General features: G+C 68.1%; 57 protein-coding genes (2 of these 57 cut by a window edge). 25 read left to right on the top strand and 32 right to left on the bottom strand.

What is annotated here, in order from left to right; all coding sequences use genetic code 11:
* The 4 genes in view from ACLJRL_RS08650 to ACLJRL_RS08635 are tightly spaced (at most 14 nt apart) and all read right to left on the bottom strand, a layout consistent with a single transcriptional unit that may run on beyond the window.
* A protein-coding gene (locus tag ACLJRL_RS08650) for a nitrate- and nitrite sensing domain-containing protein (protein WP_410655551.1) crosses the window boundary here: on the bottom strand, nt 1–1,756 show its 5' portion. 965 nt of this gene lie to the left of the window's left edge; only the first 1,756 of its 2,721 coding nucleotides appear in the window; the start codon lies at nt 1,754–1,756; its stop codon lies off the left edge, out of view.
* Between the two features lie 14 nt (nt 1,757–1,770).
* Nucleotides 1,771–2,547 (bottom strand): ABC transporter ATP-binding protein, encoded by a 777-nt coding sequence (locus ACLJRL_RS08645; RefSeq protein WP_410655550.1) that lies wholly within the window; start codon nt 2,545–2,547, stop codon nt 1,771–1,773.
* Nucleotides 2,544–3,491 carry an ABC transporter permease gene (locus tag ACLJRL_RS08640; RefSeq protein ID WP_410655549.1) on the bottom strand — a complete coding sequence of 316 codons (948 nt, stop codon included), beginning with the start codon at nt 3,489–3,491 and terminating at the stop codon, nt 2,544–2,546. Before ACLJRL_RS08640 ends, ACLJRL_RS08645 begins: the two co-directional genes overlap by 4 nt.
* Complete coding sequence (locus ACLJRL_RS08635; RefSeq protein WP_410655548.1) at nt 3,488–4,495, bottom strand: ABC transporter substrate-binding protein; 1,008 nt, start codon at nt 4,493–4,495, stop codon at nt 3,488–3,490. Before ACLJRL_RS08635 ends, ACLJRL_RS08640 begins: the two co-directional genes overlap by 4 nt.
* A 378-nt stretch (nt 4,496–4,873) precedes the next feature.
* On the opposite strand from ACLJRL_RS08635, the gene ACLJRL_RS08630 reads away from it, so the two are divergent.
* The 5 genes from ACLJRL_RS08630 (at nt 4,874) to ACLJRL_RS08610 (ending at nt 9,990) form a co-directional block, all read left to right on the top strand.
* Complete coding sequence (locus ACLJRL_RS08630) at nt 4,874–5,245, top strand: hypothetical protein (protein WP_410655547.1); 372 nt, start codon at nt 4,874–4,876, stop codon at nt 5,243–5,245.
* 565 nt (nt 5,246–5,810) lie between these two features.
* On the top strand, nt 5,811–6,497 hold the full coding sequence (gene pdxH / locus ACLJRL_RS08625; RefSeq protein ID WP_410655546.1) for a pyridoxamine 5'-phosphate oxidase: 687 nt from the start codon (nt 5,811–5,813) through the stop codon (nt 6,495–6,497).
* A gap of 120 nt (nt 6,498–6,617) precedes the next feature.
* Nucleotides 6,618–7,901, top strand: a complete 1,284-nt coding sequence (locus ACLJRL_RS08620; RefSeq protein ID WP_410655545.1) for an MFS transporter — start codon at nt 6,618–6,620, stop codon at nt 7,899–7,901.
* A 24-nt stretch (nt 7,902–7,925) separates the two neighbouring features.
* Nucleotides 7,926–8,513 carry a DUF3558 domain-containing protein gene (locus ACLJRL_RS08615; RefSeq protein ID WP_410655544.1) on the top strand — a complete coding sequence of 196 codons (588 nt, stop codon included), beginning with the start codon at nt 7,926–7,928 and terminating at the stop codon, nt 8,511–8,513.
* Between the two features lie 91 nt (nt 8,514–8,604).
* Nucleotides 8,605–9,990, top strand: a complete 1,386-nt coding sequence (locus ACLJRL_RS08610; protein WP_410655543.1) for an APC family permease — start codon at nt 8,605–8,607, stop codon at nt 9,988–9,990.
* On the opposite strand, the gene ACLJRL_RS08605 is transcribed toward ACLJRL_RS08610, so the two are convergent.
* The 3 genes from ACLJRL_RS08605 to ACLJRL_RS08595 are packed head-to-tail and all read right to left on the bottom strand — an operon-like array spanning nt 9,991 to nt 12,205.
* Nucleotides 9,991–10,815 (bottom strand): MBL fold metallo-hydrolase, encoded by an 825-nt coding sequence (locus ACLJRL_RS08605; RefSeq protein WP_410655542.1) that lies wholly within the window; start codon nt 10,813–10,815, stop codon nt 9,991–9,993. It lies immediately after the preceding gene.
* The gene (locus tag ACLJRL_RS08600) at nt 10,812–11,642 is read right to left on the bottom strand and encodes an MBL fold metallo-hydrolase (RefSeq protein WP_410655541.1); all 831 of its coding nucleotides are present in this window, start codon (nt 11,640–11,642) and stop codon (nt 10,812–10,814) included. Before ACLJRL_RS08600 ends, ACLJRL_RS08605 begins: the two co-directional genes overlap by 4 nt.
* Nucleotides 11,642–12,205 carry a TetR/AcrR family transcriptional regulator gene (locus ACLJRL_RS08595; RefSeq protein ID WP_410655540.1) on the bottom strand — a complete coding sequence of 188 codons (564 nt, stop codon included), beginning with the start codon at nt 12,203–12,205 and terminating at the stop codon, nt 11,642–11,644. Before ACLJRL_RS08595 ends, ACLJRL_RS08600 begins: the two co-directional genes overlap by 1 nt.
* Nucleotides 12,206–12,325: 120 nt before the next feature.
* Between ACLJRL_RS08595 and ACLJRL_RS08590 the strand changes: the two genes are divergently transcribed.
* Both ACLJRL_RS08590 and ACLJRL_RS08585 read left to right on the top strand, forming a co-directional pair.
* Entirely contained in the window at nt 12,326–13,042 is a 717-nt protein-coding gene (locus ACLJRL_RS08590; protein WP_410655539.1) for a helix-turn-helix domain-containing protein, read from the top strand.
* Nucleotides 13,039–13,227 (top strand): hypothetical protein, encoded by a 189-nt coding sequence (locus ACLJRL_RS08585; RefSeq protein ID WP_410655538.1) that lies wholly within the window; start codon nt 13,039–13,041, stop codon nt 13,225–13,227. The genes ACLJRL_RS08590 and ACLJRL_RS08585 overlap by 4 nt, the downstream gene beginning before the upstream one ends.
* Here ACLJRL_RS08585 and ACLJRL_RS08580 read toward each other — a convergent pair.
* The gene (locus ACLJRL_RS08580; RefSeq protein WP_410655537.1) at nt 13,209–13,523 is read right to left on the bottom strand and encodes a hypothetical protein; all 315 of its coding nucleotides are present in this window, start codon (nt 13,521–13,523) and stop codon (nt 13,209–13,211) included. The two genes, ACLJRL_RS08585 and ACLJRL_RS08580, sit on opposite strands and share 19 nt — an antisense overlap.
* Nucleotides 13,524–13,589: 66 nt before the next feature.
* Nucleotides 13,590–15,107, bottom strand: a complete 1,518-nt coding sequence (locus ACLJRL_RS08575) for a fatty acyl-CoA synthetase (RefSeq protein WP_410655536.1) — start codon at nt 15,105–15,107, stop codon at nt 13,590–13,592.
* Nucleotides 15,108–15,180: 73 nt separating this feature from the next.
* Here ACLJRL_RS08575 and ACLJRL_RS08570 point away from each other — a divergent pair, with 73 nt between their 5' ends.
* The 4 genes from ACLJRL_RS08570 (at nt 15,181) to ACLJRL_RS08555 (ending at nt 18,479) form a co-directional block, all read left to right on the top strand.
* Nucleotides 15,181–16,086 (top strand): aldose 1-epimerase family protein, encoded by a 906-nt coding sequence (locus tag ACLJRL_RS08570; protein WP_410655535.1) that lies wholly within the window; start codon nt 15,181–15,183, stop codon nt 16,084–16,086.
* Nucleotides 16,086–16,568, top strand: coding sequence for a GNAT family N-acetyltransferase (locus ACLJRL_RS08565; protein WP_410655534.1), 483 nt, complete (start codon nt 16,086–16,088; stop codon nt 16,566–16,568). Before ACLJRL_RS08570 ends, ACLJRL_RS08565 begins: the two co-directional genes overlap by 1 nt.
* Nucleotides 16,569–16,579: 11 nt before the next feature.
* Nucleotides 16,580–17,809 (top strand): amidohydrolase, encoded by a 1,230-nt coding sequence (locus ACLJRL_RS08560; protein ID WP_410655533.1) that lies wholly within the window; start codon nt 16,580–16,582, stop codon nt 17,807–17,809.
* A gap of 67 nt (nt 17,810–17,876) precedes the next feature.
* Complete coding sequence (locus ACLJRL_RS08555) at nt 17,877–18,479, top strand: hypothetical protein (protein WP_410655532.1); 603 nt, start codon at nt 17,877–17,879, stop codon at nt 18,477–18,479.
* Nucleotides 18,480–18,552: 73 nt separating this feature from the next.
* On the opposite strand, the gene ACLJRL_RS08550 is transcribed toward ACLJRL_RS08555, so the two are convergent.
* Nucleotides 18,553–19,170, bottom strand: coding sequence for a Uma2 family endonuclease (locus ACLJRL_RS08550; protein ID WP_410655531.1), 618 nt, complete (start codon nt 19,168–19,170; stop codon nt 18,553–18,555).
* Between the two features lie 73 nt (nt 19,171–19,243).
* A complete protein-coding gene (locus ACLJRL_RS08545) occupies nt 19,244–20,392 on the bottom strand; it encodes an acyl-CoA dehydrogenase family protein (protein ID WP_410655530.1) in 1,149 nt (382 codons plus the stop codon).
* Between the two features lie 103 nt (nt 20,393–20,495).
* Here ACLJRL_RS08545 and ACLJRL_RS08540 point away from each other — a divergent pair, with 103 nt between their 5' ends.
* The 4 genes from ACLJRL_RS08540 to ACLJRL_RS08525 all read left to right on the top strand — a co-directional run bounded on the left by ACLJRL_RS08540 (nt 20,496) and on the right by ACLJRL_RS08525 (nt 25,055).
* A complete protein-coding gene (locus ACLJRL_RS08540; RefSeq protein WP_410655529.1) occupies nt 20,496–21,092 on the top strand; it encodes a TetR/AcrR family transcriptional regulator in 597 nt (198 codons plus the stop codon).
* A 48-nt stretch (nt 21,093–21,140) separates the two neighbouring features.
* Complete coding sequence (locus ACLJRL_RS08535) at nt 21,141–22,082, top strand: carbohydrate kinase family protein (RefSeq protein ID WP_410655528.1); 942 nt, start codon at nt 21,141–21,143, stop codon at nt 22,080–22,082.
* A 192-nt stretch (nt 22,083–22,274) separates the two neighbouring features.
* Nucleotides 22,275–23,591 (top strand): citrate synthase, encoded by a 1,317-nt coding sequence (locus ACLJRL_RS08530; RefSeq protein WP_410655527.1) that lies wholly within the window; start codon nt 22,275–22,277, stop codon nt 23,589–23,591.
* 114 nt (nt 23,592–23,705) lie between these two features.
* The gene (locus tag ACLJRL_RS08525; protein ID WP_410655526.1) at nt 23,706–25,055 is read left to right on the top strand and encodes a cryptochrome/photolyase family protein; all 1,350 of its coding nucleotides are present in this window, start codon (nt 23,706–23,708) and stop codon (nt 25,053–25,055) included.
* Nucleotides 25,056–25,125: 70 nt separating this feature from the next.
* On the opposite strand, the gene ACLJRL_RS08520 is transcribed toward ACLJRL_RS08525, so the two are convergent.
* From ACLJRL_RS08520 to ACLJRL_RS08485, 8 genes are all read right to left on the bottom strand, one after another.
* Nucleotides 25,126–26,316: an ABC transporter permease gene (locus ACLJRL_RS08520; protein ID WP_410655525.1), complete on the bottom strand. Its 1,191-nt coding sequence runs from the start codon at nt 26,314–26,316 to the stop codon at nt 25,126–25,128.
* Nucleotides 26,313–27,239: an ABC transporter ATP-binding protein gene (locus ACLJRL_RS08515; RefSeq protein WP_410655524.1), complete on the bottom strand. Its 927-nt coding sequence runs from the start codon at nt 27,237–27,239 to the stop codon at nt 26,313–26,315. The genes ACLJRL_RS08520 and ACLJRL_RS08515 overlap by 4 nt, the downstream gene beginning before the upstream one ends.
* On the bottom strand, nt 27,236–27,466 hold the full coding sequence (locus ACLJRL_RS08510) for a hypothetical protein (RefSeq protein ID WP_410655523.1): 231 nt from the start codon (nt 27,464–27,466) through the stop codon (nt 27,236–27,238). Before ACLJRL_RS08510 ends, ACLJRL_RS08515 begins: the two co-directional genes overlap by 4 nt.
* Nucleotides 27,463–27,939, bottom strand: a complete 477-nt coding sequence (locus tag ACLJRL_RS08505; protein WP_410655522.1) for a hypothetical protein — start codon at nt 27,937–27,939, stop codon at nt 27,463–27,465. Before ACLJRL_RS08505 ends, ACLJRL_RS08510 begins: the two co-directional genes overlap by 4 nt.
* Entirely contained in the window at nt 27,936–28,493 is a 558-nt protein-coding gene (locus ACLJRL_RS08500; protein WP_410655521.1) for a hypothetical protein, read from the bottom strand. The genes ACLJRL_RS08505 and ACLJRL_RS08500 overlap by 4 nt, the downstream gene beginning before the upstream one ends.
* The gene (locus ACLJRL_RS08495; RefSeq protein WP_410655520.1) at nt 28,490–28,759 is read right to left on the bottom strand and encodes a helix-turn-helix transcriptional regulator; all 270 of its coding nucleotides are present in this window, start codon (nt 28,757–28,759) and stop codon (nt 28,490–28,492) included. Before ACLJRL_RS08495 ends, ACLJRL_RS08500 begins: the two co-directional genes overlap by 4 nt.
* A gap of 84 nt (nt 28,760–28,843) precedes the next feature.
* Nucleotides 28,844–30,385, bottom strand: coding sequence for an FAD-dependent oxidoreductase (locus ACLJRL_RS08490; protein WP_410655519.1), 1,542 nt, complete (start codon nt 30,383–30,385; stop codon nt 28,844–28,846).
* Nucleotides 30,382–30,945 carry a TetR/AcrR family transcriptional regulator gene (locus tag ACLJRL_RS08485; RefSeq protein WP_410656152.1) on the bottom strand — a complete coding sequence of 188 codons (564 nt, stop codon included), beginning with the start codon at nt 30,943–30,945 and terminating at the stop codon, nt 30,382–30,384. The genes ACLJRL_RS08490 and ACLJRL_RS08485 overlap by 4 nt, the downstream gene beginning before the upstream one ends.
* Before the next feature lie 97 nt (nt 30,946–31,042).
* Here ACLJRL_RS08485 and ACLJRL_RS08480 point away from each other — a divergent pair, with 97 nt between their 5' ends.
* Complete coding sequence (locus tag ACLJRL_RS08480; protein WP_410655518.1) at nt 31,043–32,662, top strand: FAD-binding oxidoreductase; 1,620 nt, start codon at nt 31,043–31,045, stop codon at nt 32,660–32,662.
* On the opposite strand, the gene ACLJRL_RS08475 is transcribed toward ACLJRL_RS08480, so the two are convergent.
* The 5 genes from ACLJRL_RS08475 to ACLJRL_RS08455 all read right to left on the bottom strand — a co-directional run bounded on the left by ACLJRL_RS08475 (nt 32,640) and on the right by ACLJRL_RS08455 (nt 38,055).
* Complete coding sequence (locus ACLJRL_RS08475; RefSeq protein ID WP_410655517.1) at nt 32,640–33,287, bottom strand: gamma-glutamylcyclotransferase family protein; 648 nt, start codon at nt 33,285–33,287, stop codon at nt 32,640–32,642. The genes ACLJRL_RS08480 and ACLJRL_RS08475 overlap by 23 nt on opposite strands.
* Nucleotides 33,281–34,375 (bottom strand): S-(hydroxymethyl)mycothiol dehydrogenase, encoded by a 1,095-nt coding sequence (locus ACLJRL_RS08470; RefSeq protein WP_410655516.1) that lies wholly within the window; start codon nt 34,373–34,375, stop codon nt 33,281–33,283. The genes ACLJRL_RS08475 and ACLJRL_RS08470 overlap by 7 nt, the downstream gene beginning before the upstream one ends.
* 81 nt (nt 34,376–34,456) lie before the next feature.
* Nucleotides 34,457–35,722 carry a C39 family peptidase gene (locus tag ACLJRL_RS08465; RefSeq protein WP_410655515.1) on the bottom strand — a complete coding sequence of 422 codons (1,266 nt, stop codon included), beginning with the start codon at nt 35,720–35,722 and terminating at the stop codon, nt 34,457–34,459.
* A gap of 75 nt (nt 35,723–35,797) precedes the next feature.
* Nucleotides 35,798–36,199 (bottom strand): PaaI family thioesterase, encoded by a 402-nt coding sequence (locus tag ACLJRL_RS08460; RefSeq protein ID WP_410655514.1) that lies wholly within the window; start codon nt 36,197–36,199, stop codon nt 35,798–35,800.
* Between the two features lie 125 nt (nt 36,200–36,324).
* Nucleotides 36,325–38,055 (bottom strand): TIGR03767 family metallophosphoesterase, encoded by a 1,731-nt coding sequence (locus tag ACLJRL_RS08455; protein WP_410655513.1) that lies wholly within the window; start codon nt 38,053–38,055, stop codon nt 36,325–36,327.
* A gap of 176 nt (nt 38,056–38,231) precedes the next feature.
* On the opposite strand from ACLJRL_RS08455, the gene ACLJRL_RS08450 reads away from it, so the two are divergent.
* Nucleotides 38,232–38,663, top strand: coding sequence for a hypothetical protein (locus ACLJRL_RS08450; protein WP_410655512.1), 432 nt, complete (start codon nt 38,232–38,234; stop codon nt 38,661–38,663).
* A gap of 26 nt (nt 38,664–38,689) precedes the next feature.
* On the opposite strand, the gene ACLJRL_RS08445 is transcribed toward ACLJRL_RS08450, so the two are convergent.
* Together ACLJRL_RS08445 and ACLJRL_RS08440 are read right to left on the bottom strand one after the other, a co-directional pair.
* On the bottom strand, nt 38,690–39,952 hold the full coding sequence (locus ACLJRL_RS08445) for an ABC transporter substrate-binding protein (protein ID WP_410655511.1): 1,263 nt from the start codon (nt 39,950–39,952) through the stop codon (nt 38,690–38,692).
* 101 nt (nt 39,953–40,053) lie between these two features.
* Nucleotides 40,054–41,691: a long-chain fatty acid--CoA ligase gene (locus tag ACLJRL_RS08440; RefSeq protein WP_410655510.1), complete on the bottom strand. Its 1,638-nt coding sequence runs from the start codon at nt 41,689–41,691 to the stop codon at nt 40,054–40,056.
* A 451-nt stretch (nt 41,692–42,142) separates the two neighbouring features.
* On the opposite strand from ACLJRL_RS08440, the gene mihF reads away from it, so the two are divergent.
* Both mihF and ACLJRL_RS08430 read left to right on the top strand, forming a co-directional pair.
* Entirely contained in the window at nt 42,143–42,454 is a 312-nt protein-coding gene (gene mihF / locus ACLJRL_RS08435) for an integration host factor, actinobacterial type (RefSeq protein WP_005155963.1), read from the top strand.
* A gap of 107 nt (nt 42,455–42,561) precedes the next feature.
* Nucleotides 42,562–43,710, top strand: coding sequence for an isochorismate synthase (locus ACLJRL_RS08430; RefSeq protein WP_410655509.1), 1,149 nt, complete (start codon nt 42,562–42,564; stop codon nt 43,708–43,710).
* A gap of 75 nt (nt 43,711–43,785) precedes the next feature.
* Here ACLJRL_RS08430 and ACLJRL_RS08425 read toward each other — a convergent pair whose 3' ends face one another.
* Complete coding sequence (locus ACLJRL_RS08425) at nt 43,786–44,475, bottom strand: 4'-phosphopantetheinyl transferase family protein (RefSeq protein WP_410655508.1); 690 nt, start codon at nt 44,473–44,475, stop codon at nt 43,786–43,788.
* Nucleotides 44,472–45,824, bottom strand: coding sequence for a cation:dicarboxylate symporter family transporter (locus ACLJRL_RS08420; protein WP_410655507.1), 1,353 nt, complete (start codon nt 45,822–45,824; stop codon nt 44,472–44,474). Before ACLJRL_RS08420 ends, ACLJRL_RS08425 begins: the two co-directional genes overlap by 4 nt.
* A 125-nt stretch (nt 45,825–45,949) precedes the next feature.
* On the opposite strand from ACLJRL_RS08420, the gene ACLJRL_RS08415 reads away from it, so the two are divergent.
* The gene (locus ACLJRL_RS08415; RefSeq protein WP_410655506.1) at nt 45,950–47,119 is read left to right on the top strand and encodes an acyl-CoA dehydrogenase family protein; all 1,170 of its coding nucleotides are present in this window, start codon (nt 45,950–45,952) and stop codon (nt 47,117–47,119) included.
* A gap of 90 nt (nt 47,120–47,209) precedes the next feature.
* Here ACLJRL_RS08415 and ACLJRL_RS08410 read toward each other — a convergent pair whose 3' ends face one another.
* From ACLJRL_RS08410 to ACLJRL_RS08395, 4 genes are read right to left on the bottom strand one after another with little or no spacing between them, the layout of a single operon-like run.
* Nucleotides 47,210–47,530 (bottom strand): hypothetical protein, encoded by a 321-nt coding sequence (locus ACLJRL_RS08410; protein WP_410655505.1) that lies wholly within the window; start codon nt 47,528–47,530, stop codon nt 47,210–47,212.
* Nucleotides 47,531–47,588: 58 nt separating this feature from the next.
* Entirely contained in the window at nt 47,589–48,224 is a 636-nt protein-coding gene (locus tag ACLJRL_RS08405) for a TetR/AcrR family transcriptional regulator (RefSeq protein ID WP_410655504.1), read from the bottom strand.
* Nucleotides 48,225–48,259: 35 nt separating this feature from the next.
* The gene (locus tag ACLJRL_RS08400; protein ID WP_410655503.1) at nt 48,260–49,807 is read right to left on the bottom strand and encodes an ATP-dependent acyl-CoA ligase; all 1,548 of its coding nucleotides are present in this window, start codon (nt 49,805–49,807) and stop codon (nt 48,260–48,262) included.
* Nucleotides 49,804–50,547 carry an enoyl-CoA hydratase/isomerase family protein gene (locus ACLJRL_RS08395; protein WP_410655502.1) on the bottom strand — a complete coding sequence of 248 codons (744 nt, stop codon included), beginning with the start codon at nt 50,545–50,547 and terminating at the stop codon, nt 49,804–49,806. The genes ACLJRL_RS08400 and ACLJRL_RS08395 overlap by 4 nt, the downstream gene beginning before the upstream one ends.
* A gap of 47 nt (nt 50,548–50,594) precedes the next feature.
* On the opposite strand from ACLJRL_RS08395, the gene ACLJRL_RS08390 reads away from it, so the two are divergent.
* The 5 genes from ACLJRL_RS08390 to ACLJRL_RS08370 form a co-directional block, all read left to right on the top strand.
* Complete coding sequence (locus ACLJRL_RS08390) at nt 50,595–52,184, top strand: amidohydrolase (protein WP_410655501.1); 1,590 nt, start codon at nt 50,595–50,597, stop codon at nt 52,182–52,184.
* Nucleotides 52,185–52,188: 4 nt separating this feature from the next.
* Nucleotides 52,189–52,638 carry a GNAT family N-acetyltransferase gene (locus ACLJRL_RS08385; protein ID WP_410655500.1) on the top strand — a complete coding sequence of 150 codons (450 nt, stop codon included), beginning with the start codon at nt 52,189–52,191 and terminating at the stop codon, nt 52,636–52,638.
* A gap of 35 nt (nt 52,639–52,673) precedes the next feature.
* On the top strand, nt 52,674–53,360 hold the full coding sequence (locus ACLJRL_RS08380; protein WP_410655499.1) for a metal-dependent transcriptional regulator: 687 nt from the start codon (nt 52,674–52,676) through the stop codon (nt 53,358–53,360).
* Nucleotides 53,361–53,552: 192 nt separating this feature from the next.
* Nucleotides 53,553–53,939, top strand: coding sequence for a transcriptional regulator (locus ACLJRL_RS08375; protein WP_410656151.1), 387 nt, complete (start codon nt 53,553–53,555; stop codon nt 53,937–53,939).
* Between the two features lie 9 nt (nt 53,940–53,948).
* Nucleotides 53,949–54,944, top strand: the 5' portion of a protein-coding gene (locus tag ACLJRL_RS08370) for a zinc-binding dehydrogenase (RefSeq protein ID WP_410655498.1). The gene runs 60 nt beyond the window's last position; 996 of the gene's 1,056 nt are visible here — the first part of the coding sequence; the start codon lies at nt 53,949–53,951; its stop codon lies off the right edge, out of view.

Raw genomic sequence — 54,944 nt, 5'->3', positions numbered from 1 at the left:
GTTCGAGCCGCTCGCGTTCGACCAGCCGCCGGTTCTCCTCGGCGAGCCGTGCGCCGGTCATGCCGATGCCCTGGTCCACGATCACGATCAGGCAGGAGCCGTCGTGCAGTACCTTCGTGCCGACGTCCACAAAGGACTCCGGCGGGGAGAACGACGTCGCGTTCTCCAGCAGCTCGGCGAAGATCAGCACGAGGTCCGAACCGAACGGTGACGACAGCAGGACGTCGCCGACCGAGCCGAGGCGGACCCGTTGGTAGTCCTCGATCTCCGCGAGCGCCGAACGCAGCGCGGTGGACAGTTCGATCGGGCCGGAGATCCGGGCCTCGTCCCGGTTTCCCGACACGACGAGGAGATTGTCCGCGTTCCGGCGCAGCCGGGTGGAGAGGTGGTCGAGCCGGTAGAGGCTGGCCAGGAGGGTGACGTCCTGCTCGTTGCGTTCCAGTTCGTCGACCAGCGCCAGCTGCCTGCCCACCAGGTTCTGCGTGCGCTTCGCGACGTTGGCGAACATCAGGCCGACGTTGTGCCGCGTGACGGCCTGCCGTTCCACCAGTTCGGCCGCGGTGGCCTGGACCCGGTTGAACGCCTCGGCGAGCTTCCCGAGTTCGTCCTGTGAGGACACGTCGATGGTGGCGAGCCTCGGCGCGAGTTCCTCGGCCTGCTCGGTGTCGGTGACCCGGACCAGTTCGGTGCTCGCGAGGTCGGCGACCGACGTCGCCGCGGTGGTCAGCTTCCGCAGCGGATCCGCGATCGACCGGCTGACCGCGATGGCGAGACCACCGACCAGCAGGAACAGCACACCGGCGCCGATACCGATGGTCCACGCCAGGTTCTGCGCGGCGTCGGCCCGTTCGGTCGCGGCGTTGGTGATACCCGTGGTGACCTGGTCCTGGGCGAGCCGTCGCTGGTTCGACTGGGCTTCGACGGCGCCGAGGATGTCCGGCAGCAGCGACTGCACGGCCAACGGGGTGCGTGCCTCCGGGAGGCGGGCTTCGAGCGCGTCGACCCGGCGGCCCGTCTCGCCCTGGTCGACCTGGACCACCTGCGTGGCCTGGTCGACGTCGGCCTGCTGCACGAACCGTTCGAGGAACAGCGAGGCCTGCTGTTTCGAGTCGGCCAGTACCGCCTCCCCCGACTCCGGGCTCACCAGCACGATGATCAACGCCATCCCGCGCAACGAGTTCTCCTCGTTCGCGCGCAGCAGCGCGTCGAGCGCGGTGAGCTGCCGCGTGCCCTCCGCGTCACTGGTTTGCTGCGGTACCAGGCGAAGCGCGTTGATGACCGCGTCGATCACCGCGTGGTAGGTCCGCGCCACGCTGTCCAGTGACGCGCCGCGCCGGAGCGCGTTCGCCCGGATCTCTTCGAGCGAACCGATCCGGACGAGCGCGGCCGAAAGTTCTTCGGGCGCGTCGGAAGTCAGTTCCGAGCGGACCTTGTTCACCGTCTCGGAGACGACGCCCTGCTGTTTGAGCATCGCGGCGCTGCCGGCCGACGACGACGCGATGTAGTGCGCCGTCAGCAGCCGTTCCCGCTGCAGCTCCCACGCCAGTGTTCCCAGCGCGCGGGCCTGCGACGCGACGTCGGCCGTGGTGCGGGCGGAGCGCGCGTCGTCGATTTCCCCGGCGACGTAGGGCACCGACACCAGGACCACCGCCGTCAGCGGCAGCATCAGGAGCAGGTTGAGCTTGCCCCGGATGCCGAGCCTGCCGAGAAACCCGGAGCCGGAAGCGCGCTTCGGCCGTGTCTTCCCGTGCCTCATGGTCACCTTTCCCGTCAACTCAGGCCGACGTGTCCGCGGTGCTGTTCCCGGACGAGGTCTTCGATCGACGCGCGAAGCGCCAGGAATTCCGGCGTGCGCTTGACCGAGAGGTCGCGCTCGCCGGGCAGTTCGACGGTGATGTCGGCGGCGACCCGGCCCGGGTCGGACGCCAGCACCACGACCCGGCGCCCGAGGAACACCGCCTCTTCGACGTCGTGGGTCACCATCAGCACCGTGGTGCCGGTGTCGGTCCAGACCTGGCGGATCAGGACCTGCATGTCCTCTTTGGTCTGGACGTCCAGCGCGCCGAAGGGTTCGTCGAGCAGGAGCACTTCGGGCTCGCACGCCAGCGCCCGCGCGATCGCGACCCGCTGCTTCTGCCCACCGGAAAGCTGTTTGGGCAACGACTTCCGCAGCCCGGCGAGCCCGGTCTCCTCGAGATACCAGTCCACCCGGCGTGCGCGTTCTTCCTTGTCCAGGCTCAGCAGTTCGAGTCCGAACGCGACGTTGCGCTCCACCGAGCGCCACGGGTACAGCGCGCCGTGCTGGAACACCAGCCCGCGATCCGGGCCCGGCCCGGTCACCGCGTCGCCGTCGAGGGTGATCATGCCCTCGGACGGCGGGGTCAGCCCGGCGATCAGTGAGAGCAGGGTCGATTTGCCCGACCCGCTCGCGCCGACGACGCAGACGAAATCGCCGAGCGCGATCTCCAGGTCGATCCCGTCGAGCGCCCGGGTGGTCGTGCCGCGGACGGTGTAGTCCTTGGCGATGGCTTTCAGCTGAAGGGTCATACCGCCCACTTCCCGACCCGGGTCCGCAGTTGCCGCAACGCGATGTCGATGACCAGGCCCAGCAGTCCGATCACGATCAGGAGCGCGAAGATCCGGTCGGTCTGGGTGAACCGCTGGGCCCGCATGATGCGCAGGCCCAGCCCGGCGGTGGCGTTGATGAGTTCGGCGACCACCACGAAGTTCCACGCCGCCGCGGCGTTGACGCGGATCGCGTCGATGATGCCGGGCAGCGAATGCGGGATGATCACCTTGCGCAGCACCTCACCGCGCCGCGAACCGAGCGTGTAGGACACGTCGATCAGCGAACGCGGGACTCCGCGCACGACGTCGGCCGTCATCAGCGTGTTGAAGAAGACCGTCCCGAGGAACAGGACCGCGATCTTCGACGGCTCGCCGAGGCCGAGCCAGATCATCAGCAGCGGGATGAACGCGCTCGCCGGCAGGTAGCGGAGCATCGCGATGACCGGTTCGAACAGCGCCAGCCCGGCGTTGAACGTCCCCATCACGATGCCGAGCGGAACCGAGACGAGCACCGCGAGCCCGAAGCCGATGAGCACCCGCTGGGCGGTGGCCCAGAGGTCGCTGAACAGTTCGCCGGACTCGGCCATCTTCAAGCCGGCTTCGAACACCGCGACCGGCGTCGGCAGGAAGGTGGGGTTGACGACGCCCAGCGCGTTCAGCGTCACCCAGATCAGGAGCGGGATCGCGAACGACAGCACCGCCAGCGTCCACCGCCAGCGCGCGGGAATCGGGGTGCGGAGGGAGAAGAGCGGGGAGGCGCCTGCCTTGAGGCCCGCCCGCCGGGGCAGCGGCGACCAGTCCGGTCGCGCGCCGCTCCGGCGTCGCTTCTCCTGCGCGTCGGCGAGCCGCTGCTCGTCGTCGAGGAGCCGTGCTTCGGCCTCGTCCGCGGGCGCTGTCCGCCGCGCGGAGTCCGTGGTGCTCACGGCACCGACTTGACGAACTGGTCGTCGAACAGGCCGTCGATGGGGGGCCGGCTCTGGGCGAGCCCGTTGGCCACCAGGAAGTCGGCGATCTTGCCGGCCTGGAAGTTCAGGTGGGCGGAGGTGACGCCCGGCGTGAACGCGTCGAGGTTCTGCTGCTTGGTGAAGATCGTGGTGCCCGCGTCGTAGCTCTTGTAGTCCTCGACGGTCACGGCGCCGCGCTTGGACATGATCTGGACGGCTTCGTCCTTGTTGGCCTTGATCCAGGCCACCGTCTCGAACCAGGTGTTCACCAGCCCCTGGACCTCCTTCTTGCGCTCCTTCGACAGCTTGTCGGAGACGGCCAGGTGGTCCGGGATGGCGCCGGGGAACTCGGCGGACGTCGCGATCGCGCGGCTGCCGGGACGGCCCAGCGCCGTGGTGGTGAAGGGGGCGAACGCGGCGACGGCGTCGACCTGCTCGCCGACGAACGCGGCCGCGGCGGCGTCGGTCAGCAGCGGGACGATCTCGACGTCCTTCTCGGTCAGCTTCGCTTCCTGCAGCGCGAGCAGCAGGAGGTAGTGGTCGACGGTGCCCTGCTCGACGGCGACCTTCTTGCCCTTGAGGTCGGCGACGCCAGTGATGCCCTCGCGGGCGATGATCTTGTCGTTGCCGGTCGAGTTGTCGTTGACCAGGACCACCGACAGCTTCGCGCCACCGCTGACGGAGGCGAGCGTGTCGTTGAGGGTCTGGCTGTTCGCGTCGATCGCCCCGGAAGAGAGTGCGTTGATGCTCTCGGTGTAGCTGTCGAACCACTTCAGGTCGACGTTCACGCCGTTCTTCTCGAAGAGACCCTTCTCCTGGGCCACCGCCCACGGGAACCAGCCCGGCCACGCGCTGTAACCGAGGGTGATCTTGTTGCCGGAAGCGGCCGTGCTGGTGTCGGAACAAGCCGAAAGGGCTGTTACACCGGCCAAGGAAATGGCACACAACAACGCCGTCATGAGACGGCGGGAACGGGAAATCACAACGCACTCCTGGGGAAGGGGAGTAACACGGGAGTAGTTCCGGTGGCTCGGGCGCAGGAGTGATCGACCGGCGTCGAATGCTCCTGGCGGAAGCACTGCCGGCAATAGAGAGGGGAACGCCCGCACACCCGGCCGCTCCACTCTTGAACCTCTGAACACTCTGTAGAGAGGTGATCACCCCGTTGCCCTCGGCGGCGATCCTATCGAGCGGCGCAAGGTCTACATAGTGTGATGATCAGCTCTTGCACGGATTACTGTCAGATTCCGCTAAATCCACCCGGAAGGCCGTGTCCCGCCGGGAGGCAACCCGGGACGCGGCGGCACGCGTCTTCCCTCTGGCCGGTGAATCGCGACCGGCATTCAGGGAGGGAACAGAAGATGAAATTTCGTTCGGCCGTGTTGTTCGCCGCGGGGGCGGCGTTGATGGCCACCATGCTCGGGGCGGGGCAGGCGAACGCGACCCGTCCGTCGAGCCTGACGCTCAGCCCGAACACCGTCGTCGCAGGTGGGACGGTCACCGCGGATATCTATTGCCTGCGCCCGTCGGGTGCGGGGGAGCTCGCGGCGACGCTGACCGCGGACGGGCTCGCGGCCCCGATTCCCTTGCGGGTAGTGGGAGATGGCGGTACCGGAGGCATCGGTGTCGCGTTGCGAGGGAGCGGTCCTGTGGGGACGGTGCCGGGCCGGTACGCGGCGACGTACGACTGCTGGGGCTGGATCGTTCGCGCGGAGTTCACCGTCTCGAACTGACTCCGCAATCTTGAAGGCGCGAAGGCCACTGTCGGGATTTCGACCCTCCCGAGGGTGGCCTTCGTGGCGTCTCACGGTCAGGTCGTCTGGCACACCGCGCGGATATGTGTCGCCCGCAGTTCTCCGGAGCTAATTTCTATCGAATGACAGAATTAGGTCGCGCCGGCGGGGCGCCCTCGGTGACGACGGACGACGGGGCGGTTTCCGAATGTCACGCGAAAATATTCGAAAACGGACTCGTATTCGATGTGACATAAGACGATTCCGTGATTTCGCGACGCGGGAAGTGCGCCTATTCCGGCGATTCTCCCGAGGGGCTCGTATCTTCGGGTGAGTACGATTCCGCGGTCCGCCCGGACGCGCCGGGCGGGCAGGTCGCGCTTGATCGATCAGGGACCGGCGGGTGACCGGCAGGTGACGGCTCGCTGTCCAGTGGTTACACGCTGGTGACCAGCAGGCGTGGCGGGAGTCACCGTTCAGTGGGTTTCGCCGCCGCCTCCGAAGCAATACCGTCGGCGGCAAAGCCGAAGTCACAATGCCCCGACCGGGTACGGAGGTTTGGCGAATGATGCCGGAGATCAAGGACAGCGACGTCGATGGTGGCGACGCTGTCGTGCGCCTGCCCGGAATGAGGGTCGCTTACGAAGGGGCGGCCTTCGACGAGTCCGCGCTGGCGGAGACCTGGACCGCCCAGTTGCAGGACTGGCTGAACCAGGCCGTCTCCGCCGGGATCGCCGAACCGAACGCCATGGTGCTGGCCACGGCCGACCCGGAGGGCAGGCCGTCCTCCCGCACGGTTCTGTGCAAAGGGCTGGACGAGCGCGGCGTCGTGTTCTACACGAACTACACGTCCACGAAGAGCCACGACCTGACGGCCACGCGCTACGCGTCGATCACCTTCCCGTGGTACGCGCTGCAGCGTCAGGTCCACGTGCGCGGCGAGGTCGAGAAGGTCAACGTCGCCGAGACCGCCGAGTACTGGGCGTCCCGCCCCCGCGGCTCGCAGCTCGGGGCCTGGGCATCGCCGCAGTCCCGCGTCGTCGACGGCCGTCGCGCCCTCGAGACCGCGCTTCACGGCATCGAGCGCCGCTTCGCCGACGTCGAGAACATCCCGTTCCCGCCGCACTGGGGCGGATGGCGCATCCGGCCCGACTTCGTCGAGTTCTGGCAAGGCCGCGAAGACCGCATGCACGACCGGCTCCGCTACACCCGCACCGACGACGGCTGGCAGATCGTCCGCGTCGCGCCGTAATTTTGTTGCGCGTGAAGGCCCCCTTCCCTCGACTCAGCCGAGGGAAGGGGGCCTTCACGCGCTTCCGGGTGACGAAAATCGCGCGCGGTTGGTTAGTTAGCGCGGCTAAGCTATCCGGTTGTGAGTGACGACGTGGGGGTTGAGCAGCGCAAAGGCGTCCGGAAGCTGTTCGGCTCGATCGTCGTCGACACCCGGCCGCTCAAGATCCCCGCCTTCCGCCGCCTCTGGATGTCCACCGCGGTCACCGCCGTCGGCTCCCAGCTCACCGCGGTCGCGGTCCCCAAACAGGTCTTCGACCTCACCGGCTCCTCCGCGTACGTCGGCCTGACCGGTCTGGTCGCTCTCGTCCCGCTGCTCGTTTTCGGTCTTTGGGGCGGCGCCATCGCGGACGCCGTCGACCGCCGCAAGCTCCTCATCGTCACCAACGTCGGGGTCACCGTCACCTCGGCGGTGCTGTGGCTCCAGGCGTTCCTGAACGTCGGCTCGGTCTGGCTCGTCCTCGTCCTGCTCGCGGTCAACCAGGCGTTCTTCGCGGTCAACATGCCGACCCGCGGCGCCGTCGTCGCCCGGCTGGTGCCGGACAACCTGATCGCGCCCGCGACCGCGCTGAGCAGCACGATGGCCACCTTCGGCGCGGTCTTCGGTCCGCTGCTCGCCGGTTCGCTGATCCCGATCCTCGGCCTCTCGACGCTCTACCTGATCGACGTCATCGCGCTGACCCTGACGCTCATCGCGGTCTGGAAGCTGCCCCCGATCCCGCCGCTCGGCGAGATCGCGCGGCGCGCCGGCCTCCGCGACATCATCGACGGCTTCCGCTATCTGGCGACGCAGAAGATCCTGCTGGCCTCGTTCCTCGTCGACATCATCGCGATGGTCGCCGGTATGCCGCGCGCGCTGATCCCGGAGATGGCCGAGCGCACCTTCGGCGATCCGCCCGGCGGCGGCCCGGCGCTCGGCTGGCTCTACGCCGCGCTCCCGGCGGGCGCCATGCTCATCGGTCTCTTCTCCGGCTGGCTGACCCGGATCAGCAAGCAGGGTGTCGGCGTGATCATCTCGGTCTGTGTCTGGGGCGCCGCCATCGTCGGCTTCGGTCTCGCGCAGTCGCTGTGGCTCGCCGTCTTCTTCATGGCGCTCGCCGGGGCCGCCGACATGGTGAGCGCGATCTACCGGATGTCGATCCTGCAGACCGCCACCACCGACGAGATGCGCGGACGGCTGCAGGGCGTGTTCACCGTCGTCGTCGCGGGCGGCCCGCGGATCGCCGACCTCACCCACGGCTGGGCCGCCGCCGGGGTGGGCACCGCCGCCGCGGCCTCGGGCGGCGGAGTGCTGGTCATCGTGCTGGTCATCGGGGCGGCGCTGCTGCTCCCGACCTTCTGGCGGTACCGGGCCCCGGCGGACTGAGCCGCCGGGGCTATCGTCGGGCGCATGCGTATTTCACGGGCGTTCGTCTTGTTCGCCGTAGTCATCGCGACCGTCACGGCCTGTTCGTCGGGGGATCAGAAGACGGACAACGCGGCCAAGCCGTCGAGCCAGGCTCCCGCTCCTTCGGCCGCCCCGCCGAGTTCCTCGGCCGCCCCCACCGGTGGCGCCGGCGCGAAGGAACCGTGCGCGCTGCTGCCCGCCGAGTCCGTCTCGAAGGCGATCTCCGCGCAGGGTGTCACGTCGGCGCCGGGCCCGGTGCAGGACAACGCCGCCAACGGTGGCAAGGCCAAGACCTGCGTCTTCTCCCTCAACGGCAAGCAGATCGGCGCTCTCGCGATCACCCGGTTCGAGGGCAACAAGATCAAGCCCGCCGAGATGATCGCGGCGCTGAAGAAGGCGAAGGCCGGTGCGACGGACGTCGCCGGTGTCGGCGAAGGCGCCATCTTCTACGTCGACGAGAACAAGACCGCGACGCTCGCGGCCGCCGAACTCTCGAACGACGTGCCGGTGCTGGTCAACTACACCGGCCCGACCGCGATGAAGCAGGAAATGATGGTCCCGCTGGTGAAGGCCGCCGTCGACGCCAACTGAGTTACCCAAAAGGACACTTCGCCAACCCGTGACGAAGAACTGACCAAACCGGACTGTCGGCCACAGACGTGATGCGGCACACTCTTGCCGCATGGCGGACACAACGACAACCGAACAGACCGGTCCCGCCGGTCAGCCAAGTCTCAAGCGGGTGATGGGTTCCAAACTACTGCTGTTCTTCGTGGTCGGGGACATCATCGGAACCGGCGTCTACGCGCTCACCGGACAAGTGGCGGGGCGGGTGGGTGGCGCACTGTGGCTGCCGTTCCTGCTCGCGTTCATCATCGCGATCATGACCGCGTTCAGCTACCTGGAACTGGTCGGGAAGTACCCGCAGGCGGCGGGTGCGGCGCTGTACACGCACAAGGCGTTCAAGATCCGCTTCTTCACCTTCATGGTCGCGTTCACGGTGATGTGCTCGGGGATCACCTCGGCCTCGTCCGCCGCGAAGGCGTTCGGGGAGACCTACCTCAAGGAATTCATCCCCGCACCGATGCCGCTGGTGGCGATCCTGTTCGTGATCGGCCTCGCGCTGATCAACTTCCGCGGGGTCTCCGAATCGGTGAAGACCAACGTGGTGCTGACCTGCATCGAGATCGCGGGTCTGCTGATCATCATCGGGGTCGGCGTGTGGGCGGTGCTGAACGGCAACGGGGACGCGTCGAGGCTGGTCGAGTTCGACACCGAGAACCAGACGATGCTGGTGGCGATCACTTCCGCGACGTCGCTGGCGTTCTTCGCGATGGTCGGCTTCGAGGACTCGGTGAACATGGCCGAGGAGTGCAAGGACCCGATCCGGATCTTCCCGAAGGCGATGCTGTGGGGCATGGTCATCGCCGCGACCATCTACATCCTGGTCTCCGTGACCTCTTCACTGCTGGTGCCCGCCGACGATCTGGAGGCCGCCAAGAGCAGTGCGCTGCTGAAGGTGCTCGACGTCGGCGCGCCCGGCTTCCCGCGTGAGATCTTCTCCGCGATCGGTCTCTTCGCGGTGGTCAACTCGGCGCTGATCAACATGCTGATGGCCAGCCGTCTCCTCTACGGTATGGCGAACCAGCGGATCATCCCGAAGCAGCTGGGCACGGTGCACCCGTTCCGCCGCAGCCCGTGGGTGGCGATCGTGTTCACCAGCCTCATCGCCATCGGCCTGGTGTACTTCGTGGACATCGCCGTGCTCGGCGGGACCACGGCGTTGCTGCTGCTGGCGGTCTTCGCCATCGTCAACGTCGCGGTTCTGGTGCTGCGCAAGGAGAAATCGGCGCACAAGCATTTCCGTGCGCCGACGATCATTCCGGTGCTGGCCACGATCTTCTGTCTCTACCTGGTGACGCCGTTGTCCGGGCGGCCCGCGCGCGACTACAAGGTCGCCGCGATCCTGCTCGGCGTCGGCGTGCTGCTGTGGGGGGTCAACTGGCTCGTCATGCGGGCCACACACAAGGAAGAGGACCGGCAGCCCATCGAGCCGCCGGTCGGCTGATCACCGGCTGAGTGCCTGGAATTCCACCGGGCTGTGGGCCGAGAACACGGTGACCTCGTCGGCGTGTTCTCGGCCCAGCTCACGCAGCCGCTCGACGTTCTCCAGCCGTGGGCGGCGCAGCGTCTGCACCATGTTCTGGAACACGGTCATTCCCGGCGGGCAATGCGGTTTCACCGGATCCATCTGACCGTGGAAGAAATACGCGTCGCCCGCGTGCAGCAGCCAGCCGTCGCCGGTGTCGACCGCGACCCCCGTATGTCCCTTGGTGTGGCCCGCGAGCGGGACCAGCAGGATCTCCGCCGGCAGACCCTTGAGCTCGCGGACCGCCTGGAAACCGAACCACTCGTCCCCGGCCTCGTCGTACTGACTCCACAGTGGACGGTGTGCGAACTGGTTGGCGCGGAAGCGGAGTTTCTCGCTCGCGTTGGACGGTGAGGTCGCCGCGTCGTGCTCCTCGGCGCGGACGTGCACGACGGCGTTCGGGAAGTCCGCGAGCCCGCCCGCGTGGTCGACGTCGAGGTGGGTGCAGATGATGTGCCGGACGTCCTCCAGCTTGTGACCCAGCGCCTCGACGTGATGGGCGGCCGTCTCGTTCTCGACCGGCTTCGCCCCGACCATCTTCGTGAACGGCCCGCCGAGCCACGCGCCCGGCCGCGCCACGCCCTGACGGCCGAACCCGGTGTCCACCAGCACGAGCCCGTCGCCGGTCTCGATCAGCAGGCAGTGCGCCACCATCTCCGAGCGGCGCAGCAGACCCGGCTGGCCGTCGAGCAGTTTGCCTCCTGGTGCGCGCATGGTGCCGCAGTTCAGGTGGTGGACCTTCATATCCTGCTCCTCTGGCTGAGCCGCTCGAATGCGGTGATGTCGTGCGCGGCGAAGGCCGTCACTTCGTCACCGTTGTTACCCACAAGTTCGCGCAGCCGGCGCTGGTTGTCCAGTCGGGCAGTCTTTTCCGTCTGCATGTACGACTCGAAGAAGCCCAGCGCGAACGGGATGTGAGGCTTTTGCTCCAGCTCACCGCCGTGGAAGACAGCGTCCCCGGCGTTGAGGAGCCAGCCGTCACCGGTGTCGATCGCGATCCCGGCGTGCCCGCGGGTGTGGCCGGCGAGCGGGATGATCAGCACGTCCGGAACCCCTTCGAGTTCGCGGACGGCGTCGAAACCGAACCACGGCTCGCCGTCGGCGCGGTAGGTCTTCCAGTTCGGGCCGTGGCTGAACTGGACCTTCCGGTAGCGGCCTGCCTCCTTGCGGTCGATCGGCTTCTCCAGCGCCTCCAGTTCACGGGCGTGGACGTGGACCCGGGCCTGCGGGAAGTCGACCAGCCCGCCCGCGTGGTCGAGGTCGAGGTGGGTAAGCACGATGTCGCGCACGTCGGCCGGGTCGAAGCCGAGCTTGCGGATCTGGGTGGTGGCGCTGAGATCGTCGTCGCTGGTGGGGTGCACCAGGCGCACGAAGCTGGAGCCGAGCCACTCCGCCGGTCTGGTCACGGTCGGTGTGCCGACGCCCGTTTCGATGAGCACGAGCCCGGTCGCGGTCTCCAGCAGGAGGCAGTGGCAGACCAGTTCCGCGCGGCGGAACAGCCCGGGCCTGCCGTCGATGAGCTTGCCGCCGAGGGGCCGCATCGTGCCGCAGTTCAGGTGGTGGACGCGCATCAGGACAGCTCCTGTTCGAGTGTGGTGCGAAGGTGGGGGGCCATCGCGCGCAGCGGCGCGGCGGTGCGCAACGTCTTGGCCAGCAACAGGCCGCCTTCGATGGCGGCGAGGACGACCGTCGCGAGTTCGTCGGCCTTGTCGCTGTCGAGCGCTCCGGCGATGAGGGTGTGCCAGGAGTTGTAGCCGTCGGCGCAGGCCTGACGGATCGCCTCGCTCTCTCCCGCCACATCGAGTGCGACAGTCGCGAGTGGACACCCGCGCTGGAAGTTCGACTCCTCCAACGAGGTGGCGAGTGCCTCGATGACGTTCTCGATGCCGGTGACGACGTCGGGGGAGCTCGCGACGACCGTGCGCAGCTGATCGCACAGCCGCTCGGCGGACTGGCGGATGGCCTCGGTGGCCAGCTGCTCCTTGCCGCCGGGGAAATGGAAGTAGAGCGAACCCTTGGGGGCGCCACCGGCGGCGACCAGCTGATTGAGCCCGGTGGCGTGGTAACCCTGCTGATGGAAGAGCTCGGCGGCGGAATCGAGCATGCGCTGCCGGGTATCGGTGCGGCGGACCATGGAACCACCGTAGCTCAAACTATGACGACCGGTCTAGTAAGATTTACACAAATACCCATAACTGAGGGGGGTTTGTGTAAAATGGCCTGGAGATGGTGGCCGGACTGAAAGTGAGTGGTGATGGTGAGGTCCGCCGAACTGCTCCCGGTGGCACAGGTTGCACAGACGCTGGGCATTTCACGTGAAAGAGTCCGTGAGCTGGTGCACTCTGGACGGCTGGACTCGGTTCGCGTCGGCCGCGAGCTAGTGATCGAAGCCCGTTCGGTCGAGCACCGGAAGAACGTCGTGAAGCCCTCGCCCGGTCGGCCGCTGTCCTCGCGGATGGCGTGGGGGCTCTTATGGCTGCTCAGCGGCCATACGGCTCCGTGGGTGTCGCCCTCGGAGCGGGTTCGGCTTCGGAGCTATGCGCGAGAGCGTCTGCCGGACCAATGGCCGCGCCTGCTTTCCGGCCGCGCGAGCGTGTATCCGGTGCGAATGCTCGCCGGGCCGCTCGCCAGGCTACGGAGTGACGAGCACGCCGCCGTCAGTGGCGCGGCGGCCGCCGGGCACTACGGTTCCGATTTGCTGGCGGGTGACACGGACGAAGAGTTCTATGTGGACGCTGCCCGGTTCGAAGAGCTTGCCCGGTCGCGGCGGCTTCGAACGGACAGCGATCAGCCCAATGCGCTGATCCGCGTGCCCGGCCACCCCGGTGTCCTGCGCGTCGAGGGGCACGACGGATATGCGGTCCCGGCGGCGGTCGCGGCCGACCTCCTCGACGCTGGAGACGAACGCTCTGTCCTTGCGGCGCAACAACTTCTCACTCGTTTGGGCAAGATGCATAAGCTCGGAGAATGAACGAATCCGCACCGCGATCCGGGCTGGGATCGCTGGCCTTGCCGCCGCTGCACGGTAATGATCTCGGGCCACGGGCCGCTCCCAAGCTGCGAACGCCGGCCGGGAAGATCGTGCCGATCCCGGGCGGCAAGGCCGCGCTGGACGATCCGCGGCCGCTCACTGCTTCCTACGCGGGAAAGCCCTGATCGACGAACCAGCGAAGCCCGGTCTGCCGAGTCGTCACCTCTCCGACATCGCGTTTCTGGCTTCGCTCGTCGACGACCCTGATGAACTGTTTTCCGGGCCGTTGCCAGTCACGTCCCGTTTCGGCGCACTGGCCGACTGTCTCGACGACCCACGGCATCCGAGCTGGCTCGCTCTCGGTCAGCCGCACGCCGCCGATGGATTCAACGCATGGGAGATCTTCCGCGAAACCAGGTTTCTGTCGCGAGTTGTCCGTCCAATCACGTGAGTTGTCCGGCTGGTCACGTGTGTTGCCCATCCAATCACGCGAAGTCGTCGGTGGGCAGTGAAGCCGCAGGCGCCGAGCAGTCAGGATCGCGCGAAGCTAGGACGTAGGGGGCCCGAGTGCCGACGCTGACCCGCCGAACTCCTGCCGCAGCTCCCTCTTCAGCAGCTTGCCCGAGGCGTTCTTCGGCAATTCGCCGACGAAATGCACGGACTTCGGAACCTTGTGCGCCGCCAGTGATCCTTTGGCGAACTCGATCAGTTCGGCCTCGCCGGCCTCGTCCTTCAGCACGACGACCGCGGCGATCGCCTCGATCCAGCGTTCGTGCGGGAGGCCGACGACGGCGACCTCGGCGACCGCTGGATGGGCGTAGAGCGCGTCTTCCACCTCGCGCGACGCGACGAGCACACCGCCGGTGTTGACGACGTCCTTGATCCGGTCGACGACGAACAGGTAGCCCTCTTCGTCCTGGCGCACCAGATCGCCGGAATGGAACCAGCCGCCTTCGAACGCCTCCACCGATTCCTCGGGTTTGCCCCAGTAGCCGGTGCACAGTTGCGGAGAGCGGTACACGACCTCGCCGAGTTCGCCCGGCGAGAGGTCGTTCATCTCGGGGTCCACCACCCGGGTCTCGACGAACAACACCGGGCGGCCGACGGAATCCGGTCGCGCGTCGTGTTCCTCGGGACGCAGGACCGTCGCGAGTGGACCGATCTCCGACTGCCCGAAACAGTTATAGAACCCGACGCCCGGCAGCTGCGCACGCAGCTTTTTCAGCACCGGCACGGGCATGATCGACGCGCCGTAGTACGCCTTGGTCAGGCTGCTCAGGTCCGCGTCCGTGAGGCCGGGATGGTTGGCGAGTCCTACCCAGACCGTCGGCGGGAAGAACAGGGAAGTGACGCCCTGGCGCGGAATCCGCGCGAGGATGTCGCCCAGATCCGGTGTCTCGACGAGGTGGTTCGTCGCGCCGACGGCGAGGCCGGGCATCAGGAACACGTGCATCTGCGCCGAGTGGTACAGCGGCAGGGCGTGCAGCGGCACGTCGCGGTCGCTCAGGTCGAGCGCGGCGATGCAGGAGGAGTATTCGTGGACCAGCGCACGATGGGTGAGCATCGCGCCCTTCGGCCGCGAGGTCGTGCCGGACGTGTAGAGAAGCTGCACGAGGTCGTCATCGGCGACGCCGGATTCCTCATGCGGGGCAAGGGTTTCGTCGAGTGCCCAGGCGATGACGTCCAAAGTGGACGTATGTTCGGTCTTGACGAGCTCGGCCAGTGCGGGATCGACGAACGCGACCGCGGGCTCGGACTGGGTGAGCAGATAGGACAGTTCCTCGCCGCGCGCGTTGAAGTTCACCGGCACGTGCACCAGCCCGGCCCGCGCGCAACCGAGGTACAGCAACAGGTACGCGTCGGAGTTCTTGCCGAAGGCCGCGACACGGTCACCGTGGACGAGCCCGCGATCGAGCAGCTTCGCCGCGACCCGGCCGGCGGCGCGGTCCAGTTCGGCGTAGGTCCACACGCGATCGGCGAACGTGAGCGCGACCCGGTCCGGGACGCGGCGCGCACTGCGCTCCAGGATCCGGCCGACGGTGCTGGGGTAACCGGGAACACTCATCGCGGCGGTCTCCTTCGTCCGGGCATGGCATCGCCACACTACTTTCCCCGCGGCCGCCGGTAACCTCGTCCGCATGGCCAATCCCACCGGAGAGCAGTTCGAGATCACCCGCGGCAACGCGCGCGCCGTCGTCACCGAGATCGGTGCCGGGCTGCGCGCGTTCGAAGTCGGCGGGGTGCCCTACGTCGAGGCGTTCGCCGAGGACGAGAAGCCGCCGAAGGGCGCGGGCCAGGTGCTCCTGCCCTGGCCGAACCGCACCAAGGCCGGCCAGTGGGTCCACCAGGGCGAGAAGCAGCAGCTCCCGATCACGGAGGAGGCGCGCGGCAACGCGATCCACGGCCTGACCCGGCACGAGGAGTGGGAGCTCCTGGAGCACGCGGAGTCGTCGATCACCCTCGCCGTCGACGTCCCGGCGCAGGACGGCTGGCCGGTGCCGCTGCGCGCGACGATCACCTACGAGATCTCGCCGCGCGAGCTGGTCGTGACGCACGAGATCCGGAACGAGGGCGAGAGCCCGATCGGCGTCGGCCTCGGCACGCACCCGTACTTCCGCATCGGTGACACGCCCACCGACGAGCTGACCCTGACGCTGCCCGCGAGCCGCGTGCGGCCGTACCTCGGCGACGAGCAGATGCCGTACGCCGACGAGCAGGACGTCGAGGACACCGAGTACGACTTCCGTGCCGGACGGGTGCTGAAGGGTGTCGACCTCGACACCGCGTTCGGCGGCCTGAGCGTGGCCGACGACGGCAACCACCACCACGTCCTCTCCCACGGCGAGCAGGAACTGCTGGTCTGGACCGGGCCGGACTTCCGCTGGGCGCAGGTGTTCACTCCGGACGACCTGACCGGCCGCGGCCGGGCCGTCGCGATCGAGCCGATGACCTGCCCCGCCGACGCGCTCAACACCGGCACCGATCTGATCGAGCTCGAGCCCGCCACCTCGTGGGCCGGGAGCTGGGGAATCCGGGTGCGCTGATGACTCCACTCCGGCTGGGGCCCGCGGACGCGGGGGAGATCTTGACGCTGCAACGCGCGGCCTACGTGCCGGAAGCGAGAGCGCACAACGCGTTCGACCTGCCGCCACTGGTCGAGACGCTGGATCAGCTCAAGGCGGCGATCGACCAGCCGGCCTGCTTCGCCTGGGGGACCAGGGAAGCGGGCCGGCTGGTGGCCAGTGTGCGGATCGTCGCCGACGGCGAGGTGGGGCGCGTCGGCAGGCTGGTCGTCGCGCCGGACCGGCAGGGGCACGGGCTGGGCAGCGCGCTGCTGCGTGCCGCCGAGGCGGTGATGCCGTCCGAGGTGACCGTGTTCCGGCTGTTCACCGGGGAGCTGAGCGTCGGCCCGCTGCGGATGTACCCGAAGCTCGGCTACGTCGAAACGCACCGGACGCCCGAATTGCACTACGAGGTCGTCCACTTTGAAAAGCCCCGCGTGCGTTCGGGGGACGCAGTTCGTTAGCGTGTCAAAGCATGTCGAAAAAAGCACTGGTCAAGGCCATCGTCGGTGGTTACGTCGTCCCCGTCGACGGTGATCCCATCGACGGCGGCACGGTCCTCATCGAGAACGGAAAGATCGTCGCGGTCGGCACCGATGCCGACGTCGACGTCCCCGACGACGCCGAGCTGATCGACGCGGCGGGCTCCTGGGTGCTGCCCGGGTTCATCGACGCGCACGCCCACCTCGGCGTCCACGAGGACGGCGAAGGCTGGTCGGGCAACGACACCAACGAGATGACCGACCCGAACGGCGCGCGGTTCCGGGCGGTCGACGGGATCGACCCGTTCGAGCCCGGATTCGACGACGCGCTCGCGGGCGGCGTCACGAGCGTCGTCATCAAGCCCGGCTCGGGGAACCCCATCGGCGGGCAGACGATCGGCGTCAAGACCTGGGGCCGGACCGTGCTCGACATGATCTTCGCCGAGGACGTCAGCGTGAAGAGCGCGCTCGGCGAGAACCCGAAGCGGGTCTACGGCGAGAAGAAGCAGACGCCGTCGACCAGGCTCGGCGTCGCGTCGACCATCCGCGACGCGTTCACCGCCGCGCGCAACTACGCCGCCCAGCGCGACCACGCCGCCGCCGAGGGCAAGCCGTTCGACGTCGACCTGACCAAGGAGACCCTGGCCAAGGTGCTCGACGGCGAGCTGTTCTGGGACCAGCACGTCCACCGCGCCGACGACATGGTCACCGCGATCCGGCTGGCGGACGAGTTCGGCTACAACCTGGTGATCAACCACGGCACCGAAGGGCACCTGATCGCCGACCTGCTCGCCGAGCGGGACGTGCCGGTGATCCTCGGGCCGCTGTTCACCACCAAGTCCAAAGTGGAGCTGCGCAACCGCACCCTGCGCGCGCCCGGCATCCTCGCCAGGGCAGGGGTGCGGATCGCGATCACCACGGATCACCCGGTCGTGCCGATCAACTTCCTGGTGTACCAGGCGGCGCTTTCGGTCAAGGACGGCCTCGACCCGGAGACCGCGCTGAAGGCGCTGACCGTGAACCCGGCGGCGATGCTGAACCTCGACGACAAGGTCGGCGCGCTGAAGCCGGGCCTCGATGCCGACGTCGTCCTCTGGTCGGGTGACCCGTTGGATGTGATGAACCGCGCAATGCGGGTGTTCGTGCGCGGCCGCGAGGTCTACCACTTCGACGAGGAGGCGGGCGTCGGCGTCGCCGAGGAGCGCCGCTACCGCGAGGGCTGATTTCGCTCTTGCCAGGAGCCGGTGACCTGTGCTCTCATGTGTTACACATGGGGAGGGTGTGTAACACATGAAGCGCTGGGTCTTTGTCCTGATCGTCGGTATCGGTTTCTTGGTCGTCTCCGCGCTGTTCGCGCGCGAGAATCCGAACATGATCAAATGTGGCGGCAAGATCATGTCGCCCGGTGACGTCTGCGAGACCACCAAGAACGGCCGCAGCACCGGCGAGGACACCTATGACGAGATGAAGGCCGCCGCCGAGTCCCGGGCCGAGACGTTCCGCGTTCACGGGGTCTGGATGATCGGGGTCGGGGTCGCGCTGACCGGCTTGGGCGCGACGATGCTGATCCGCGGGAAACGGCGCAAGGCGCGTGCCGAAGCGGCGGCCCGGCCGGATGCGCCACCGCAGCCGCAGCCGGGATTCCCGCCGCAGCAGGGGTTTCCACAGTCTCAGGGGGTCCCACAGTCTCAGGGGTTCCCGCAGCAGCCGGGAAACCCGCAGCCGTACGGCAACCAAATGGTCCAGCAGCACCCGCAGCGACAGCCTGAGCCGCAGTGGCATCCCGGACCGGGACAGCAGCCTTATCCGCAGCAGACCGGATGGCCGCAGCAACCGCAGCAGCCGCCGTCGCAGGGAGGCCCGCCGCAGCAGTTCGGTCCGCGGGGCCACTGAAGCCGGATGACGTGAAAGCCACTTTCGCAACGTTCAAGGTTGCGAAAGTGGCTTTCACAACGTCTCGGTGCGGCTAGGAAAGTAGCCGGTCGAGATCCAGTTTCACCGGAAACGGTTCGGCAGCGCCGAATTCACCGGTCGCGGCCGGGGCGTCTTGGTAGCCGAGCTCGCCCGCCTGGTGACAGGAGACCAGGGAGACGGGCTCGCTGAGGTCCACGATCCAGTAGTGGGGAATCCCCGCGTCGGCGTATTCGCCGTGTTTGGTCACGTAGTCGGTGCGCTTCGAGCCTGGTGACACGATCTCGACCACGACGACAACGTCGTCGGCGTGATACATGGTGTCTTCCGCGTCGATCCGCTCGCCTGCTTGCCGGCGGGCGATGATCAGATCCGGCCGCCTGGCGAAACCTGGTTGACCAGGCGGGACCAGGCCCAGATCAACGTCGATGTCCTGGACGAACTCAAGGTGATCGGGCAGCTGTGATTCCAGCTGCCTGGCCAAGGCGTAGAGCGCCTTGTTGTGTCTCCTCTTGGGACTCGGCGACATGACAAGGCGGCCTTCCACGAGCTCGGTGAATCCGGAATCGGGCTCACCGAGTGCCGCGTACTCCGCGACCGACAGCAGGTGATCCGGGATGGCCCACCCTGATTCACCGTGCGACCCGGTCGTGGAATCGGGAAGGGCTGTCACGGCGTCTCCTCACGTCTTCCACAGTGTCTCACGCTTCCCTGGTGACCCCTGGTGATCATGTCAGTACGGAAAGTCAGGAGGCCTTGCGTAGTTCCCGCGCGATGACCATGCGCTGGATCTGGTTCGTGCCCTCGAAGATCTGCGGCACCTTGGCCTCCCGCATGTACCGCTCCACCGGGAAGTCCTTCGTGTACCCGGCGCCGCCGAGGACCTGCACCGCGTCGGTGGTCACCTTCATGGCGCCGTCGGTCGCGACGAGCTTCGCGATCGACGCCTGCCGCTGGAACGGCAGGCCGCGGTCACGGCGGCGGGCGGCGTCGAGGTACATCGCGCGGGACGTCTCGACGATCGCGGCCATGTCGGCCAGCAGGAACTCCAGGCCCTGGAACTCGATGATCGGCCGACCGAACTGTGTACGGCTCTTCGCGTACTCGAGCGCTTCGTCCAGTGCGGCCTGCGCGAGCCCGACGGCGCACGCGGCGATACCCAGCCGTCCGGAGCTGAGGGACGACAGCGCGATCTTCAGTCCCTGGCCCTCCTCGCCGATCCGCCGGTCGGCGTCGACCGGCGAGTCGTCGAACATCAGCTGCGCGGTGGTCGAGCCGGTGAGGCCCATTTTCCGCTCGGGCGGCGCGGCCGAGAGGCCCGGAGTCGACGCGTCGACAAGGAGGCAGGAGATGCCCTGGCTGCCGTCGTCGCTGGTGCGCACCATGGTCGTGTAGAAGTCGGCCTCACCCGCATGGGTGATCCAAGCCTTCGTGCCGTTCACGACGTACTGGCCGCCGTCGAGCCGCGCGCGGGTCGAGAGGGCGGCGGCGTCGGAACCGGCGTGGGTCTCCGACAGCGCGTACGCGCCCAGCAAGTCGCCCTCCAGCATTCCGGGCAGCCAGCGGTCGCGTTGCGCGTCGGTGCCGTGGTGCGCCAGCGCGAAGCAGGACATCGTGTGCACCGACAGGCCGACGCCGACCGACATCCACGCGGCCGCGATCTCCTCCAGCACCTGCAGGTAGACCTCGTACGGCAGTTCGCCGCCACCCCAGCGCTCCGAGTACGGGAGGCCGAGCAGTCCGGCGTTGCCGAGCAGCCGGAACTGCTCGCGCGGGAAGTGGGCCGTTTCCTCGTACTTGCTCGCGATCGGGGTGAGCTCTTCGCGCGCGATCTCCTTGGCCAGGTCGATCAGATCCCTGGCCTCGGTGCTGGGCAGCAGACGGTCCGCCGGCATGGCTCCTCCGAGCTGAACTGTACTCAAAACAGTACTGTGGGCTCGTTGAGAGTACAGTACGACTCTCTGAGGAGACACCATCCGCGTAGGGGATAGTGATCTGATGACCGAGAGCAGGGTCCCCCGTCGCCAGCCCACCGCACGTCAGCGGGCGTTGCTTTCGGAACTCGAAGCCCTCTTCCTCACCGAAGGCTTTTCCCAGTTCACGCTGGACGACCTCGCCGCCAGGCTGCGCTGCTCGAAGTCCACCCTGTACGCGCTCGCCCCCAGCAAGGAGCAACTCGCGGTCAAGGTCGTCGCCCACTTCTTCAAGGGCGCCGCCGAACTGCTGGAGGAGCGGATCGCCGGGATCGACGACGCCCGCAAGATCCTCGGCGAGTACCTCGCGGGCATCTCCGAATACCTGAATCGCGCGTCGGCGGCGTTCATGAACGACATCGCCGAATTCGCGCCGGCGCGGGACGCGTATCAGCTCAACAGCCGTGCGGCGGCCGCCCGGATCCGGTCGTTCATCGATCGCGGCGTCACCGACGGCGTTTTCCGCGAGGTGCACGCGCCGCTGATCGCCGAAATGGCGGGGCTGATCATCGAAGGAATCCAGACCGGGGTGCTCGGCCAGCGCGCCGGGGTGACCGACGCCGAGGCGTTCACCGCTTTGTCGGAACTGCTCCTCGGCGGCCTGGCACCGAAAATGTCCTGAAATGACAATTGTGGTGGTGGAACCGGGGGCTCGGCTAGCATCGCGCCCGTGATCGTCGTAGGTGGAGAGGCGCTGGTCGACCTCGTTCCCGGTGAACCATTGGATTCCACTGTGGACGGTGGCCTGCGCGCGCTGCTGCCCCGGATGGGTGGTGGTCCCTACAACGTCGCGCTCGCCGCAGGGCGGCTCGGTGTGCCCACGGGCTTCTTCTCGCGGGTCTCGGAAGACCGTTTCGGAATCGCGCTCGTGGACCGGCTGCACGCCTCCGGTGTCGACACCGCCTTGCTGCAGCGGGGAAACGAGCCGACGACGCTGGCCGTGGTCGCGCTCGACGAAAAGGGTTCCGCGCGGTACACCTTCTACACCGAGGGCACCGCGGACAGGCTGGTCGGCGATCCCGGTCCCTTGCCGGAGCATGTGACGGCGCTCTCGCTGGGCACGCTCGGCATGGTCCTCGAACCGGGGGTGAGCACCTACGAAACGGTGTTGCGCCGTGAATCCGCCCGCGGCGTCCTGACCGTCCTCGACCCGAACATCCGTGAGGCGTTGATCACCGACCCGGCGGCGTACCGGGCCCGTTTCACCTCCTGGCTGCCGCATGTCCGGCTGCTCAAGATCTCCGACGATGACACGGAATGGCTCGCCGAGGGCGCTGATCCGGTCGACGCGGCAAAGGTCTGGACCTCTTACGGAGTCGACGCCGTCGTGCTGACCCGTGGCTCGCAGGGGTTGTCCGTCATCACACAGGCGGGGGAAATCGCGCAGGTCCCGTCACGCCGAGTCGCCGTCGTGGACACGATCGGTGCAGGTGACACGGTTCAGGGTGCTTTGCTCGCGTGGCTGTACTCGAACGAGGTGCGCGATTTGTCCACACTCGACGCTGACGGCTGGCGTTCGGCACTCGAATTCGCGGCGAAAGCGGCGTCGATCACCGTCTCGCGGAGTGGGGCCGAACCGCCGACGGCCGAAGATATGGCGTCCGCCGTGTGAACCTGGTCCCAAAGGGGCGGTTGTGAGCAACTCACCCGCTGCGCGTTGACCCCATTCTCGACTAGCGTGGTGGGGAATTCATACCCCAGCGGGGCGGTGTGCAGCGAGGCCATGGGTCACGCGCGTTAAAGAGGGCGTACCTGTGGAACCTACAGGCGCCGCCGGCCCGTGCTGAACGTGAGAGGGACTTACATGTCCGACGCGACGACGGCTGCGGGGCAGTCCGGCGAGACCGCGACGCTCCGCCTGCCCAATGGCGAGCACGAGTTCAAGGTGATCCACCCTGTCGAGGGCGCGCCTGGGATCGAGCTGGGGAAGCTGCTGGCGACGACCGGGTACATCACCCACGACCCGGGGTTCGTGAACACCGGCGCCGCGTCTTCGGCCATCACCTACATCGACGGTGACGCCGGCATCCTGCGCTACCGCGGCTACCCGATCGAGCAGCTGGCCGGGAAGTCGACCTTCATCGAGGTCTCCTACCTGCTCATCTACGGCGAGCTGCCCACCGAGACGCAGCTGGCCGAGTTCACCGAGAAGATCCAGCGTCACACCCTGCTGCACGAGGACCTCAAGGCCTTCTTCAGCGGCTTCCCGCGCGACGCGCACCCGATGCCGGTGCTCTCCAGCGCGGTATCGGCGCTGTCGACCTTCTATCAGGACTCGCTCAACCCGTTCGACGAACCGAACGTGGAGCTGTCCACCATCCGCCTGCTGGCCAAGGTCCCGACCCTGGCCGCGTACGCGTACAAGAAGTCCGTCGGCCAGCCGCTGCTGTACCCGGACAACTCGCTCGGCCTGGTCGAGAACTTCCTGCGGATGACCTTCGGCTTCCCGGCCGAGCCCTACGAGGTCGACCCGGACGTCGCCAAGGCGCTCGACCTGCTGTTCATCCTGCACGCCGACCACGAGCAGAACTGCTCCACCTCGACCGTGCGTCTCGTCGGCTCCTCCGAGGCGAACCTGTTCGCCAGCATCTCGGCCGGCATCAACGCGCTCTTCGGCCCGCTGCACGGTGGCGCCAACAGTGCGGTGCTGGACATGCTCGAGGGCATCAAGGCCGAGGGCGGCGACGTCGCGAACTTCGTCACCCGCGTGAAGAACAAGGAAAAGGGTGTCCGCCTGATGGGCTTCGGGCACCGGGTCTACAAGAACTACGACCCGCGCGCGAAGATCATCAAGAACACCGCGGACGAGATCCTCTCCAAGCTCAAGGGCGGCGACGAGCTGCTCGACATCGCGAAGAAGCTGGAAGAGACCGCGCTCTCGGACGACTACTTCATCGAGCGGAAGCTGTACCCGAACGTCGACTTCTACACCGGTCTGATCTACCGGGCGCTCGGCTTCCCGACGAAGTACTTCACCGTGCTGTTCGCGCTCGGCCGCCTTCCCGGATGGATCGCGCACTGGCGCGAGATGATCCAGGACCCGGCCACCAAGATCGGCCGTCCGCGGCAGATCTACACCGGCTCCGCGGAGCGGAACTACACGCCGATCTCGGAGCGCTGATCCCGGCTTCGGCAAGTGCTATGAACGGGCCTTTCCTTGCAAATTTTGCAAGGAAAGGCCCGTTCATAGCATCCGGGACTGCGGGGAACCAGGCTCGCGCTTAGGGTTTCCCGAGTGACCAAAGAAGCTCCCGTAGTGCTGTGGTTCCGCCGCGACCTCCGCCTCGGTGACCACGCCGCCCTGCTGGAGGCGTCGAAGCACAGTAAGCACGTCCTCGCGCTGTACGTCCTCGACGACGCGCTCCTCAAGCCGTCCGGCGCCCCTCGCGTGGCGTTCCTCCACGGCTGCTTGAAGGCGTTGGACGAACAACTCGGCGGGCGGCTGATGCTCGTCAAGGGCGACCCGGTCCAGGAGGTCGTCAAGGCCGCGCGGAGCGTCGGTGCCGCGGCCGTGCACGTCAGCGCGGACACCGGGCCGTACGGTCGCCGCCGGGACGACGCCGTCGCGAAGGCGTTGGCGGACAACGACATCGCCTGGGTGGAGACGGGGTCCTCGTACGCGATCACACCCGGCCGCGTCACCAAACCGGACGGCGATCCCTATCGCGTGTTCACCCCGTTCTATCGCGCGTGGGCGCGACACGGCTGGCCGCGTCCCGCGGACACCGGAAAGTCCATAGTGGACTGGGCGGAGCCGCCGCGATCGGTGAAACTCCCGAAATCGCCGTCCCTCAAGGGGATGGAGCTGCCGGAGCCCGGTGAGAAGGCGGCGCTGGACCGCTGGCACGAGTTCCTGGACGACGGTCTCGAGACCTACGACGAAGACCGTGACCGCCCGGATCGCCCTGGTACGACAAGGATCTCGCCGTACCTGCGCTGGGGTTGCGTCCACCCGCGCACCCTGCTGGCCGATATCGCCGGGAACGAGGGATCCGGGGCGAAGTCGTTGCGCGGCGAGTTCGCTTGGCGCGAGTTCCACGCCGACGTCCTGTGGAACCGGCCCGAAACCGCGCGGAAGAACTACGATCCGCGGTTCGACGCCATCGAGTACGAGAACGACCCCGAGGCCTTCGAGCGCTGGTGTGCGGGGCGCACCGGATTCCCGATCGTCGACGCCGGGATGCGCCAGTTGCTCGCCGAAGGCTGGATGCACAACCGCGTCCGGATGATCGTGGCGAGTTTCCTGGTGAAGGACCTGCATCTGCCGTGGTGGCTGGGCGCGCGGCACTTCATGAAGCACCTCGTCGACGGCGATCTCGCGTCGAACCAGCTGAACTGGCAGTGGGTCGCCGGCAGCGGCACCGACGCCGCGCCGTACTTCCGGGTCTTCAATCCGGCCACGCAGGGCGAGAAGTTCGATCCCTCCGGCGAGTACGTCCGCCGCTACGTCCCCGAACTCCGCTCCCTGCAAGGGAAGTCCACGCACAAACCGGACGGCGTCCGTGACTATCCCGCGCCGATGGTCGACCACGCCACCGAACGCCAAGTCGCCCTGGAGCGCTACGGCGCCATCAAAGGCAGCTGAAAGCGCGTGAGGGCCACCCTCAGGGACTCAGAGTCCCTGAGGGTGGCCCTCACGCGCAAACCGCAAGTGCTCAGCCGCGCAGGGCGTCGGTGAGCTTGATCCGGCTCCCGACCCGCAGGACGCTGTTCTGGTAGATCCGCGCGCCCAGCCAGGTGAACAGGACGATGGCGGCCGCCGTCAGGCCCAGCGACAGCACGATCTCCCACACCTCGGCCGAACCCGAAGCGATCCGGGCGGGCATCAGCACCGGGGAAAGCAGCGGTACCAGCGAAAGGATCTTCGTGCCGGTGCCGTCCGGGGACTGTGTCAGCAGATTGAACCCGACGACGAAGCCGAGGATCAGCACGATGTTGACCGGCCCGATCACCGACTGCGTGTCCTCCTGGCGGGAGACGAGCGAACCCATCGCGCCGTAGATGGTGGCGTACAACAGGAAACCGAGCAGGTACCAGACGACGCCCCACAGCAGCGCGCCCGTCGCGACGCCGGACAGCGTCAGGACGTTGGTCGCCGACGCGACGACGAATCCGGCGCCACCGATGATCACCAGCTGTGTCAGGCCGACGAGGCCGAGCCCGATCACCTTGCCCAGCAACAGATGCCACGGCCGGACGGTGGACAGCAGGATCTCCACGACCCGGCTGGACTTCTCCTCGACAACGCCCTGGGCCACCAGCGTCCCGTAGGTCACGATGCTCATGTAGAGCAGCACGGCCACGATCAGCCCGATCACCATCCGCTGGGCCTTCTCCGGGTCCGGCGGTTTGATCGAGTCGACCTCGACCTGTGTTTCGGCGACCGTGCGCAGCACCTGGTCCGGGTTCTCCACGGATTCGGACAGCTTGCCTTTGAGTACTTCCTGCTGGGAAACGCCGTTCAGCAGGGCGCGCAGCTTCGTGCCCAGTTCGGATTTGACGAGCACTTTCAGCTCGGCCGCGTTGCCGGACAGCATCGCGTCGAGATCACCGTTCTCGACCTGTGCACGGCCCTGCGCCGGATCGGTGACCGTGACGGTCTCGATCTTCTCGCCGAGCTGTTCGCCCGCGACCTGGAGTTGTTGCGCGATCCCGGCGGTCTGCCCGGTGAGCCCGATCTTGCTCTTGTCCTCGGAGCTGATCAGCGTCGCCTGCAGCAGGACATAGCCCATCAGGACCACCAGCAGCGCGGCGGTGCCGATCAAGAAGGAACGGGTACGCAGGCGGGTGTTCAGCTCGCGCCTGGCGATGAGCCACACCGCGCGCCACGACGATACGGTGTTCATGAAGAAACTCCTTGTGTGGCGGGCTTTTCGGCGACGGCGTCGCGGAACAGCTCGGTCAGCGAACGCCTGCGCCTGGTGAACTCGGTGACCGGACCGGTGGCCAGCGCCGCGGCCAGCACGGCCTGGTCGTCGGCGTGGGCGTCGAGTTCGAGCACGGTCTTCGGGCCGGTCTGTTCGACCACCCGGACACCGGGTACGGCGGCGGCCCAGCCGGGCGCGGAGCCGGGTGCGGTGACGACGAGGCCGTTGCCCGCCCCGGCGGTCAGTTCGGTGACCGTGCCCGAGGCGACCATCTGTCCACTTCGGATGATGCCGACCCGGTCGCACAGCCGCTCGACCAGATCCAGCTGGTGACTGGAGAACACCACCGGCACGCCGGTCGCGGCCTTCTCCCGCAGCACACCGCTCATCACGTCCACGGCCAGCGGGTCGAGGCCGGAGAACGGCTCGTCCAGCACCAGCACGCGGGGGTCGTGCACCAGCGCGGCGGCTAGCTGGACGCGCTGCTGGTTGCCCAGGCTCAGTTTCTGGACCTCGTCCTTGCGGCGTTCGGCGAGGCCGAGCCGGGTGATCCAGTTCTCCGCGCTGCGGTGGGCGTCGTTGGCCGACATCCCGTGCAGTTCGGCGAGATAGACCAATTGCTCCAGCACCTTCATCTTCGGGTACAGCCCGCGTTCTTCCGGCATGTACCCGATATGCGTGCGGGTCTCGTGCGTGATCGGCGCGCCGGAGAACCGCACTTCCCCGGAGTCGGCGGCCAGCACACCCAGGATGATCCGCATCGTGGTGGTCTTGCCCGCGCCGTTGCTCCCGACGAACCCGTACAGCTCACCGGGCCGCACGTCGAAACTGACCCCGTCCAGGGCCTTCTTGGTGCCGTAGCTCTTGGAGACCCGATCGATCTCCAGTTTCCCCTCGGTCATTTCTGTTTCCCCTCCTCGAAGAACCGCACCAGCGCCGTGATTCCCCTGTGGACACTGGAGACCGTGCGGTTTCGCTCGACCAATCCGTCCAGATCGACGTTGCTCATCACCGACGTCGCCCGGTACAGCAGGACGGCCCGTCCCGCACCGGCGAACACGCCGCCCGCCACCACCACGAGGGCGACCGCCCCGATCGCGATCCGGTATCGCCGCTTGTTCCCGGTCATGCCGGACTCACTTCCTCGTCGGAGTCTCTGAAGTCACTGAAGTCTTCTGGATCGTCGTCGGGCAGCGTCCACGCCAGCGACAGCGCCGGCAGTGACGTTCCGAGCACGAGCAACGCCGCCGTCATCGACGACAGCAGGGAACCGGCGTCCGGCTGCCCGGCCGCGTAGAGACCGTAGACGAGATCCACCACCATCAGGACACAGATCCCTTGGAAGGCGCTGTAGTGCGCGCGGTTGCGCAGCAGCAGTTCGCGCTCGTCGAGGTCGCTCGCCGCGGAACCGGGTCTTCCGACGGCCTTGCGCAGCACGGCCGTGGTGCCGACGCAGAGACACAGACCGGGCACCATCAGGCCGACGGCGAACCACAGCGTCGGCTCGCGGAGCAGGGCGGCACCGGCGATCAGGACCAGGTGGCCGATCACCGCCGCGACGGCGAAGCGACGGCGGTCCGAGCGCGTCCGGGTGATCGTCATACCGGACTCACGTCCTCAGTGAACTCGTCGAAGTCTTCGGGGTCGTCGTCCGGCAGTGTCCAGCCCAGGATGGCGGTGCCCAGTGTGGTGCCGGTGACCAGCAGTGCGCAGGCCATCATCGCACCGCGGCCGCCGCCGTCCTCCGCGCCGGAGATGATCAGGCCGTAGACCACCGAGATCAGCATCAGCGTGACCAGGACCTGATAGCTGGTGAAGGTGACGCGGTGGCGCCATTCCCGCTCGCGTTCGTCGAGCCGCAGCGAGAGCCCGCCGCTCATCTTGCCGGTGAGGATCCGCAGCAGGAAGTGGGCGGTTCCGGCGACGACACAGCCGCCGAACCAGCAGAGCACGAAGAGCGGCGACGGATCAGAGTGGAAAAGGGCGGCCCCGGCGATCAGGATCAGGTCGCCGATCACCACGAGCACGCCCAGGATCCGGCGGCGCTTACGCGTGCGCCAGGTCGGCAGCCGGAGAGCCCGTTTGCGTTCCACCTCGTCCCAGCGCTCCTGCTGTCGTTCCCAGTAGGTCGCGAGGCGACCTCGCTTCTCGGTCATGCTCCCCCCTCCCGGTAGACCTGAGTGGACAGTGGTGTGAACGGTTCGCGGCTGAACACGGCTTCGACCGGGAGATCGAACACCGTGCAGATGCGGAACGCGAGGTCGAGGCTGGGGTAGTGGTCTCCCCGCTCGAGCGCGCCGATGGTCTGCGGGTTGACCTCGACCGCCACCGCGAGGGCGGCCCTGCTCAGCCCGCGCTCCGCCCGGAGTACGGGTAGCCGGTTGTAGATCGGCAGCTCTTTGCCGCGTCTGACCGGACTCATGGAACATACTGTTGCAAAAACCCAACGACTCGTCAAGTTTAGGGCGCGTTTAGTTCGCCATTAGTCCTCTACTTGCGGTCTGGGTCAGGGGAGGCCGGCGAGCGACTTGTCGACGAGTTCCTGGACCCGGGAGCGCGCGGCCTCGGCATCGGCGGCGACCAGGCCGAGCCGGGTGCGGCGCTCCAGGACGTCCTCGACGTCGAGCGCTCCCTCGTGCCGCACGGCCCAGACGACCTCGGCCGCGCTGATCTCGGTCCCGCCGAACAGCGGCAGGCCCAGTTCCGGGTCGACCTCGCCGAGCGCGGCGATCCGGGGCGCCTCGGTGCCGTACTTCGCCACGAGCCGGGCCGGGGCATCCACAGTGGACAGACGGACCCGAGGTGCGGCGCCCAGGAGGGGGAGCCGGGACGTCGTCGAAGGCCCGGCGTGGAGCCCGGACTGCTTCAACGCGGCGTCGACGGCGTCTTCGCCCATCTTCCGGTACGTCGTCAGCTTGCCGCCGACGATGGTGAGCACGCCGTCGGCGCCGGTCACCACCGCGTGCTTGCGAGACAGGTCCGCGCTTCTCCCGCCACTGCCTTCGACCAGCGGCCGGAGCCCGGCGAACGAACCGGCGACGTCGGCGCGGGCCAGCGGGCGGGTGAACGCCGTCGACGCCACTTCGAGCAGGAAGTCCACATCGGACTCCGGCACGGTCGGTATCCGCGGGACGGGGCCGTCGGTGGGCTCGTCGGTGACGCCGACGAACACGCGCCCGTCCGGTTGGGGCAGCAGGAAGACGAAGCGGTTGTTCTCGCCGGGGACGGGCACGTTCACCGACGTCGCGCCGATCTGCGCCGCACCGGAGGAGAGGACGAGATGGGAGCCGCGGGACGGCCGCAACCGCACGGATTCCGCCAGTTCGCCCGCCCAGACGCCGGTCGCGTTGATGACCTGCGTGGCCTGGATCCGCACTTCACGCCCGGTCAGCCGGTCACGCGCCAGCACCGAATCCGCGTCGAGCCGCAGGGCCTCGACCCTGGTGAGGATCTTCGCGCCGCGTGACGCCGCCGTGCGCGCCAGGCTCACCACGAGCCGCGCGTCGTCGGTCAGCGCGCCGTCGTAGGCCAGCAGCGCGCCCCGCAGGCCCTTGGGGGACAGGCCGGGGGCGAGTGCCAAGGCTTCCGTGGTGGGGATCGACCTCGGCCGCGGCAGCACGGACGCGGGGGTCCCGGCCGCGCGGCGGAGACCGTCGCCGGCGAGCAGCCCGGTCATGATGAACGCCTGCTGGCCGCGGGAGGTGCGGCTGTACAGGGGGAACAGTTGCGGGATCGCGCGGGTGAGATGCGGCGCCGTCCGCATCATCAGGATCCCGCGTTCGACGGCGCTCTCGTGCGCCAGCGCCAGGTCGCCCTTGGCGAGGTAGCGGAGCCCGCCGTGGACCAGCTTGCTCGACCAGCGCGACGTCCCGTACGCCAGGTCGTAGGCCTCGATCAAGACCACCGAGAGCCCGCGCGCGGCCGCGTCCAGCGCGATCCCCGCACCCGTGACGCCACCACCGATCACCGCCAGATCGACCCGCTCCCCACCGGCCAGTGCCTCGAGTTCCCTCTCGCGGCGCGCGGCGTTGAGCGAGCCCGGCATCACGGGCGCAGCGCCGCGTCGAGCACGTGGGTGAACTCCGCCATCAGGTCGTCTTCGTTCACATCCGCCGTCGCGGGGCGGTAGGAGAACGCGAAGGACTGGATCAGCATCAGCAGGGTGCGTGCCTGCGAGGGCAGGTCGCCCTTACGGATCGAGCCGTCGTCGTGGCCGCCCTGCAGCAGATGCAGGATCACGCCCTCGGCGAACCGCTGGGTCTTGCCGAGCCGCTCCACGATGTAGGGCAGGACGAGTTCGGGATCGAGGTCCAGGAGCGTCCGGAACAGCGGATCGCCCGAAAGCGCGCCGACCGCGGCCGCGGAACTCCGGACGAGCCGCTCGCGGTGGTTGGCCGGTTCGTCGCCCGGTTCGGCGGCGCCCTGCAGCAGACCGCCGAACTCGCGGGTCATCAAGGTCGCGAGCACGCTGCGTACGTCGGGGAACCGTCGGTAGACGGTCATCCGGCTGACTTTCGCGGTCCGCGCGATCTCGGCGAGTGTGGTCCGCCTCACGCCGACGGCGAGAACGCACTTCTTCGCCGCGTCGAGCAGAACGTCGTCGGACACGCGTGTCGAGGCCTGGCGGGATCGGGTGTCCGCCAGCGCCGAGACGCCTGTTTCCGCAGGTGAGTGACGTTTTACGTCCATATGTAACACTGTAGTCGTGACGGAGCCTATTGACCACCGGTTAAGACGATCGTGGACGGCCGAGGCCGGTGACGCGGCACACCTTCCCGTGAAGGCTCTCAGGTGGCTCGTCCAGCGTATCGGCCCCATGGGCCCGGCAGCGCCCTTTGCACCGGATTCCGCGCTGACCGTGGCCGATTCGGCGCTGAGCGAACAGGCGAAACGAGACATCGAGGACCTTGTCGGCATCGAGCACGTCCTGGTCGAGGCAGGCGAGCGGCTCGCGAGGGCGAGCGGGCTGTCCTACCTGGACCTGTTGCGGCGCCGGGGGTTCGGTGATCTTCCGGTACCGGACGCGGTCGTCCTGCCGGAAAATCCCGGCGAAGTCCAGTCCGTACTGGAAATCTGTGCCCGTCACGACGTCGGTGTGGTGCCGTTCGGCGGCGGGACCTCGGTGGTCGGCGGGGTTTCGGCGCTGCGCGGCGACAAGAGCGCGGTGATCGCGCTCGACCTCACCCGGCTCGGCGAACTGGTCTCGGTCGACCCCCTTTCGCGGATCGCGGTCCTGCAGGCGGGCGTCACCGGCCCCGAGGCCGAACGGCTGCTCGCCGCGCACGGTTTCACCCTCGGGCACGTGCCCCAGTCCTACGAACGCGCGACCATCGGCGGCTTCGCCGCGACCCGGTCCGCCGGGCAGGCGTCGGCGGGATACGGCCGGTTCGAGGACATGGTTTCGGGTGTCCGGCTCGCGACTCCGCGCGGGGAATGGAAACTCGGCGTCGCGCCGGCGTCGGCGGCCGGACCCGACCTGCGGCACCTCGCCGTCGGCAGCGAGGGCGCGCTCGGCGTGATCACCGAGGTCGCCCTGCGCGTGCGCCCGGTGCCGGAGATCCGCCGTTACGAGGGCTACGTGCTCGACGGCTGGGACAACGGCACCGCCGCGGTGCGCGAACTGGCCCAGCGGCACGCGCTCGCGGACGTCACCCGGCTGTCCGATGTGGACGAAAGCGAAGTTTCGCTGGCGCTCAACGACAGCTGGAAGACCAAGGCGTTGCGCCGGTATCTCCGTGCGCGCGGGGTGGCGAATCCGTGCCTGCTGATCGTCGGCTGGGAAGGCGCGTCGAAGCACGAGATCTCACGACGCCGCCAGGACACCACCCGGGTGCTCGACGCTTTCGGCGCCGTCCGCATCGGGCGGACGCTCGGCGAATCCTGGCGGCGTGGCCGGTTCTCCGGGCCGCGGCAGCGGGATGCCTTGATGGACAACGGCGTCTGCGTCGAAACCCTGGAAACGGCCGCTTACTGGGCGGAATTGAGTGACCTGCGTGACGCGGTGCGGGCGGCGATCACCGCCACACTCGGCTCGGCGATCATCATGTGCCACGTCTCGCACGCCTACGAAACGGGCGCGTCGCTGTACTTCACCGTCCTCACCGCACGCGACGAGGCCGACCCGATCGGCCAGTGGAAACGGGCCAAGGCGGCGGCGTCGGAGGCGATCACCGGGATCGGCACCATCTCGCACCACCACGCCGTCGGCGTCGATCACGCGCCCTATCTGGCGGCGGAGATCGGCGAGATCGGCGTCGAAGTGCTGCGAGCGGCGAAGAAGGCCGTCGACCCGACCGGGATCCTCAATCCCGGGAAGCTTCTTTGACCAGGGCCCCGGCGTCGATCAGCGTGCATTCGATGCCGTGCGTCCGGGCCGGGATCCCTTGCAGCGCGGCGGCTCTGCGCTGCTCGAGGTCGGCGACGCGGATGTGCAGCCCGTCCACCAGGATCGGCAGGCGGATGTCCGCGACACCGACGTAGGCCACGACGTCGTCGAGCACGGTCCCGTCGTCGAGGGTGATGGCCGGGGAGGTGAGGCGCACCAGGCGATAGCGCTGTCCGTTGCCCTCGCACTTGTCGAGTACGGCGAGCTGCTCGGGGGACGCGAACCAGACCGCGTGCTCCTCGACGACCCCGGGGGCGGCGGCGAGCGTGGCCGGCCGCTGCCCGTCCCGGAACCGCAGACCGGACGCCCACACCGCGGCGATGTCCGCGCAGCGCGCGTGGCAGACCACGACCGGCCCCCGCAGCCCCATGTTCTCCCGCAGCCAGGTGATCTTGGACGGGCAGGCGTTCGATCCGTAGGCGAGCACGGCCTGACGTTCGCGCCAGCCTTCCGGCGCGGTGTCCAGGCTGTGCCCGGCGCCGTCGAAATGGACGAAAGAGTGCTCGGGACGCGCGCCCGGGTACGGGTCGGCCGGGAAATCGGCGTCCGTGAAGAGCTTCACCACGTCACCACGCTGCGGAGGACGTCGCCGTGGTGCATGCGCTCGAAGGCCTTTTCCACGCCGTCGAGGGCGATCCGCTCGGTGACGAACTTGTCGAGCGGGAGCCTGCCCTGCAGGTAGAGGTCGATCAGCATCGGGAAATCGCGGGAAGGCAGGCAATCGCCGTACCACGACGACTTGAGCGTGCCGCCACGCGAGAAGAAGTCGATCAGCGGCAGGTCCAGGCGCATGTCCGGGGTGGGGACGCCGACGAGCACGACGGTGCCGGCCAGATCGCGACCATAGAAGGCCTGCCGCCAGGTTTCCGGCCTGCCGACCGCGTCGATCACGACGTCCGCGCCGAACGAGTCGGTGTACGACTGGATCGCCTCGACGACCTGGTCTTCGCTCAGCCCCTTGCTGTTCAGCGTGTGCGTGGCCCCGAAGTCCTTGGCCCAGGCCAGTTTCCGGTCGTCGGTGTCGACGGCGATGATGGTCTTCGCCCCGGCCAGGTTCGCCCCGGCGATGGCCGCGTCACCCACGCCGCCGCAGCCGATGACGGCGACGGAATCGCCGCGGCTCACCGCGCCGGTGTTCAGTGCCGCGCCGAGACCTGCCATCACTCCGCAGCCGAGCAGGCCGGCGACGGCGGGCTCGGCGGCGGGGTCGACCTTCGTACACTGTCCACTGTGGACGAGCGTCTTCTCGAGGAAGGCGCCGACGCCGAGCGCGGGCGACAGGGCGGTGCCGTCGGCCAGTGTCATCGGTCGCGCGGCGTTGAACGTGGAGAAGCAGTACCAGGGCTTGCCCCGGCGGCACGCCCGGCAGGTGCCGCAGACCGCGCGCCAGTTCAAGATCACGTAGTCGCCCGGTTCGAGATCCGTGACGCCCTCGCCGACGGCCTCCACGAAACCCGCGGCCTCGTGGCCGAGCAGGAACGGGAACTCGTCGTTGATCCCACCCTGCCGGTAGTGCAGGTCGGTATGGCAGACACCGCACGCCTTGACCGCGACGACGGCCTCGCCGGGGCCGGGATCGGGCACCGTCACGGACTCCAGCGAGACCGGTTCACCCTTGGCGCGAGAAACGACGCCCTGGACCTCGTACGGCATGCCCACCTCCGACTGGATTCTCTAGGCAGCTTGCCACGAAACCGGCCCGGATCGCGACATCCGCATGGGTGGGGAACCGATTCAGTGCGGCGTGATGATGTAGGCGATCCCACCCGGTCCGCCGGAGACACCGCCGGTGGTGTTGTAACGCTTGGTGCGCTGCCAGATCGTTTCGAACTGGTGTCGCTTGTAGACGTTTCGGACCCGGTCGTTGCTGTCGGCGGCGGGGTCGTTGGCGATCACGTCGCCGTCTTTGGTGAAGCCGACGACGACCATGATGTGCCCGGCGGTGCCGTAGCCCGCGCCGTCGAGTTCCTCGGCCTTGAACGACTGCGAGGTGATCACCGGAATGCCGCGCGCGATGTAACCTTCGAGTTCGTTCAAGGAGTGCAAACGGGTGATGTGCCCACGCAATCCGAGTGAAGCGGCGTACGCGGTGTTGAACGGCCAGTTGCCGGTTCCGTCGTAGGCGTAGTCGAACGTGTAGCGGGCCGCGTACGCCACGGTCGGGTCGACGTAACCCTCCGGGATCCACTTCATGTCCTCGCGCTTGGGCCGCTTTCCCCAGTATTCGGCGACCATTTCGGTGGACGTCGGGCTGCACCAGTTCTCGCCGCCCCCGCCGTACTCGGGGAATTGTCCTTTGTGGAGGTTCTGGGCGTAGGCGGGCACCTTGAGTTCGATCCCGGTGGCGCGGCCCGGTTTCGTCGCCTTGACCTCGAACCGGTCCGGCACCTGCGACGTCATCGCGCCGAGGGAGGTCACCGAAGGCGTGGCGCGGGAACCGGCTTCGCGGTACAGGCTCACCCGGAGCCGGTACGACCGGAGCGCGACGCCCGCCTTCATGACCAGCGTGTCGACATCGACGGCCGCGTTGGCGTCGCTCTGGCCGTCGACGCTGGTGCGCTTGATGTCGCCATCGCCGCTGGCCCACCGGCCCATCACGTACCAGGTGGTCTCGGCGCCCGCCGCCGTGCGGCCCTTCGCCTCGATCTTGAGCCAGGTCTTGGCGGGCGTCCGGGCGTTCCACGACGCGATCAGTTGCGAGGCGTCGAAACCTTGGGTGTGACTCGACGACGTCCACTGGCCGTATTCGTAGGTCTTCGTGGTGCCCAGCGTGGGTTCGGTGTGCTCGATGGTGCCGATCGGGCGGTCGATGCGCAGCGCGCCGTGCTCGAGGTCGAGGCCTTCCAGCCTGCCGTCACGGAAACCGTGGTGACCGGACCACTCGTGGTAGTCGACCGACTCGTCGTCGTCCGGTCGCCCGGTGCTCGCCTCAGCCGCCTGTACCGTCACTGCGGTCATCGTCGCGATCGTCAGCAGCGTGACCAGCCCTCGTATGCGCATCCCGGTTCCATCCCTCGTGTCCGCCCAGTCAGGCAAGGGATTTTCGTCGGTCGCGCGAGGTATGTAAACAGTTGTCTACAAGACGGCCTGAGTCTGTGTCACTTTCGCGACCAGCTTCCCCGCGTCGTCGTGGATTTCCGTTTCCACCACGATGACCTTGCGCCCGGCGTGCAGCGGCTTGGCGGTGGCCGTCGCGTGGCCCGACCGGACCGCGCGCAGGAAATTGGTCTTGGATTCGATGGTCGTGGTGCCCTGGCCGCCTTCGGGGAGATTGAGGAACGCGCAGACCGCGCCGGTCGCGTCGGCCAGCGACATCAGCGCACCGCCGTGCAGCGCCCCGCCGAGCGTGCACAGCGTTTCGTCCCAGGCGATGCGGCTGCGCACGAGGCCGGCGGTGTTCTCCAGCACCTCGATGCCGAGCCGCTCGGTGAACGGCATGGTCTTGTGGAACAGCGCGGTGCCCTCTACGTCCGTCATGCTTCGAGCTTGCCGGGGGCTCCGTCCCGTGTCGATTACCTCCGAGGTAACGCGGGGTGTGTCATGAAAGGGTCTAACGGGACGAAAAGTGTCCTGTAAGACCCTTTCATGACACTCCCGGAGCGTCAGGCGAGCGGGTTCGGGAGCAGGAGTTCGGTGTTCTGGTCCTGAGCCGTCCCGACGGCGCTCAGTGAGGCGTGGATGTCGTTGTAAGAGAACTCCCGGTACAGCGACGCAAGCGCTTGCGGTGAGGTGTCCGAGTACGCCGCCTCGTACGGCGCTTCGGCCTCGATCAGCGTCGTGAACAGCGACAACGTGCCGTCGGCGTTGTCGGCGACCTCGATGATCCGCGCGTGCTGCGGGAAGTCGATGTGCGACGCGGTGTTGATCTCCCAGAAGCCCTGCTGCGCCGTCTTTCCCGGGTGCGGGGTGATCTTGTTGTGGTGCGTGTGCCCGTTGACCCACGCCAGCACGTTCGGGAACCGGTTCAGCAGCGAAACGAACGTGTTCCCGGTCAGCCGCGGCTCCAGCGGGTGCCGCGCGTCCGGCAGCACGTTGCCCATCGTGTCGCTGGTGTGGTGGCTGAACAGGATGAACAGCTCGTCCGTCACGTTCTGCTTGATCTTGCGCCCGAAGAAGTCGTAGTACGTCGAGCTGCTCCGCTTGAGCGTGTTCTCCACCCAGGTGAACTGCCCGAGCCCGATCGACCCGTCCGCCAGCCCGGCCATCGTCGTGGTGTCGAGGCTGATGCCGAGCACGCCCGGCGCGATGCGGAAGGTGTAGTAAACGTTCCGCCCGTCGGCGTTGTTGCCGCTGAACCCGTGCCCCTCCGGGCCGGGGCCGGTGTTGGCCGCGTCGAGGTGGTGCTGGACGAACTCCGCGGTGCTGAACGGCCGCCGTCGCTCGTCCGGGGTGATCTCGCGGATCGTGCCCGAACCGCCGAACAGCTCCGTGATCGGCACGCCCGAGCCGGCGTTGATCGCCTTGGCGATCTTCCTCGACGTCGTCTCGTCCTTGCCGATCACCTTGAACCGGCCGGTGTACCAGGCGTCCATCCCGGGCAGGTCCGGCAGCGAGCCGACGATGCTGTCGTCGTGGTTGCCGAACGTGCAGAACCACGGGACGTCGAGCCCCGGCGAGGTGAACGTGCTCGACGCGGCGCCGAGCAGGCCGGGCAGCTGCGGGAAGCCCTTCTTCGTGTAGTCGTCGTCGAGCGTCTTGCCGGGGTTCCAGTAGTGGGCCGACCCGGACGTCTGGACGCCTTCGTGCTGGTCCGGATCGCCCGACGTCGGGTTCACCGTGCCGCCGTTGAGCACCTTGAGGAACCACTCGAGCTCGATCAGCTCGTGGTTGTCGGTGTTGTCGCCGGTGGTCACCATGAAGTCGATCGGCCGCCCGGTGAACGGGCCGGACCGCACGCTGTTCACCCGCTCCACGAGCGCCGACGTCGCGACCGGCCCCAGCGTCTCCTGCGGACGGTGCGCCGAACCGATGAACGGGTGCAGGTACTCGAACCGCGCCGGGCTTTCGGCGTCGGTGAAGTGCAGGTCGGTGAACTGCGCGAACGAGGCCATCGCGCGGCGCCGGTCGTCGCGGCCGGACTTCGGCGCGGCGAGGTCGCCCCGCACCACCAGCGGCCAGCCCGGGCCGGCGGTCAGGCGCGTGTAACCCGGCCCGCTCGACAGCGGCGCCGCGGCGGAGTCCAGCGTGGTCCCCACGGTGCGGACCGCGCGGCTCGTGGTGAGTGCCAGCGCCCGATCGAGCGCGTTGGCGGTCGGCGTGCACAGCAGCAGTCCGACGCCGGCGGCGCCTGCCGCGGTGAAGGTTCGCCTGGAGACCATGGAGCCGTCGGACATGGCGGTGTCCCCTAGTCGTCGCGGGGTGGGTGTCGCGGAAGGACGATGCCGGACGAGGTTAGCCGTGGGGTGAACACCACAAAAGGGCAATGCGAAAAATTGTCACGTTCGGCCGAATGCGAAGGGACTGTCGGAGGCCGTGGTTAGTCTGGGCGCCGGAACGAGGAGGTGACGGCATGGGAGCTTCGGCTTGGTCGGTTCGTGGCCGGTTCGAGGGTGATCCGGACGGGGCGCTGGCGGCGTTGAAGGCCCGGGTCTTCGCCGAAAGCGACTACCTGTGGCAGGACGACGAAACCGGACCGCCGGACACGCTCGAAGAGCTCCAGGAGACGGAGACCTTCCGGGAGGGCGGGACGCATTCGGTGCTCGACGTCCACTACTTCGTCGGGGCCACGGGTGAGGACGACTTCGGCACGATCCGGCCGCTGTCCGACGCCGAACTCGCCGCCGGTTTCGGCACCGAGGAACCGTCCGTCGCCGCTTTCGACGAGCTCGCCAAGGAGAACAGGCTGCCCCAGGAGGTGCCCCGCTGGAGCGCGCGTTGTGCGCTGCTCTATGACGGTGACACCGCCGTGGAGCTGGCGATCTGGGGCATCTCCGGCGACTGAGCGCCCTTAGAGGACTAAACGCGGTGTCAGAGGCCGAGGCGACCCAGTTCGGCCTTGACGGCTTCGGCGGCCTTCTTGGTCTCGGCGACCGGGTCGGCGCCGTCGCGCGCGATCCGGCCCAGCGCGTCGACGAGCGTGGTGTTCGCGGCCGGCGTCCACAGTGGACCGGCGGCGTGGCCGTGCTCCTTGACCAGGCGGGCGGCGTCGGCCGCCGGAGCGAACCTGTCGAGCACGCTCAGCCGTGCGGGCAGGTGGAAGCCGAACTTCGTGGCGAACTCCTGCTGGAAATCGGTGCGTTCCAGCCACAGCCATTTCACGAAGTCCTTGGCAGCGCCGGGATTCAGGCTTTTCGTATGCACCATCGAACACAGTCCGCTGACCGGGACCGAGAGTGCGCCGGCGGCATCGAGCCGAGGGAAGGCCAGGATGCCGAAGTCGTCCTTCATCGTTTCTTGGATCTTCGGCAGGTTCCCCAGCCAGGTCCACTGCATCGCGGTGAGCCCGTCGATGAACGGGATCGGGTCTGCCCAGTCCGATGACCCGCCCAGCAGCAGCGAACCGTTCAGGTCACGCAGTTTCGCGAACGCGGTGGCGGCACGCGGATCCTCGAAGCCGACTGTCTTCCCGTCTTTGACGTAGTCGAGTCCCGCGGACCACAACAGCGGTCCGGCCAGCGCGGCCGCCCCGCCGTCGTTGCCGGCGAAGAGACCTTTGACGCCGTCCTTGCTGAGTTTGTGTGCCGCGTCGACGAGTTCGTCGAGCGTCTGCGGTGGCTGTACGCCGGCTTCCTGTAGGAAACTCTTGCGGTAGAAGAGAACCTGGGTGTCGAGCGCCTGCGGGATGCCGTAGATCTTGCCGTCGACGGTGTGCGCGGCGAGTACGGCCGCGCTGAAGTCGCCTTTCACCGGTGCGAGGACGTCGTCGAGCGGGACCAGGAGGTTCTGCCGGACACGGTCGACGGTGACCTGGCCTTCGAAGACGTCCGGGACCGGGCCCGCCTGGAGCGCGGCGCCGAGTTTCGCGTCGTAGTCGTCGGGGTTCCACTGCACCGCGACCTTGGCCTTCGGGTACGCGGCCGCGTACCGCGTGACGGCTTCTTGGACGCCGGCTTCGGGATACGGGTGGTACCACTGCTGAAGGTCCACCGGTTTCGGTTTCGGCCGGGTCGCCGCGGCGGAAAAAGCCGTCGAGGGTGGCGGCTTTCCTGATTGGACGGTGCTGGACCCGCACGCGGAGAGCACCGTCGTCCCCGCCAGCGCCAGGAACGCGCGCCTGCTTGTCTTACGCACCAGCGAAACCCTTCCCTCAACGCCGTGAAGGCCACCTTGAGGGACTCAGAGTCCCTCAAGGTGGCCTTCACGGAACGGCAGGCGCGCGGGAGATTAACCCGTTAGAGCTGACTGATGTCGAGCTTGCCTTCGGCGTGGAACGCCCGCAGCCGCTTCTTGTCGAACTTGCCGACACTGGTCTTGGGGACTTCGTCCACAAAGGTCCAATTCTCCGGCAGCTGCCACTTCGCGACCTTGTCGGCCAGGAATTCGCGCAGTTCCTCGGCCGTCACCTTCTGGCCTTCCCTGACCACGACGGCGACCAGCGGGCGCTCGTCCCACTTCTCGTCGGGGATGCCGACCACGGCCGCCTCGGCCACCGCGGGGTGCGCCATCACCTGGTTCTCCAGGTCCACCGACGAGATCCACTCGCCGCCGGATTTGATGACGTCCTTCGCGCGGTCGGTCAGCGTGAGATAGCCGTCCGGGCTGATCTTGCCGACGTCGCCGGTGCGCAGCCAGCCGTCGTGGAACTTCTCCGGGTCGGGCTCGTCACCGGTCGTGCCGCTGTAGTACGACGCCGCGATCCACGGCCCCTGCACTTCGAGCTCGCCGACGCTTTCGTTGTCCCACGGCAGTTCCTCGCCACTGTCGCCGATCAGCCGGGCGCTGACCGACGCGGGGAAGCGGCCTTGGGTGTAGCGGTATTCCCAGGCCTTCTCGCCGGTCGCGTCGGCGGGCGGGCGGGCGACACTGCCCAGCGGCGACGTCTCGGTCATACCCCAGGCGTGCAGGATCGGCACGTTGTAGCGGTCTTCGAAGGCGTGCATCAGCGCCGGCGGCGCGGCCGATCCGCCGACCACGACCTCGCGCAGGTGCGAGATGTCCTGCGGGTTCGCGTCGAGGTGCGAGAGCAGGCCCTGCCAGATCGTCGGCACGGCGCCGGCGAAGGTCGGCTTCTCGACGTCGAGCATCTGCGCGATGGGGGCGGGCTGGAGGAAGCGGTCCGGCATCAGTAGCGAGGCACCGACCATGAGCGCCGCGTACGGCATGCCCCAGGCCATCGCGTGGAACATCGGGACGATGGCGAGCGCCTTGTCGTGCTGGGCCAGCCGCATGCTGTCGGTCATGGTGACCTGCATCGAGTGCAGCCAGATCGAGCGGTGCGAGTACGCGACGCCCTTCGGGTCACCCGTGGTGCCGGAGGTGTAACACATCGCGGCGGCGGAGCGCTCGTCCACCTCGGGCCAGTCGAAGGTGTCGGGCTGGCCGGCCAGCAGCGCGTCGTAGGAGTGCACCTGGACGCCGTCCGGTGCCGGGAGCGTGGAGGCGTCACCGTTGGCCACGATGACGTGACGGACGGTTTTCAGCTCGGGGAGCTGCTTGGCCAGCAGCGGGACCAGCGTGCCGTCGACGATGACGACCTGGTCTTCGGCGTGGTTGGCGACGAAGACGAGCTGTTCGGGGAACAGCCGGATGTTCAGCGTGTGCAGCACGGCGCCCATCGCCGGGATGGCCAGGTAAGCGGCCATGTGCTCGGCGTTGTTCCACATGAACGTGCCGACCCGCTGGTCACCGGTGATGCCGAGGCTCCGCAGCGCGTTGGCCAGCCGGGCGGCGTGCTTGCCGAGTTCGCCGTAGCTCTCGCGACGGGCTTCTGAACCGGTCCAGGTGATGACTTCGCTCTCGGAGTGCACCTTGGTGCCGTGGCGGAGCAGCCTGCCCAGTGACAGCTGTCCGTCCTGCATCGTGCTCAACATCGTGTACTCCCGTGGTGCTCGTTCTCCGGTGAACTGGGGTTGGGCCGACTCTAATCCGGGTCGGGTGAACTGGTCAGTAACCTCGCAGGCAACCGTTCGGTCACAGTGTCGCGCTAACGGGTGTTCGCCGGTTCGGGTCAAGATCATCAATAATTCGTCTTTTTCCTGCCATCAAACGAAAAATGGCTAACAGTGTGAAGTGGCGGTATCGCTCATAAGGGTGATGAACGCCATTGAATCGCCGCCCGAATGGCGTGTTTCCGCAGGCGGGGGCGGGTTGCCCAGGTCGTGGTCGAGGGGTAATAAGTGCGTGTCGGTTTCACGGCTCGGGAACGGGTGGCGTTTACTGGGGCCGTGGTACAGAGACGGCTGGCCAGCGCTTGCGGCTGCAAGCACCGGTTAATGGCCGTCGGCCGCGAAAGCGGAGACCTGAGATGAAAGGACTACTACGTTGGCTCTGCCCACGTTGACTCCGGAGCAGCGCGCCGATGCCCTCGCCAAGGCGGCTGAGGCACGCAAGGCGCGCTCCGAGCTGCTTGCGTCGATCAAGTCCGGCAAGGAGAGCATCGACAAGGTGCTCAAGCAGGCCAAAGAGAACAAGACCATCGGTAAGACGAAGGTCACGCAGCTGCTGAAGGCCGTCCCCGGTCTGGGCGCGGTCAAGGTCGCCGCCCTGCTGGAGCAGGCCGGCATCGATCCCGACCGGCGCGCCGCCGGCCTGGGTGAGCGGCAGCGCGAGGCCCTCCTCGAGGCGCTGAAGTAGCGCTTTCGCCCAGGTCAAGGGCTGTCCGAGGGAAGGTGTTGCCTGAGAGGCTGTTGCCCGGGCAACACTTTCCCCTGGTCTCAGCCGAAGCCTGGGACGCTGGTGAGGTGACGACCAGTACCGCACCGGCGACCCCGGCAGACCTGGCCGCCCGCTACGAGCGGGGCGACTTCCTCCTGGCCACGGCGCGGCACGCGCTCCTCGCAAGCGGGGCCGCGGCGACCGTGACCGAAACCGATCCGGCGCGGCTGTCCCAGGTCCTGCCTGGGCTGTTCGCCGCCTCGGGTGCGCCGATCGCGGTCGGCGTGCTGCCCTTCGACACCAGCGAGGGCACGCGTACGCCGGGCCATCTGGTCCTGCCTCGCGCGATCCATCGTGCCTCGACCGGCCACGCGGCCGTCCCGTCGCGGACCGCTCTTCCGCAGCCGGTGAAGGTCACTTCCGTGCCCGAACCGGAGGCGCATCTGGCCGCCGTCCGCGCGGCCGTCGCCGCGCTGAGCGACCGGGACCTGCGCAAGGTCGTCCTGGCCCGCGCGCTCGACCTCGACTTCGACGAGGCCGTCTCCGCCGCGAACGTGGTCCGGAACCTCGCGAACGGGAACCCGCGCCACTACACCTACGCCGCGCAGCTGCCCGACGGGCGCACGCTGGTCGGCGCCACTCCCGAACTCCTGCTGTCCCGCTCCGGCGGCTCGGTCGTCTCCCGGCCGCATGCCGGGTCGATGCCCCGGTCGGCAGACCCGGCGATCGACAAGGCGAACGGTGAGGCCCTTCTGGCGTCCGAAAAGGACCACGTCGAGCACGCCGTGGTGGTGGAGTCCGTCGTCGAGATCCTGCGGCCGTTCTGCCGCACCCTCGACGTCCAGGGCCCCGAGCTGGTCTCGACCCCGGCGATCTGGCACCTCTCGACGACCATCACCGGCGAACTGGCCGACCCGGACGTCACCGCGCTGGACCTCGCCGTCGCGCTGCACCCGACGCCCGCCGTCTGCGGCACCCCGACCGACGCGGCCCGCGTGCTGGTGCGGGAACTCGAACCGTTCGACCGCGCCTACTACGCGGGCGCCGTCGGCTGGGTCGACTCGGCCGGTGACGGCGAGTGGGCCGTCGGCATCCGGTGCGCGGAGATCGCCGACACCTCCATGCGGCTGTACGCCGGTGGCGGCATCGTGCCCGCTTCGGACCCGCAGACGGAGCTCGACGAGACGTCGGCGAAGTTCCGCACCCTGCTCGCCGCCATGGGCCTGGAGATCTAACACCCCCGCGTTTCGTCCTCTAGTTGCGGTACTTGCGCGTGCAACTACCGCAACCAGAGGACGAAACGCGGGTCGTCAGAGGGTCGCGAAGGTTTCGGTCACGGAGATTTCGTCGGCCGTCAGCAGTGCGACAGCGGCCCGGTAGCCCTCAACGGCCTTGAGGTCCACGAGGCGCGTCCGCGCCGGGTCGAGAGCCGCGTCGCCCGACGAGACCAGCCGGGCCTCCTCGTCGTGGCCTGAGAACGTGATGCTCTGCAGCGGGATCTTCAGGCCCTTCCCTGTCGCCTTCATGACGGCTTCCTTGCGCGTCCAGTACGTGAAGAACGCCGCCGTCCGCTGCTCGGCGAGCAGACCGGACACCGCCTCCCGCTCGACCGGGCTCAGCGCGTACTCGATGAGCGAGTCGTCGGCGCGCCTCGTGTCGGTCTCGACGTCGAGCCCGACCGGCGTGCCCGCGGTGGCCGCGACGCCGATGAGCTCGCCGGAATGCGAGATCGACAGCATCAGCGCCGCACCGGGCACCCGCGGCCGTCCGTGTGGTTTGCCGCAGTCTTCGCAGGTCGCGTCGAAGGCGACGTCCTCGACGGCCATGCCGAGCCGTCCGGCGGCGACCGTCTTCGCCAGCACACGGCCGGTCAGGAACCGGCGTTTGTCGATGTCCTGGCGATAGCCCGCGTACCGGCCCTGTTCGACGTCGTCGAGCAAGGCCAGGAACCGGGGTTCAGCGGGCAGGGGCGGGGACCAGTGGACCGCACATTCGATCACGTCTCCTTCTTACCCGATTCGGCATGGGACTCACTGGAATGGTCGGCGTGGTCGTCGAGCAGGGTCGACTCGTCGAACGGTGATTCGCCGGACAGCGTCCGGTCCAGCTGGTCGCGGTCGATCTCCTTGGTCCAGGTGCCGATCAGCACGGTCGCGACGGCGTTGCCCGCGAAGTTCGTGAGCGCGCGGGCCTCGGACATGAACCGGTCGATGCCGACGATGAAACCGACGCCGTCCACCAGCTCCGGCCGGTGCGAGGACAGGCCGCCGGCCAGCGTCGCCAGCCCGGCGCCGGTCACGCCCGCCGCGCCCTTCGACGCGATGATCATGAACACCAGCAAGGAGATCTGCTCGCCGATGGTGAGCGGTTTGTCCAGCGCGTCGGCGATGAAGATCGACGCCATGGTCAGGTAGATCGCGGTGCCGTCCAGGTTGAACGAGTAGCCGGTCGGCACGGTGATGCCCACGACCGGTTTCGACACCCCGGCGTGCTCCATCTTCGCGATCAGCCGCGGCAGCGCCGATTCCGACGACGACGTCGAAAGGATCAGCAGGAACTCGCGGCCGAGGTACTTCAGCAGCTTGAAGATGTTGACCCGGGCGAGCACGCCGATGAGCAGCCCGAGCACCACGAACACGAACAGCCCGCAGGTGATGTAGAAGCCGAGCATGATCACCGCGAGGCTCTGCAGCGCCTTCCAGCCGGTCTCGCCGACGACGGCGGCGATCGCGCCGAACGCGCCGATCGGAGCGGCCCACATGATCATCGCGAGGATCCGGAACACGAGCCGCTGGATGTGCTCGATGCCGCGGCGGATCGGCTCGCCCTTCGTACCCAGTTTCTGCAGCGCGAACCCGGCGAGCAGCGCGACCAGCAGGGTCTGCAGCACCTGGCCCTCGGTGAAGGCCGAAACCAGCGTCTTCGGGATGATGCCGAGCAGGAAGTCGACCGTGCCCTCGCTCTTGGCGATCTGGTCCTGGCCCTTTTCGGCGATCTCCGGTGTCAGGTGCAGGCCCTCGCCGGGCTGAAGCAGGTTGCCGACGACCAGGCCGATGACCAGCGCGACCGTCGACATCACCAGGAAGTAGCCGAGCGCGAGCCCGCCGACACGGCCGACTTTCGCCGCCTTCGCCACCGAGCCGACGCCGAGCACGATCGTGCAGAAGATGATCGGGGAGATCATCATCTTGATCAGGTTCACGAAGCCGGTGCCGAGCGGCTTCAGCTCCTTGCCGAGGGTGGGAAAGAGGATGCCGACCGCGATGCCGAGCGCTACCGCGGCGATCACGGCCAAGTAGAGGTAGTGGGTCCGGTCCCGCTTCTTCGCGGGTACGTCGGCGATGCTCATGGGTGCCCTTCGCGAGATGCGGTTCGGTTGCGAAAACTTATGACAGTTCCTCGGCGTACGACAACCGAAGCGGTACGCTCAGGTAAGCGAGCGCTTAGTCACTGTCGAACAGGAGCGGGCTGACCATGGATTTCACTCTGAGCGTCGAGGAACGCGAGGTGCGCGACTGGGTCCGCACGTTCGTCCAGCGCGAGCTGATGCCGCGTGAGCAGGAGGTGCTGCGCCGCGAACGCGCCGGGCAGCCCGGGATCACTGCCGAGGAACTGCGCGAGCTGCAGCTCAAGGCCAAGGAATCCGGATTCTGGGGTGTGCAGACGCCCGAGGAGTACGGCGGCATGGGCCTGTCCGCGGTGATGACCGCGTTGCTGGAAGCCGAACTCGGCCGCACGTTCGTGCCGTTCCGCTTCGGCGGCGCCGCGGACAACATCCTCTACTACGCCAACGACGAGCAGAAGGAGCGCTACCTGCTCCCGACGATCTCGGGCGAGCGCAAGTCGTGCTTCGCGATCACCGAACCCGGTGCGGGCTCGGACGCCAAGGCCATCCGGACCACCGCCCGCAAGGACGGCACCGACTGGATCATCAACGGCGAGAAGACCTTCATCACCGGTGGCAACGAAGCCGACTTCGTGATGGTCTTCGCGATCACCGACCCGGAGAAGGGCGCCAACGGCGGCGTCACCTGCTTCCTCGTCGACCGTGACGCGGGCTGGAAGTCCGAGTACATCGACACCATGGGCGAATGGGGCCCGGCGGCGCTGGTCTTCGAGGACGTCCGCGTGCCCGAGACGCAGATCCTCGGCGAACTCGGCCACGGTTTCGATCTGGCCATGCAGTGGATCGGCGCCGGCCGTTACCTGCTGCCCGCCCGCGCGATCGGTTCGTGCGAGCGGCTGATCTCGATGGCCATCGAGCACGCCAACACGCGGGAGACGTTCGGGCAGAAGATCGCCGAGCGCCAGGCTATCCAGTGGATGATCGCGGACTCCGGCACCGAACTGGAGGCGCTGCGCTGGCTGGTGCTGCACGCCGCCTGGCAGGTCGACCAGAAGATGGATTCGCGGCACGCGCAGTCGATGGCGAAGCTCTACGGCGGTGTGAAGGCGAACGAGATCGTCGACCGCGTCCTGCAGATCCACGGCGGAATGGGCTACACGCGGGAACTGCCGGTCGAGCGGTGGTACCGCGAGCTGCGGCTGCTGCGGATCTACGAAGGCACCGACGAGATCCAGCGCCGGACCATCGCGCGCAACCTGCTGAAGGGGCACGTCAAGGTCGGCGGCACTCTCGGATAACCCGCGCTGACGGGCCCGACACATGCCATGAACGGGTCGTTCCTTGCAAATTTCGCAAGGAACGACCCGTTCATGGCCTTGCCTGAGTCGCTACGTCTGCTTCTTCATCGCGAGCGGGACCCCGGCCAGGTCCTCTTCGTTGCAGAGCAGCTTCACGTCGTAGTACGGCGAACCCTTGCGGTCGTCGTAGTCGAGATGGATCGCCAGCACGTCGACCGGTTCACCGAGCCACTCCTGAGCCTGACGTAGCCACGTGGCGCACCGTTCGAGGGCCGCGGGCAGGTCATCGTCGCGAAACTCCACTGGTCGATACGGGACGTCCTGCACTTGATCACGGGGGTTCGTGGGCACCGGCAACGCCGGTGAGAGACCCGAGTCGTCCAGTTCGAGTTGGATCGTTTGCTCAGTCACTCTTCGAGCGTCCCCCAGACAAGCCGTCTGAGCAAGGCGTACAGACCTAAAGTCGCCGCTAAACGGGCACTCGCCACACTCTCGAGACCACTTCACGGCAGTTTTGCAAGCCTGTGACGTCCAGGTGACGGGGACAGTTCAGGGCCCGCAGGGCCAGTTCCGCGTAATGCGAGGCCAGCTGGTCCAGGGTGAGCGGTCCGAGCGGTGAATACCAGCGGGCGACCCCGCTGCACATCTCCACCAGTGCGAGCCGCGTCACGGACGGTTGATCGGTGTGGAAGACGCCGGCTGCCACACCGTCTTCGAGGGCGTCCGCCCAAAGCCGTTCGTAGGCGTCGCGCAGCCCGACGACGCCCGCCTTGGCCTCGGGGGTGAGCGCGTGGACCTCGTTGTCCACCACGCGGGTGTCGTCCGGCTGGATGGCGTGGGCGAGGACATGCAGTGCCACCAGCGATCCGAGCCGGGACACGGGATCGGTGAGCCCGGCGGTCGCCTGCTCCGCCGCGTCGAGCAGCCGTCGCAGCGATTCGTTCATGATGGCCACCAGAAGGTCCTCTTTGGTGCCCATGTAGTGGTACAGGCTGGCCGACGAAAGGTCCGCCTCCTGGGCCAGATCCCGGATGCCGGTGCCGTGGAAACCCTTGGCGGCGAACAGTTTCACCGCTGCCTGGCGAACGCGTTCGCGTGTGCTCACGGCTCGAGGTTCTTTTTCCCGCCGAGAGCCCATGTTCAGAGCCATGTGTCGGTGGTCCTGTCCCAGGATCCGGCGCGGAGGTCTTCCGCCTTCTTCAGTTCGCCCTTGGCGACCCGTTCGGACGGCGTCATCGGAAGCTCGCCCGGGAACGCCCAGAACCGGGGGATCTTGAAGTAGGCCAGTTTCGCCGAGCAGAACTCCGCCAGTTCGGCCGGTTCGCTCTGGTGGCCCTCGTTTTCGTCGAGGACGATGTACGCCTTGACCTCTTCGCCGCGGATCTCGTCGGGCACCGCGATGACGGCGGCCAGCTTGACCGCCGGATGCAGCTGCAGCGCCCGCTCGACCTCGTCGGCGGAGATGTTCTCGCCGCTGCGCCGGATCATGTCCTTGGTGCGGCCCACGTAGTAGACGCGGCCCTCGTCGTCCATTGTGGCCAGATCGCCGGTGTGGAACCAGCCGCCGGTGAACGCGCGCGCGGTGGCCTCGGCGTCGTCGTGGTAGCCGTGCATGAGCCCGACCCCGCGGATCAGCAGTTCGCCGGTCTCGCCGCGCGGCAGGGGTTTCCCGTCCGCGTCGCCGATCAGCACCTCGCGCGTGGGCGTGGGCCTGCCGAGACAGCCGGTGCCGACCGTCTCCTCGTGGTCGGCGGGGTACATCCGGATGTCGCTGCCGGTTTCGGTCATCCCGAAGGCTTCGTACCAGGGCGCGCCCCAGCGGGCTTCGAGTGCGGCGTGCAGGTCGCGCGGGATGGCCGACGCGCAGATCGACCGGACCTGGTGTGCCTTGTCCAGTCCGTTTTCGGGCTGGCGCAGCAGAAGCATGGGCATGAGGCCGAGGCAGTAGAACCAGGTGACGCCGTGCTCGCGGACCTTCTCCCAGAACGTGGTGGGATGGAAACGGTCGAGCACCACGAGTGTCGCGCCGCCCGCGAGTCCCAAGGCGACATTCCACTGTGGATCGATGTAGTGGAACGGTTGCGCGGTCAGGATGATGTCTTCTTCGCCGACCGAAGGGGATTCCGTGACCAGGCTGATCGCCAGCGTCGTCCAGTACCTGTTCGGCAGCACGCAGCCCTTGGGCGCGCCGGTGGTACCGGAGGTGTACTGGATGTTGACCGGGCGCTCGCCGACGGTCGAGAACGACGTTTCGCCGGTTTGCACGTCGCCGAGTTCGGCTGGTGTGAGCACGCGTTCGAGCGAGGTCTCTGGGGCGATCTTGTTCAGCAGTCCGGTGAACTCCTCGGCCGCGATGGCGAACCGGGCGCCGGAATGGCGCAGGACGTGGGCGCCGTCGAACTCGCGGTACCCGGTGTTGACCGGGACGAGTACCGCGCCGATCTTGGCCAGCGCCAGCCACAGCAACGGGAATTCGGGCTGGTTGCGCAGCATCACCGCGACCCGGTCGCCCGGCGTGACACCCAGCCCGCTGAGCGCGCGGGCGAACTCGGTGCTGCGCTTGTCGACGTCGGCGAAGGTGAAACGCTCGCCGGTGGCGTCGAAGATCCACGCCGTCTTGTCCGGCCACTGGGCGGCGGCGCGGGTGGTCAGCCCGACGAGGGTGTCGATCCCGGCCAGGGAGGTCATGTCCGGCTCCGGAACGCCTCGGCGGAGGCGAGGACGGCGGCGGAGTGCTCGGTGATCAGCGCGTGACTGACTTCGAGTTCGAGCGCGGCGTCCAGCGAGCTGTCGATGCCGGAGTCGAGGGCGCGTTTGGCCATCGTGGCCGCGGCGGCCGGGTGGGCGGCGATCCGGGTCGCCCAGTCGAGCGCGGTGTCCATCAGGTCGTCCGCTCCGACGACGGCGTTGACGAGGCCGAGTTCGTGCGCCTTGGCGCCGCTCACGCGTTCGCCGAGCAGGAGCAGTTCCTTGGCCTTCAGCGGGCCGACCAGCAGCGGCAGCAGCCTCGACGCCGCACCCGTGACGCTCAGGCCCAAGGAGACCTCGGGGAAGGCGAACACCGCGTTGTCCGCGGCGAGGATCAGATCGCAGCCCATGGCGAACTCGGCGCCCGCGCCGATCGCGTAGCCGTGGACGGCGGCGATGACGGGCTGGCGGAGCCCGCGAAGACGGCGTGTGACGTCCTGTAGCCGGTCGAGCCGCGGGCGGGAATCACCCTCTGGGGTGGGCTCCTTCAGATCGTGCCCGGCACAGAACGCGCGCCCCCGGCCGGCGAGCACGACCGCTCGCGCGTCCGAGTGTGCGGCCGCGTCGAGTGCCTCCAGCAGGTCGTCGACCAGTTCGGTGACCACCGCGTTCAGGCGTTCGGGGCGGTTCAGCCAGATCACGCAGATGCCGTCGTCGAGTGCGTAGTCCACGGTGCTCATACCGCCGAGCCTAGACGACCGATCGATCGATCGATAGGGTCGAATCCATGCGGGTCGACACGGTTTACGAGAACGCCCGGATTCTCACCGGCGTGGCGGAATCCGAAGCTTTGGCGGTGCTGAACGGGCGGATTGTGGCTATCGGAGCCGACGCGGCTGGGCTTTCCGCACGGCGACGCGTCGATCTCGGTGGTGCCGTCGTCGTGCCCGGGTTCCACGACGCGCACAATCACATGGCGTGGTTCGGGATGGCGCTCGACGACGTCCCGTTGTCGGACTGCCGCAGCGTGGACGAGGTCTACGACGCCGTCGCGCGGCGGGCGGCCGGGCTGGAGCCGGGCAGCTGGATCATCGGCAGCGGCTACGACCAGAACAAGCTCGTGGGCGGGCATCCGACGCGGCAGGGGCTCGATCGCGCCGCGCCGGGACTCCTGGTCCGGCTCAAGCACACGTCCGGGCATATGACCGTGGTCAACTCGGCGGTCCTGGAGCAGCTGGACCTGGCGAACGTGCCGGTGGGCGGGGACATCGTCCGCGACGCCGACGGCTCGCCGACCGGTCTGCTGCGGGAGCAGGCCCAGCTGATGCTGCGGCCGCTGACCTATCCGACGCCGCTGGAGACCGTCGTGCGCGGGCTTGACAGGGCTAGCGAGCGCTACCTCTCCGAGGGGATCACGAGCGTCCAGGAGGCCGGGATCGGCGGCGGTCTCGTGGGGGAGACCCCCGCCGAACTGGCCGCCTACCAGCTGGCGCGCGACCGCGGGGTGCTGCGGGTGCGGAGCACGGTGATGGTCGCGGCGAGCGTGTTGCATGATCTTGACTCGGGTGCGGGCTTTGGTCTCGACCTGGGGATGCGCACCGGGTTCGGTGACGAATGGCTGCGGCTCGGCGCGATGAAACTGTTCGCCGACGGGTCGCTGATCGGGCGGACCTGCGCGATGCACGAGCCGTTCGCCGGGGAGCCGGACAACGTCGGCTACTTCCAGGTGCCCGAGGACGAGATCGCGGGGACGATCGCCGCCGCACACCGGGCGGGCTGGCAGATCGCGACCCACGCCATCGGCGACCGTGCGATCACCGTGGTGCTCGACGCCTACGAAGCCGCGCTGAAGGCCGATCCGCGGCCCGATCACCGGCACCGCATCGAGCACTGCGCGGTGCTGAGGCCCGAGGAATTGAAGCGGCTGGCCTCGCTGGGGCTGATCGCGTCGCCGCAAGGCCGGTTCGTCAACGAGATCGGCGACGGCATGCGAGCCGCGCTCGGCCCGGAACGCGAACCGTGGTGCTACCGGCTCAAGAGCCTGCTCGACGCGGGATGCGTGCTCCCGGCCAGTTCGGACCGCCCGGTCGTCGACGGCGCGCCGCTGCTCGCGCTCGCCGACATGGTGCGGCGCAAGACGTCGTCGGGCGTCGTCCTCGGTCCCGAGGAGCGGATCACGCCCGCGGAAGCCTTACGTGCATACACATACGGCTCGGCGTATGCCGCCTTCGCCGAGAAGGACCTGGGCACGTTGCTGCCCGGAAAGCTGGCGGACTTCGCCGTGCTCTCGGCCGACCCGACCGACGAGTCCACTTTGGACTCGATCCACGTCGTCGCCACCGCCGTCGGCGGCGACATCGTCTACGAACGGAGCTGACCAGATGCCGGTGCGGGACGCCGTCGCGGACGACATCGAGGAGATCTGCGCGCTCATCGAGGAGCACGCGGTCTACGAGGACAAGCACGACCTGAAGCTCGACCGCCAGGAAATGGCCGGATTCCTCTTCGGGCCGCAGCCGAAGGCGTGGGTGCTCATCGCCACCTCGCCGGACGAACCGGACAAGGTCGCGGGCTTCGCCTTCTGCAGCTGGAACTTCTCCACCTGGGAAGCCCGGCCCGGGATCTGGCTCGACGATCTTTTCGTCCGCCCGGAACACCGGCGCTTCGGCCTCGGGCGGGAGTTGCTGAACGAGCTGAGCGCCCGCACGCCCGGCCGGGTCGAATGGGATATGCAGGAGGGCAACGCGAAGGGTGAGGCGTTCTACGCCCAGCTCGGCGCCGACCCCGTCCCCGGCTGGATCCGCTACCGCTGGCGGCCCCATGCTGGGTGAGCCGCCGATGAGCGGTACGCCGTAAACTCGACCCCATGGGTGAAGGGGCAAACCGCAGGTCGTCGTCCGTAGAGGACTACGTCCGGGTGATCTACGGGCTGGTCGAACGCGGGGAGGCCGTCACCAACACCTCGCTGGCCGGGCGGCTGGAGGTCAGCCCCTCCTCGGCATCCGGCATGGTCACCAAGTTGTCCCAGCTCGGGCTGGTCGCGCACGTCCCGTATCGCGGGATCGAGCTCACCGCCGAGGGCAGGCTGCTCGCCCGCTCCGTGCTCCGCCGTCACCGGCTGATCGAGACCTACCTGGTGTCCGAGCTCGGCTACACCTGGGACGAGGTGCACGCCGAGGCCGACGCGCTGGAGCACGCGGTGTCGGACAGGCTCGTCGAGCGGATCGCCGCGAAGCTCGGCAACCCGGTGCGCGACCCGCACGGCGACCCCATCCCGGCCCCCGACGGCAGCGTCGAGGAGATGTCGACGCGCATCCTCGACGACCTCCCGCCCGGCGCGGTCGGCGAGATCGTCCGGGTGTGGGACACCGATCCGGATCTCCTGCGCTACCTCACCGAGCACGCGATCGCGCTCGGCGAGCGGATCGAGGTCGTCGAGCGCCAGCCGTTCGGCGGTCCGATGGTGGTCAAGGTCGGCTCGCCGCCGGACGCGGCGACGCACGCCATCGGCAAGGAGATCGCGCAGGCACTGTCCGTCGCCTTGCGCGGCTAGACAATGTCCCAGTCCACTGTGGACCGATTTCGGTCGGGACTCGCGGTGGGAATTTTCCCTACGTCCCTGCATAATTCGGTCACCGGTATGTCACCCACATGCCGAACGGATAGGTGATCTAAGGCCCTTCCGATCATGTGTTCTCGCGCCTAGGCTGCGCTATTCCGGGTGGCTAGCGACCTTGCGAAGGCGATGACAATGACCGGTCAGCGGACACACACCATCGACCGGGGGATGGCGGACGGGCGGGAACTCAGGCGGCTGCTCGAGACGGGGCCGTTCGCGGACGCCCTCCGAGCCGCGATCAGGGCGCGGGGCCTCGGCCTCGACCGGATCCGCTACCGGCTGCGAGGCCGGGGCTGCTCGGTCAGCCTCGCGACACTGAGCCATTGGCAGTCCGGGCGCTGCCGTCCCGAACGGCCGGAATCCCTGCTGGTGCTCAAGAATCTCGAGGAGGTCCTCGGGGTGCCGTCGGAGTCCCTGTCGCGGCTTTTGGGGCCACCGCGTGGCCGCGCGGCCCGGTGTACGGTGCCCGGCGAGGGCCTGGTGATGCAGCGAGGCCGGGACACGGGGACTTAAGGAGCGTCGGTGCGGGCAGTCGTCTTCGAGGAGTTCGGGGTACTGCCCGAGATACGCGAGGTCCCGGATCCGGTCGCGGCACCCGGTGGGGTGGTCATCGCCCTCGACGCGACCGGGGTGTGCCGCAGCGACTGGCACTCCTGGCAGGGGCACGACTCCTCCGTCAAGCTGCCGCACGTCGCCGGGCACGAACTCGCCGGCCGGATCGCTTCCCTGGGCGACGGGGTCCGCGGCTGGTCGATCGGGGACCGGGTCACCGTCCCGTTCGTCTGCGCGTGCGGCACCTGCGCCCAGTGCGCCGCCGGTGACCAGCAGATCTGCGACCGCGAATTCCAGCCGGGCGCGACCCACTGGGGCTCGTTCGCCGAGTTCGTCGCCATCGAGCACGCCGAAACCAATCTCGTCGCCCTGCCGGACTCGCTGTCCGCGGCCGAGGCCGCCGCGCTGGGCTGCCGGTTCGGGACCGCGTTCCGCGCGGTGCTGCGCCAAGGCGGCGTGCGGCCCGGCCAGTGGGTCGCGGTCTACGGCTGCGGCGGGGTCGGCATCTCGGCCGTCCTGCTGGCCGTCGCGGCCGGGGCCTCGGTCGTCGCCGTCGACCTGTCTCCGCAGGCCAGGGCACTCGCGGAGCGGATGGGCGCGGCGGTGAGCGTGGACGCGGGCGCTTTCGAAGGCCATGAAGCCGTCGCCGCGCACGTACGCGAACTGACCGGCGGCGGCGCCCACGTCTCCCTCGACTGCCTCGGCTCGCCGTCGACCTGCGCGGCCTCGATCGGCAGCCTCCGCAAACGCGGACGGCACGTCCAGGCCGGGCTGATGCCGCCGGCGCAGGGCCTCGCGCCGATCCCGATGCACCGGGTGATCGGCGGCGAACTGGAGATCGTCGGCATCCACGGCCTCCAGGCCCACGAGTACCCCGAGATGCTGCGTGTGGTGGAGACGGCCGGGATCGACCTCGCCGCGATGATCGGCAAGCGGGTCGGGCTCGACGACGTCCCCGCCGTGCTG

Source organism: Amycolatopsis sp. lyj-112 (assembly GCF_046549055.1).
In the GTDB taxonomy this organism is placed as follows: Bacteria; Actinomycetota; Actinomycetes; order Mycobacteriales; family Pseudonocardiaceae; genus Amycolatopsis.
Note: the sequence above shows the minus strand (reverse complement) of the source record. Positions and strands in the feature narration are given on the sequence as shown.

Coding starts and splice junctions, on each gene's coding strand:
- ACLJRL_RS08455 (WP_410655513.1), bottom strand. CDS start 38,055: ATGTCCGACGGCTCCATGGTCTCCAGGCGAACCTTCACCGCGGCAGGC.
- ACLJRL_RS08460 (WP_410655514.1), bottom strand. CDS start 36,199: ATGACGGACGTAGAGGGCACCGCGCTGTTCCACAAGACCATGCCGTTC.
- ACLJRL_RS08565 (WP_410655534.1), top strand. CDS start 16,086: ATGACTCCACTCCGGCTGGGGCCCGCGGACGCGGGGGAGATCTTGACG.
- ACLJRL_RS08380 (WP_410655499.1), top strand. CDS start 52,674: ATGGGTGAAGGGGCAAACCGCAGGTCGTCGTCCGTAGAGGACTACGTC.
- ACLJRL_RS08600 (WP_410655541.1), bottom strand. CDS start 11,642: ATGCGCGTCCACCACCTGAACTGCGGCACGATGCGGCCCCTCGGCGGC.
- ACLJRL_RS08515 (WP_410655524.1), bottom strand. CDS start 27,239: ATGACCGAGGGGAAACTGGAGATCGATCGGGTCTCCAAGAGCTACGGC.
- ACLJRL_RS08465 (WP_410655515.1), bottom strand. CDS start 35,722: ATGCGCATACGAGGGCTGGTCACGCTGCTGACGATCGCGACGATGACC.
- ACLJRL_RS08520 (WP_410655525.1), bottom strand. CDS start 26,316: ATGAACACCGTATCGTCGTGGCGCGCGGTGTGGCTCATCGCCAGGCGC.
- ACLJRL_RS08395 (WP_410655502.1), bottom strand. CDS start 50,547: ATGAGCACCGTGGACTACGCACTCGACGACGGCATCTGCGTGATCTGG.
- ACLJRL_RS08580 (WP_410655537.1), bottom strand. CDS start 13,523: ATGGGCAACACACGTGACCAGCCGGACAACTCACGTGATTGGACGGAC.
- ACLJRL_RS08510 (WP_410655523.1), bottom strand. CDS start 27,466: ATGACCGGGAACAAGCGGCGATACCGGATCGCGATCGGGGCGGTCGCC.
- pdxH (WP_410655546.1), top strand. CDS start 5,811: ATGATGCCGGAGATCAAGGACAGCGACGTCGATGGTGGCGACGCTGTC.
- ACLJRL_RS08645 (WP_410655550.1), bottom strand. CDS start 2,547: ATGACCCTTCAGCTGAAAGCCATCGCCAAGGACTACACCGTCCGCGGC.
- ACLJRL_RS08615 (WP_410655544.1), top strand. CDS start 7,926: ATGCGTATTTCACGGGCGTTCGTCTTGTTCGCCGTAGTCATCGCGACC.
- ACLJRL_RS08530 (WP_410655527.1), top strand. CDS start 22,275: ATGTCCGACGCGACGACGGCTGCGGGGCAGTCCGGCGAGACCGCGACG.
- ACLJRL_RS08415 (WP_410655506.1), top strand. CDS start 45,950: ATGGATTTCACTCTGAGCGTCGAGGAACGCGAGGTGCGCGACTGGGTC.
- ACLJRL_RS08545 (WP_410655530.1), bottom strand. CDS start 20,392: ATGCCGGCGGACCGTCTGCTGCCCAGCACCGAGGCCAGGGATCTGATC.
- ACLJRL_RS08505 (WP_410655522.1), bottom strand. CDS start 27,939: ATGACGATCACCCGGACGCGCTCGGACCGCCGTCGCTTCGCCGTCGCG.
- ACLJRL_RS08420 (WP_410655507.1), bottom strand. CDS start 45,824: ATGAGCATCGCCGACGTACCCGCGAAGAAGCGGGACCGGACCCACTAC.
- ACLJRL_RS08390 (WP_410655501.1), top strand. CDS start 50,595: ATGCGGGTCGACACGGTTTACGAGAACGCCCGGATTCTCACCGGCGTG.
- ACLJRL_RS08560 (WP_410655533.1), top strand. CDS start 16,580: ATGTCGAAAAAAGCACTGGTCAAGGCCATCGTCGGTGGTTACGTCGTC.
- ACLJRL_RS08585 (WP_410655538.1), top strand. CDS start 13,039: ATGAACGAATCCGCACCGCGATCCGGGCTGGGATCGCTGGCCTTGCCG.
- ACLJRL_RS08570 (WP_410655535.1), top strand. CDS start 15,181: ATGGCCAATCCCACCGGAGAGCAGTTCGAGATCACCCGCGGCAACGCG.
- ACLJRL_RS08450 (WP_410655512.1), top strand. CDS start 38,232: ATGGGAGCTTCGGCTTGGTCGGTTCGTGGCCGGTTCGAGGGTGATCCG.
- ACLJRL_RS08385 (WP_410655500.1), top strand. CDS start 52,189: ATGCCGGTGCGGGACGCCGTCGCGGACGACATCGAGGAGATCTGCGCG.
- ACLJRL_RS08610 (WP_410655543.1), top strand. CDS start 8,605: ATGGCGGACACAACGACAACCGAACAGACCGGTCCCGCCGGTCAGCCA.
- ACLJRL_RS08470 (WP_410655516.1), bottom strand. CDS start 34,375: ATGCCGTACGAGGTCCAGGGCGTCGTTTCTCGCGCCAAGGGTGAACCG.
- ACLJRL_RS08630 (WP_410655547.1), top strand. CDS start 4,874: ATGAAATTTCGTTCGGCCGTGTTGTTCGCCGCGGGGGCGGCGTTGATG.
- ACLJRL_RS08540 (WP_410655529.1), top strand. CDS start 20,496: ATGACCGAGAGCAGGGTCCCCCGTCGCCAGCCCACCGCACGTCAGCGG.
- ACLJRL_RS08595 (WP_410655540.1), bottom strand. CDS start 12,205: ATGGTCCGCCGCACCGATACCCGGCAGCGCATGCTCGATTCCGCCGCC.
- ACLJRL_RS08375 (WP_410656151.1), top strand. CDS start 53,553: ATGACAATGACCGGTCAGCGGACACACACCATCGACCGGGGGATGGCG.
- ACLJRL_RS08590 (WP_410655539.1), top strand. CDS start 12,326: ATGGTGAGGTCCGCCGAACTGCTCCCGGTGGCACAGGTTGCACAGACG.
- ACLJRL_RS08500 (WP_410655521.1), bottom strand. CDS start 28,493: ATGACCGAGAAGCGAGGTCGCCTCGCGACCTACTGGGAACGACAGCAG.
- ACLJRL_RS08400 (WP_410655503.1), bottom strand. CDS start 49,807: ATGACCTCCCTGGCCGGGATCGACACCCTCGTCGGGCTGACCACCCGC.
- ACLJRL_RS08605 (WP_410655542.1), bottom strand. CDS start 10,815: ATGAAGGTCCACCACCTGAACTGCGGCACCATGCGCGCACCAGGAGGC.
- ACLJRL_RS08555 (WP_410655532.1), top strand. CDS start 17,877: ATGAAGCGCTGGGTCTTTGTCCTGATCGTCGGTATCGGTTTCTTGGTC.
- ACLJRL_RS08575 (WP_410655536.1), bottom strand. CDS start 15,107: ATGAGTGTTCCCGGTTACCCCAGCACCGTCGGCCGGATCCTGGAGCGC.
- ACLJRL_RS08440 (WP_410655510.1), bottom strand. CDS start 41,691: ATGTTGAGCACGATGCAGGACGGACAGCTGTCACTGGGCAGGCTGCTC.
- ACLJRL_RS08495 (WP_410655520.1), bottom strand. CDS start 28,759: ATGAGTCCGGTCAGACGCGGCAAAGAGCTGCCGATCTACAACCGGCTA.